Genomic DNA, 57,671 nt, shown 5'->3' with positions numbered 1-57,671 from the left:
TCCACCGATAGACGATCGCCAACACCTTTTAGGGCAGGCCCGACGCCGCCTTGATAGGCGTCACCATGACATGAGATACAGTTTTGCTTATAGATGTCCTCAGGTGATGCTGAGGCACTTTCTGTTTCTTCTGTCTTTTCGCCGCCCTCTTTTTCCTTAGCAAGATCTTTGGCATCACCCAAACCTTTAAACGAAAGTAAAAACATAAGTCCAATACCAAAAACCATGATAATAATAAAAGGCATTACTGGATTGCGATTCATAGTATTTCCTCCCCTATGTAGAACCTAAACTTACCATATTTAATATTATATACAAACAGCTATATATTATTTTACTTGAAAAGAGTTTCAAGTAAAAGCCCAAAAATAGAAGATATTATATAATTTCTTAAAATTGTCAAAAACTTATGTATATTTCCAAACAGTTTTACTTTTTCTTACATATATTTCATAATACCCTAAAATCACTAATTAAAACCGCTAGAATGTCCTAAAAAAAAAGTAAAGAGTGACCATTGCTCCCAGGCCTCCCCCTATGGAAAAATGGAGCAGCTTCAGTTTTTTGCCCATTAAAATCCAAAGTCCGCAATTAATGAACAGGAAAATATAAAGGATACTCACTTGACCAGGTGCCATGAATTCGGCAAAACTGACTGTTAATAAAAGCAAAGATAGCGCCATTCCCATCAAGGCCATTTGAAAAATGATTTTCCTGCCGGCAAAGTGGCGGGCCGCCAGCCCAAAGACAAGAATTGAAATTGTTGTCATAAGCATTTGCATTCTTATGGGTATTTCAGTAAAATAATTCAAAAATACAATAAATGAAAAAAGGGCCCCAATCAACAACCCGGAAAAGATGTCGTTTTTTACGCTCCCGGATTTAGCCGAATTGGGTGGCGGCAGTTCGCCTTGACAGTATAATGCAAGCAGATAATTACAATATTGCTCCGGAAGCATACGACTTTCCTTCCAGGAGTTTATTTCTTGAATGATGATTTTCTTTCTCATCTCATCCATGAATCTCACATCCTCATGATGATCATTTCTTTTTATGACTTAGCTTTCAAATTTTTTTACAGTGTATTGGTAATTATTGTTTTTATAGGATATTTTTACATCGGAACTAAAAAAAAGAGCCGCTCCCGAACGCTGGGCATTCAAAGAGGGCTCTGTGAAGGGCATATATTCTATTCCAGGAAATCTTTCAAGCGTTTGCTGCGGCTTGGATGTCTCAGTTTACGAAGCGCCTTCGCTTCGATTTGACGGATACGCTCGCGGGTGACCCCAAATACTTTCCCTACCTCTTCAAGAGTGCGGGTGCGGCCATCATCAAGTCCAAAGCGGAGTCTCAAGACGTTCTCTTCACGGTCAGTAAGAGTATCCAATACATCTTCAAGCTGTTCTTTCAATAGTTCATATGCTGCATGCTCCGATGGAGAAGTTGCATCCTGATCTTCAATGAAATCACCTAAATGTGAATCGTCTTCTTCTCCTATTGGCGTTTCCAATGAAACCGGTTCCTGAGCTATTTTCAAGATTTCACGAACTTTTTCAGGTGTTAAGTCCATATCCTCCGCAATTTCTTCCGGAGAAGGTTCACGTCCTAAATCCTGAAGAAGCTGTCTTTGGACACGGATCAATTTATTAATGGTTTCCACCATATGCACCGGTATCCGGATCGTCCTTGCTTGGTCGGCAATCGCACGGGTTATCGCTTGGCGAATCCACCATGTTGCATACGTACTGAATTTGAATCCCTTGCGGTAATCAAATTTCTCGACTGCTTTGATAAGTCCCATATTACCTTCCTGAATCAAATCAAGGAAAAGCATTCCGCGTCCGACATAGCGCTTGGCGATACTGACAACAAGACGAAGGTTAGCTTCTGCCAAACGGCGTTTCGCCTCTTCATCCCCATCTTCGATTCTCGTCGCCAGAGAGATTTCCTCTTCTGCCGATAAAAGGTCTACCCGACCAATTTCCTTTAAGTACATGCGTACTGGGTCATTGATTTTAACGCCAGGAGGAACACTTAAATCATTTAAGTCAAACTCTTCTTCTTTTGCAAGCTTCTTCTCATCCGGATCATCTTCATCCTCGTCCTCCTCACCATCAGTGAGTATTTCGACGCCGTTTTCTGCTAACACCTCATAGAACTCATCCATTTGATCGGAATCCAATTCAAAACCGCCAATCATTTCAGCGATTTTTTCTAAAGTCAAAGAGCCTCGTTTTTTACCTAGCTCTAGTAATTTTTCTTTCACCTGTTCAAGGCTAAATTCATTATCAACTTGTTTGGAACGTGCTGGTTTTTCAGCCATTAGTTCCCCTCCTTCCAGGACTTACACCTAAACGACTACAACATTTTACGCAATTTAATGATTTCCATGGCAATTTTTGCAGCAGTGACATAATCACTTCGCCTAACTGCATCTTTTTCTTCAACTTGTTTTTCTTTTATCTTTAACAATTTTTCATATTTCAACACTTGATTTATGCAATCGGTCAGTTCTTTATCGGTAACTTCCTCATTCACTGACATCATTTCTATTTCCGAAACGATCCTTCTCAAGTTTGGATCCGGTAAATAAGTAAGGAAAAAGCTTGTATCCGGTTCGTGTCCATCTTCATAGAACGCATATAAATAGGTGATGATTGCCTGATGTTCATCTACATGAAAAACCGTTTGTCCAAGCAATTGCTGAATTTTGAAGGTCATATCCCTGCTTTTTAGCATATGGGCGATCAACTTCATTTCAGCATTATGGTGAGCAGGCTTTAACTTATGCTCATATTGCAGGGACATTTGCTTTTGGGCTGCTGGCTGCGGCAGTGTCCCCTTCTTGCGTTCCGTAAAGAACACCTGACGTTGCTGCTGTTCCAGCGCATCCAATGATAGGGAAAATTCAGAGGATAGCTGCCGAAGATAATGATCCCTCTCCACTGCATTGGGCAATCGTGAAATTTCTTTAAGGACTTCTTCGATATATTGAATTCGATCTCCTTCATTATTTACATTTTTCCCTCGACGCAAATAATGCATTTTGAATGCCATGTAGGTTAAACTGGCCCCTATTACTTCAGAAACAAAGCTTTTTTCACCGAATTCCTTTATGTAGTCATCGGGGTCCAAGTTATCAGGCATGAGAGCGACTTTCACGGAAAACTCATGGTCCTGTAGCATATTAACTGCACGATTGGCAGCGTTTAATCCCGCTGAGTCCGAATCGTAGCATATAAGTATCTGGTCAGTATTTCTTTTTAAAAGCTGGATATGCTGGTCCGTCAGGGCAGTACCCATTGTAGCGACCGCATTCTCCACACCTGCGCCAACAGCTGAAATGCAATCGGCAAAGCCTTCAAAAATGACTGCTTGTTCTTTCTTTCGTATGTGTGGTCTTGCATGATGGAAATTATATAAAGTTTTACTTTTATTAAAGATTGGCGTTTCAGGACTATTCAAATATTTGGGCTCATCGTCCCCCATCGCTCTTCCTGAAAATGCAATCGTATTTCCTTGATGATCCATAATTGGAAACATGACTCTATTTCTGAAACGGTCAAAATATGACTCGTCTTTTTCCCTGTAAATAATAAGCCCTGCCTGCTCCATGTATTCCGCTGGAAACCCGCGTTTTAAAAGAAACTTGGACACGAAATCCCATGAATCCAAAGAGTAGCCAATTTGGAACTTTTCTATAGTCTCTTCAGTAAACCCGCGTTTAAGTAAATATTCGAGAGCATCCTGCCCCTCTTTCGTATTAACGAGGAGATGATGATAAAACTTCCTCAGCAGGTCATGTGCCTCGACCATTTGCTGCGAGCCTGCCGGCATGTTAGAACGCTTGGAATCCTTATTGATTTCAACATCCAAAGGAACATTTCCTTTTTCGGCTAAAACTTTTGCAGATTCCACAAAGCTGTAGCCTTCTATATCCATTAAGAAGGTAAAGATATTTCCCCCTGCCCCGCAACCAAAACAGTGAAAGATTTGTTTTTCCGTTGAAACGGAAAACGAGGGCGAGTTTTCACCATGAAAAGGACATAGGCCAAAGTAATTGCGCCCCTGCTTCTTTAACTGGACATACTCCCCAATTAAATCAACAATGTCAACAGCTTCGCGAATTTGATTAATTTTCTCATCTTCTATACGGCCATTTATCATTTTTCCACCTTGCAATATTGGTGATAGTTTTTAATTCGATACTGTTTTCTAATTCCCTGCAAAGTTCGACAATGTTTTCAAAAGTTTATTTGTGAAACATGCACGATCTTCCTTCGTGAATGCTTTCGGCCCTTTTGTATGCTTACCCTGCCTGCGGAGTTTCGCCGACTGATAGCGCATATCCAAGAGCATGAAAATATTCTCGTCAGTGTATTCTTTTCCCCTTGGCGAAAGGACATAAACGTTTTTAGGAAGCAGGGTCCCAGCTAAACCAATATCTGCAGTAACGACAATATCACCCTTTTTTACTGAGTTTACTATATAAAGATCTGCCGCTTCTTTGTCTGCATCGACATATACCCATTTACCTTCAGGGTTATTCATCATATTTTTATATGATGCAACAAAACAGACTTCAACATCGTGCAAACTTGCACAATGAAGGATTTCGTCTTTCACCGGGCATGCATCGGCATCGACGTGTATCGTGGGTTTATTATTCATACCTTCTAATTCTACATCTTTCTGCATAATCCTTTTTCTCCCCTAAACTTTATGAAGATATGGTGAATTTTCAGCATTGATCCAGAGGGTTTCCTCTAAAAGAGCACACATAATTCTTCAAGGAATACCTGTTCATTTAAGTGAAAGCGGATCTTTTGCCTTGAAAAAGACCAGCCCCTCCTGAATTATACGGAACATGTCGAATTATTTTTATGATAAAAACCTTGACATCTCATTAACCTTTAGTTTATTCCTTATTAATTAAGTCTAAACCTTAAGATTACTTTTTTCTCACAATTTTTTATTATAGTCTATTTGATTAGAAGATGCCAACATTTAAATTCCGAATTTGTTTTCATGCAAATCAAAGGATTTACAGTTGGAAACAAGGAGAAATTTTATGTAATTATTTTGAACTTATTCTTTTTATTCCCTATTGAACCTTGGCATTAAAATGTGAGCTGACACATAAAGTGCCTAGCTCACATTTTGATTTGCCTTAATTATAAGTATTAACGGTTTTTGTTTTGAAGGATATTGATTATCAAATTGGCTGTTTCTTCAACAGCTTTATTGGTTACATCAATAATAGGACAGTTCAACCTTGATATGATTGTATCAAAGTATGTCAATTCTTCTTTTATACGCTCCACATTTGCATAAATCGCATGATCATTAAGCCCAAGCGACTTTAATCGTTCTTTACGAATATGGTTCAGTTTTTCCGGACTGATTTTTAATCCAATGCATTTTTCAGGAGGTACCAGGAACAGCTCTTCTGGAGGTTCCACTTCAGGCACTAAAGGTACGTTAGCCACCTTATAGCGTTTGTGGGCTAAATACTGTGATAACGGCGTTTTTGAAGTGCGTGAAACACCGACAAGGACGATATCAGCACGTAATATGCCCCGAGGGTCACGTCCATCATCATATTTTACAGCAAATTCAATGGCTTCCACACGCTTGAAATAGTCATCATCCAGCTTTCTTACAAGACCAGGTTCATTAAGCGGCCCTTTTGGCGCCCTTTCCTCAAGGATGTCCATGAGCGGCCCTAAAATGTCATAAGCAGACAGGTTTTCTTTCTCGACCTGTGCTTTCATATACGCTCTAATAGCTGGCTTCACAAGAGTATAAGCAATGATTGCCCCATCCAACTTAGCCAGTGATATCACTTCATCCACGTTTTGTTCATCTTCAATATACGGAATTCTCTTTATGGAAAATGCAGATCCCGAGAACTGGCTTGCAGCGGCTTTTGTAACCAATTCCGCTGTTTCCCCTACCGAATCCGATACAACATATATAATAGAACCGTTCATATTCTCCGTCATTCCTTTTGCAAGCCCCCTAATAGCCTTCATCAGCCAAAGCTACGAATGCTTTCGTAATATTGGTTTTTGTAATTCTTCCAATTACTTCATAGCCTTTTTCTGTGTCTTTGACGACCGGTAATGAGTCGATTTGTTTATCAATCAATTTCTTGGCCACATCAATCAAAAGGTCTTCTTTTGAACACATTGTAATATTGGGCATCCTAGTCATGATGATATTGACTGGAATGGAGTTAAGCTCTTGTTTCCCAATACTCGCACGCAACAAGTCTTTCCTTGATAAGACACCAACAAGCAATGCATGCTTATCGACCACGAACATTGTTCCGACATCTTCCAAAAACATCATGACGATTGCATCATATACGGAAATGCCCTCGTCAACAACGACGGGTATCGATTGGTAGTCTCGTACATAAAGATGGTTAAGGCTATCGGTCAAAAGCTGTGTACCTGACCTGCCTGTATAAAAATACCCCACTCGCGGCCTGGCATCAAGAAAACCCGCCATCGTTAAAATGGCTAGATCTGGACGAAGTGTCGCCCTGGTAAGGTTCAATCTATCCGCAATATGTTCTCCAGTAATCGGTCCGTTTTCTTTTACAATTTGTAAAATTTGCTCCTGACGCTTATTCAATTGGATTATAATCACCACCCCACTGCTTTCGCAGAGTAAAGTAACAAAAGTTATTCATTTAATAATTATATACTAAATTATTTAATAAGGGCATTTTTGTCCTATTTATTGACCATTATCTTTTTAAGAAATCGGAAACCCTATTTAAAGTGTTTCCGATTTCCATACATCCCTTCGATCATGTAAGGATGATTTTATTCATGGCAGCAAAACCAGCAACCAAATCACTGATTTCCTTCATTAAGGATAAACGGTTATTACGGATTGCTTCATCATCTGCCATGACCATTGTATTCTCGAAATACGACTCTATTTCCGATTGAAGCGAAACAAGCTGTTCAAACCGCTCATTCTCATCTCTAGATTCCATATAACGGATTGCCACTTTTTTATATTTTACATATAACGCATTTTCTTGATCATTTTCAAAGACAGAAGGATCAACTGTCACCTTATTGTCACATTTAACGGCAATGTTCATGACCCGACTTAATGCTTCCAGGCTTTCTTTAAACCCTGCTTCGTCCTTTTTAGCATCCAAGACATGTGCACGTTCCACGATAGAGTGGATATAACCGATCTCATTGAACAGAACTGCATCAATCAAATCGTAACGGATTTGCTGTTCTTGAAGCAGGTGTTTGACACGCGCTTTAAAGAACGTGAACATATCCGCTTTAACTTCTTCAAGATCACGATTTAAGATGCCTTTTGATTCCAGTCCTTTAAGGCCTAAAACAATAAGCTCATCTAGTGAAATATTCCATTTCTTCTCCGCTAGGATTTGGACGACACCGCTCGCCTGCCTTCTTAATGCGTAAGGATCCTGGGAACCGGTCGGAATGACGCCAATAGCGAAGAATGAAGACAAAGTATCAATTTTTTCAGCTAAACTCACAACCGCACCAATGACTGAAGGCGGTACATTGTCATCCGCATGTCTTGGCATATAATGTTCATTGATAGCCGCGGCCACTTCTTTGGCTTCACCTTTTAAGAGCGCATATTTTTCACCCATATACCCTTGCAATTCAGGGAATTCATAAACCATTTGACTCACCAAATCGAACTTGGCAATTGCCGCTGTCCGAAGCGCCATTTCTTTTTCCGCCTTTAAATTCAAAGCATCCGCAAGGTCACCCGTCAGAGCAGTTACCCGTGCAGTTTTCTCGGCTAATGTACCGATCTCTTCATGATAAACGATGCTGTCAAGCTTTTTCAAAGCATCCGAAATCTCTTTTTTCTGATCCTCTTTATAGAAGAATGCTGCATCAGATAGGCGGGCACGCAATACTTTTTCATTACCTTTAGAAACCTTATCCAAATGGCGGTCATCGCCGTTACGCACGGTTACAAAGTGAGCAAGCAGTTTCCCGTCCTGATCTTTAACAGGGAAATAACGTTGATGTTCCTTCATCGATGTGATAAGCACCTCAGCTGGAAGCTCAAGGAATTCTTCTTCAAAATTTCCAAATAACACCGTTGGATACTCTACCAAATTATTGACTTCTTCAAGCAGATCTTCATCGACTGGGATGATCCAGCCTTTCTCCTGCTCAAGCTCTTTAATCTGATCCAATATAACTTGCCGGCGTTTATCTGGATTCGCCATAACAAATTGTTCTTTTAGCGTATCTTCGTACAGTTCCGGCAGTTCGATGCTAGCGCTATCGCCCAAGAAACGGTGTCCTTTTGTTTCACGGCCCGTTTCCACATCAGCAATGCTGAATGGCACAATGTCATTGCCGAATAAGGCAATCAGCCATTTAATCGGACGGACGAAGCGGAGCTCCTGATTGGCCCAACGCATATTTTTCGGAAACGTCATGCCGCTGATGATTTCAGCAAGCTCAGATAAAAGCTGAACGGTCTGCTGTCCTTTTATGAATTTATTCACATGGACATATTCCACACCCTTGAGTTCTTTAAAATAAATGTCCTCTGAAGTCATTCCTTGACCCCTGACGAATCCCAATGCCGCTTTAGACCAGTTGCCTTCGCTGTCCAAAGCGATTTTCTTAGCCGGACCTTTTGCTTCTTCTTCGATATCCTTTTGGGACTCTTCCACGTCTTTCACCAGTACGGCCAAACGTCTTGGTGTGGAAAAAGCTTCAACCGTTCCGAATTCAATCGCTTTTTCCTTTAGCCATTGCTGCACCTTATCTGACAACTGTTTCATTGATGCTGTCACAAAACGGGCAGGCAGCTCTTCCAATCCAATCTCCAATAACAAATCACGCTTGCTCATTTGTATTCTCCCCTTTCACTTTCAGAATCGGGAAGCCTAATTTTTCCCGCTCTTCATAGAAGGTCTTGGCAACCTTGCGCGCTAGGTTACGGCACCGGGCAATATAACCCGTTCTTTCCGTCACCGAGATGGCACCTTTGGCATCCAAAAGGTTAAATGTATGTGAACATTTCAAAACATAATCATATGCGGGATGTACAAGACCTTCTTCCATTTGGCGATGCGCTTCCTTTTCATACATCGTGAAAAGCTGAAACAGCATATCAAGGTCGGAGGTTTCGAACGTATATTTCGAATGTTCGTATTCCGGCTGTCCAAATATATCCCGAACTGTGAATCCATCTGTCCATTCCAGGTCAAATACGTTTTCCTTATCTTGAATGTATGAAGCGAGACGTTCGATCCCGTATGTAATTTCCACGGAAACCGGCTTGCACTCAAGACCGCCCACTTGTTGGAAATATGTAAATTGCGTTATTTCCATTCCATCAAGCCAAACTTCCCAACCGAGACCGGCACACCCTAGTGATGGGTTTTCCCAGTTGTCCTCCACAAAGCGAATATCATGCTCAAGCGGATTTATCCCTAAAGCGCGTAAAGAATCCAAATATAACTCTTGGATATTGTCAGGCGACGGCTTCATGATCACTTGGAACTGATGGTGCTGATACAGTCGGTTAGGGTTCTCACCATAACGACCGTCAGCAGGACGGCGTGATGGCTCCACGTAAGCAACGCTCCAAGGCTCAGGTCCAATGGCTCTCAGGAACGTGTATGGGCTCATCGTTCCTGCCCCTTTCTCGACATCATAAGCATTCATCAATATGCAGCCTTGTTCAGACCAATGCTTTTGTAACGTTAAAATCATATTTTGAATATTCATCGTACACCTCCAGGTTATTTAAAACGGCTCTTTTTAAAATCAGGTCGGAACCCATCACATTTGGGCAAACAAAAAACTCCCGTCCCTATGCGAAATGCATAGGGACGAGAGTATACCCGCGGTTCCACCCTAATTGCCGTTTATAAAACGGCCTCTTTTCAAAGCAACATGCTCCGGAAACGCCCTTCCCTGTAAATCCATATCCCGGCTTCCACCGTCCCGGGTTCGCTTTTTATGGAGAATGACAGATACTCTTTTCCATCAACGCAATCTTCTTATTTTGATGTTTAGAATTTTATACAAACTAACAAGGAATGTCAATAGGTCAGATCCTAAAACATATCTTTCATCGTATCAATCTGATTCAGGAACTTTTTTGATTTCAAGTTCAGACCTGAATATTCCTCATAATAAGCATCGATGATCTTTCGCAGTTCTTTTTTCGTTTCAGGCTTGACGGAAATGTTTCCGAGCCTTGATAAATCGAAATAATAAAAGATTCGCAGCAATTTGACGGCTGCAGCTGAAATTTTATAATGATAAGGGTCTTTCCCCAGGCAGCGGTGACAGATAAAGCCCGCTTCCCGAAGCGAGAAGGAGAATTCCCCTTCCGTTTCACCACATACAGCACATTGATTCAGCACTGGGTTAATCCCATTGACGGGCAGCATCTTCATTTCAAAAATGAATTTCAATACCTCTGCGTCATATTCTTCGTTTATGTAATGCAAGGTTTGCGAAAGCAACTCATACAAATATGGATTCGGTTTCTTATCCTCGACACTTTTATCAAGCAATTCAACAATATAAGAAGCATAAGCAGTGGCAAAAAGATCCTCCCTTATGAAACGGAGTGAATCGACCATTTCGCCTTGCTGAAGACTTCCGAGTCCGGTTGATGTAGTTACAAGAAAATACCCGGAGCAAAAAAGCTGTGTGACGGCAGAAAGCCTGCTGTTAGGTTTACTGGCCCCTCTAGCCATAACGCCGATTTTTCCTAGCTCACGGGTATATATAGTAATGATTTTGTTATTTTCTCCATATGCAGTTCGCCTTATGACAATGCCCTCACATTTTTGGAGCATACCAAGACACCACCCATGCTCGCCAAGGCTAACCTATGAAACGGGAAAATCAATTTCTGCTAGCTCATCATTCAATACCAAGTGTCTTTCCTGTCTTTCGACTTCTATCTCCTTAAACAGCAAATAGGTGTCCACATTACCTGTTTCAGAGAATAATTCCCAGGTAAAATCCAACATATAAAGCCCACCTTTCATTTTTAACTAGCAATATGAATATCCGACCATATGATTAGCTTGACCGTTTTCCGAACTTTCATGACGCGTAAATTTTGTTAATTAATACTCGCTCTCATTGAAGCCATAATCACGAAGCTGGCTTGCTTTGTTACGCCAATCTTTCTGCACCTTCACCCACAGTTCCAGGAAAACCTTTGAGCCCAATAAGTTTTCGATATCCACTCTGGCACGGCTACCGACTTCTTTAAGCATTTTCCCTTGCTTTCCGATGACAATGCCTTTTTGTGAATCACGTTCGACAACGATCGTCGCCATGACATTAATGGTGTCGCTGTTATCCATTTTTTTAATCGAATCGATGACAACAGCCACCGAATGCGGAATTTCTTCCCGTGTAAGGTGCAGAACCTTCTCGCGGACCAATTCGGAAATGATAAAACGTTCCGGGTGGTCGGTCACTTGGTCAGCAGGATAAAACTGGGGACCTTCAGGCAGATGTTCCTTGATTTGCTCAAGCAGTGTATCAACGTTATTTCCTTCAAGCGCAGAAATCGGAACGACTGCCGCAAAAGGGTAAAGCTGTTGGTATTTTTCAATGATCGGAAGTAAATCATCCGGATGCATTGCATCGATTTTGTTTACAACCAGGAAAACAGGCGTTTTTACGGATTGAAGTTTTTCAATGATAAACTCGTCACCGCGTCCGTATCCTTCAGTCGCATTGATCATGAAGAGAATCAAATCGACTTCCTTCAATGTATTCGTGGCCACTTTCATCATGAAATCACCAAGCTTATGCTTTGGTTTATGAATGCCGGGTGTATCGATGAAAATCATTTGTGAATCGTTTTGTGTAAGTACACCTTGGACCTTATTTCTTGTAGTTTGCGGTTTATCGCTCATAATGGCGATCTTTTGGCCGATGACCCGATTCAGAAATGTACTCTTCCCAACATTAGGTCGTCCAATAATCGAAATGAAACCTGATTTGTAATCTTTTACTTGTGTATCATTAAATAATTTATCCATTCAAATCCTCCGGTGAAAAAGCTCCTGGAAGCAATTCCTGTACTGTTAATTCTTTTATATCCCCATTCAAGTTGGTCAAAACAACCGGCATATCCTTTTCGCACAGTTCTGAAATAACCTGCCTGCATGCCCCGCATGGAGCAACGGGACCGTCGGTATCTGCCACGACTGCAAGTTTAACGAATTTTTTATCGTCATGGGCATAAGCACTGAATAAAGCTGTCCTCTCGGCGCAATTACACATGCTGTATGCTGCATTTTCTATATTACAACCATGATAGACCTTTCCATCAGCGGTTAAAAGGGCTGCCCCCACCTTAAATTTGGAGTAAGGCACATAAGCTTTATCCCTTGCTTTTTTAGCTTCCTCAATCAATTCCTTTGTATTCAATTCACATCTTCCTTTCAAATTGAGTACCATTTCGGCAACCTACAGGCCAAACTTGGGCAAAAATATAATCAATCCAACTATTATAGAAAATATAGCATATATGAATACAGCTCCGGCTGCAATATCTTTTGCCTGCTTGGCAAGCGGATGGATTTGATCCGTTACCAGGTCCACTACCCTTTCAATCGCTGAATTAACGAGCTCCAAGGTAATCGTGCCGGCTATGGCCGCTAAAATGAAAAGCCACTCCATCCCATTCAATGAGAAGTACCAACCAAAGAATACGACGATGACCGTTAACATGAAATGAATCTTGATATTGCGTTCAGTCCGAACAGCCTCCAAAATTCCCTGACAGGCAAAAGAGAAACTTTTTAATAAAGGATACCTTTTTTTACCCTTCTCTTGAAAGTCCATATTCTTCCAAGATCTCCTTTTGTTTTGTGAACATCACTTTTTCATCTTCTTCATTCATATGGTCAAATCCTAATAAGTGAAGAAAACCATGCAGAGCTAAAAATCCAAGTTCCCGGTCAAATGAATGACCATATTCTTCAGCCTGTTCTTTCGTGCGTTCAATGGAAATGATGATATCCCCTAACATGCGGGGCATTTCGGCCCCGACAATTTCCACTTCATCTTCTCCCATTTCTTCAAGTGCAAAAGAAATGACATCTGTAGCTGAATCTTTATTACGATATTCTTTATTGATTTCCCGAATCCTATCATTGTCAACAAATGTAACAGACAGCTCGGTGTCTTTTTCAATGTTTTCTTTTCTTGCCGCAAATTGCAGAATGCTTTCAACAAGGTGCTGAGCTTCCTCCGTTACTTCGTTCGTTTCATCCATTAAATCGATAGCTAAAATCATTCTTTCACCTTCTGTCCTAATTTATCCGACTCCGGATATTCAATCCTGGAGTGGAAGATACCATTAAGCGATTCACATAAGGAATGCTTCACGATACTCAATTCTCTCATAGTAATGTCACATTCATCAAATTGACCATCAGAAATCCTGTCCTGAATGATGAAACTTACCAGTTCTTCAATCTTCTCCGGCGTTGGGTGCTTCATCGATCTCACTGCAGCTTCCACACTATCGGCTATGCCGATGACGGCTACTTCCTTCATTACCGCCCTCGGCCCGGGATAACGGTAGTCCGCTTCGAGTGTGGACTCATCCTGTTTTTTTGCCTTATGGTAGAAAAATTTCAATAAAGTGGTCCCATGATGCTGCTCTGCAATATCCACAATCTCTTTCGGGAATTTGTGACTGCGAAGCATCTCCCCGCCGTCTACGGCATGGGCAATGATGATATCCCTGCTCGTTTCCGGCTGCAGCCGATCATGCGGGTTCTCTTCATTCATCTGATTTTCGATGAAGAAATGCGGCCGCTTCGTTTTACCGATATCATGATAATAACTGCCGACCCTTGCCAGCAATCCATTCGACCCGATGGCTTCACAAGCCGATTCCGCCAAATTGGCGACCATCACACTATGATGATATGTCCCGGGAGCCTCTATCAAGATCCTTCGAAGTAATGGATGATTGGGATTCGCTAGCTCGATAAGCTTAATCGATGATAAAATCCCGAAACCAGCCTCGAAAAACGGCAACAGGCCCATTGTCAAAACGGCTGCACCCACTCCAGAACCCATCGCAGCAGCAGCATAATACAAGTACTCCATTCTAGTATATTGGCTGTCCATAATGAAGATGAGCGAAAAAACAAATGCCATATTGATTAAAGCCAATAGCAGCCCTGCTACCAGCACCTTTGATTTGAAATTTGGCCTGGATAAAATGATGATTGCCGTCAATCCCCCGAAAATGATATAAAGCCCCATCGAGAAATCCAGATTTCCAGGTGTATCACCATTGAATATAATCGTACCATACGAACCTAACAATATGATCATCGCTACCGCTAACCTATCATTCAATAATATCTTGATGAGCATCGCCGCCATGGCACCCGGGAAAATGTATTCCAAGTTCGAGTTTTTCAGGTCTGCGAGAATGCTGACTGTTTTCATGGTAGCCATTGAAAGGATGAAGACAAGACTGAAGATCAATAACTGATTGTACTTGTTATCCTTTTTGGAAATGGAATAGTAGAAAAAGTAATAAAAAGCGGCAAAAGTCAGGACTATGAATAACAGCAGGCCGATATACGGGTAAATGGTAGACTCCGTATTTAAGAAGCCCGCCAATTCAAGCTGCCTATAAACATCCCTGTCCACTAATTGATTTTCTTCAACGATGATCTGACCTTGAAGGATCCTGATCGGCTCTACGCTTTCAACCGCTTTCCTACGCTGTTCCTCGGTTTTGTCCTTATCGAAAAATACATTCTGAATGATTGCCGTACGCGCAAGGGAAGTGGAGGCTTTTTTCATATCGCCGCTGATGCTCATATAGCCCAATTCCTCTACAACCTTTTTCTTGGCATTTTCGACGTCACTTGCTGCGATTCGGGAGCTCATCACATTATTCACGGCTGTAATGGTTGAATCCTTCGCTATTTTCAACTCATCTTCATCAGCCTGCACTAATGCAAGGAAAACGGATTCCTCGATATTTTTATTCACTTCATCGGTCAATTTTTCTTTTAATATGGAAACTTTTTGAGCATCCGTCTTTATTGTCTCTTTTTTATCCTCTTTTTCCTCATCTTCTTTATGATCTTCATCGGGTTGCGTTTCTTTATTCACCTCTATCGCTGAATCGAAAATGGATGAAATCAGATCGACTTTATTTTTTGCATATTCTTTTTTTAGAGAATAAACATCCGCCACCTGTTTTGAAATCTCTTCTTTTTCCTGTTCCGTCTTATAGGTATCTTCCACAGTCTTGGTTGAACGGATCGTTTGTTCAGCAGGCTTAAACAGCTCTACCTGGACCCTTTCCGGCTTAACATTGGAGAACATTAACACATAAGCAAACAAACCAAGAATGATGAACAATAGCACTTGAAAAAAGCGATGGACCAACAGCCCTTTTATTTGAGTGAAAAATTTCTGGATACGATTCAAGGAAGGTCCTCCTAATAAAAATGATGTTTATTATTCTAGATATGTAAAATCATAACAGTTTTTATGTGAATTTTCACCTTCGTATTGATAAATGTAAAGCTTCCTTCATTCCATATCCACTTTTTTACCATAAAGTTTGTAATTTAGACACATCAAGAAAAATCCGCCGATTGAAATGGCGGATTTCTTCTTATGACTTCGCCTGCTCGTAAGCAGTAATGATTTTGGCGACAAGCGGATGTCTTACAACATCACTTTGTTCAAAATAAACAAAGGAAAGGCCTTTAACATTCTTCAAGATCTCTTCTACCCTGACAAGACCTGACTTCATGCCTTTTGGAAGGTCAATTTGGGTCCGATCTCCCGTAATGACCATTTTCGATCCGAAACCAAGCCTGGTCAAGAACATCTTCATTTGGGCTTCCGTCGTATTCTGGGCTTCATCCAATATGACAAAGGCATCTTCAAGCGTACGGCCCCTCATATAAGCCAGAGGAGCTATTTCGATCGTTCCGCGCTCTATCATCCTCTGCGTCTGTTCCATCCCTAGAAGGTCATGGAGAGCGTCATACAGCGGACGTAGATAAGGATCTACCTTTTCCTTCAGATCACCAGGCAGAAAACCAAGGCTTTCCCCTGCTTCGACGGCAGGCCGTGTCAGGATGATCCGTTTAACATGTCCATTTTTCAATGCATTGATGGCCATCACTACAGCTAGATAGGTCTTCCCGGTTCCGGCAGGCCCAATTCCAAATACAAGGTCTTGTTTCTTTATTGCCTGGATATAGTATCTCTGCCCGATTGTTTTGACTTTAATGGATTTCCCCTTAGCCGTTTTTGCGATTTCCTCATCATATAATTCGCCGAAATACTCCAATGTGCCTTTTCTTGCCAATTCAATTGCATAAAGCACATCTCTGGAACTGATTGCAATTCCTTTTCTGACCACTGTCAATAACGCCTTGAGGATTTCCTCCCCCATCGTTACCCGCTCGATATCCCCGGCAACACTCACCGCTTCACCTCGGGTTATGACGGAAATGCCCAGCTCCTCTTCGAGCACTTTTACATTTGAATCTCCATTGCCCAATAAAGCGATCGCTTCATTAGGTGATTCTATTTCTAGCTTAATTACTTTCACATCATCTGCCATTCGTTAGTCTCCTTGAATGATTGGCTGTCCAATCGCTATATCTTCAATAACTTGGTAATGTATAGATAATTTTACTTTACCATTCTCCATGCTTTCGTGCAAAATTTTTTCTTCGACGATTTCATCTTCCTCTTCCAAATGCTTTTTCAATTCAGCTTTAGCCATTTTCCTGCCTTCCTCCACGGCTTCTTTCTCCGTATAACTTCGTACAATATCTTCCTTGCTCCTAAAGGTCACTTGTTTATAGGAAATGGGCAGTTCCCATTGAAGAAAGTGAAACGGCCTCATTGTCGTTTCTTTTTCCTGTTTTTCATATCCCGGATCCTTGAAACCCCATACTGGAAGGGAAAAGCCCCCCATTTTTAAAAAGTGCCTGCTCGCTTCATCTCCGTTAAAAACAGAAAACTTGGTTTTTAACGGTACTTCCACTTTCGCTTTATACCACGTTTTCCCTTTTATTACTCCTTGTGCGGATACAATTTCCTGTTTATCCTCTTTTCCAATCCATCCTGAAACAAGAAGCTGTCCCTTTCCTACATAATCATTCACATTAACAATAGATTGTCCTTTTTCAACGAACATATCAGTGATGATCGCTTTTTTAGAAGCTACTAAATTCTGCGGAGATGTTTTCTCGACCTCTTTAGGCTGCCGTTTTTCTACAACCCGAAAATGGTATGTCGTTCCCTTCAGCTCTACCCCTACCCATGTCAATGCACCGATCCGGTCCGACAGCTTACGCTGAATCGTATCCACATCATCAACAAAGAATTGCACTTTACCGATCTTCACGCCCATCTTGTCCAATTCTTTCCGGATGGCATGCTCGGTTGCCGGTTTGGCATCTTGAACCTCGATGCCCCATACCATATTGGAAAGTACGAATATGCATAGCAGGAAAGCGATCATCCCCGCTAAAAACCCGCTGTTTTTCATGACTCTCTTCAATAGGAAAGGGAAACCCTTTCCCTGCATGAACTTTACTTTACAATCGCTCTTACGCATGACCTGACGGAGTTTTGGGATATCCCTGATATCCATATGGAAAATCAGGGATTCACTTCCGACACGCTTCACTTCCCAGATATGAAGCCCCCTTCTCGTCAGCATATTGATCAGCCGTTCTGCACCTTTGCCATAAGCCTTCACCTTTACATAGCCTGTATAATAGTTTGTCCATTGGTTTTTCATGGAGACCTCCCGGGATCATTCATTGATAAAATAAACCTTATCAATTTTGCCTTCGAGCATGATTTCTTCCGGCAAAATCGTCTTTATGACAAAGGCATTTCCCTTTATCAGCAACTGCCCATTTTTCAGCATCAATCGCACTTCGCTGTCTGTAAAAGCCAATAAGCCACGATGGTTTTCAATATAAATATGTAATTGTCCGATCATTGTAATTCGCGGCAGGTCCATCATGACATCTTGCGGAAGGTCCATTGTTTTGGTCATAAGCTGTTTCACTTTTTTTCCCCAATTGCGTGCCATAAAAAAGAACCCCCTTTCATCTCAATGTATGAAATGAAAGAGGGTTCTAGCACAAAATTATAAGGGAATAAAAGTCTATTTTTTCAGGCTTTTAATGACGGGCTTAAAAAAGCCCAGTCTCCGAATCACCTTCTGGACCTATGAAGACTTCTCTTCGCCCTTGGCGGTCCCAGCACTTCTGACATGATGATGCCATCAATCAGCTGTTTTTTGCCAAAAGACGGTCCTTTGCGATAGACCGGACTGTTTTTATCAGAAATCGTTGATGTAAGTTGATCTGCTTTCGCTTTTTGATATAAACGCTCTTGATCGTACTTCTGCTGAAGCCGTCTAAGCTCGGTAATCCTTTTGTTCGCTTCGTTCTTCGTCTCATCGATCACTTCAACAGCCTGTGCTGCCTGCTGTTCGACTTTCCTTACGGGAGGAGGTGCATGCTTTTGCTGCTGATTTCCTTGCGGCATTTCACCTTGAAGCTCCCGCATGACCTCCTGCCATTTCTTTTTCGGAGGCGTGCCAGGATCTTGAGTCTGCTTTTTCTTTCCTAACATGGACGTTAAAACACCGATCAAGACAATGATAAGGAATGGGTTCTCGAGAAAGAAATCAATAAAACCTCCCATTTAAAGACCTTCCTTCCCTGACCTAATTATTATTATGGTTATTGTTGTTATCTTTTGGATTTTCGGATATTTTACTGATGGAATCGCGCATATCAGTGTCAGCCGTGATATTTTGGATATTCATATAATCCATCACTCCAAGGTTTCCGCTTTTCAGTGCATCAGCCATGGCCAACGGAACTTCGGCTTCGGATTGAACAACCTTCGCTCTCATTTCCTGAACACGGGCAACCATTTCCTGTTCAAGTGCAACAGCCATCGCACGGCGTTCCTCGGCCTTTGCCTGGGCTATCTTTTTATCGGCTTCGGCTTGGTCAGTCTGTAATATGGCCCCGATATTTTTACCGATATCCACTTCAGCGATATCAATGGAAAGTATTTCGAATGCCGTTCCTGAATCCAACCCTTTTGATAAAACCGTTCGTGAAATCAAATCGGGGTGTTCCAGTACATCCGTATGCATTTTCGAAGCACCGATCGTCGATACGATCCCTTCGCCTACACGGGCAATGATCGTCTCTTCACCGGCACCACCGACCAAGCGTTCAATATTGGCTCGCACCGTAATCCTTGCCTTCGCTTTCACTTCAATACCATTCATCGCCACACCAGAGATGAACGGGGTTTCAATCACTTTCGGGTTAACACTCATTTGAACGGCTTCCAATACATCACGGCCGGCAAGGTCAATAGCTGCACCCCGTTCGAAAGGTAACGTGATATTGGCTCGCTCTGCAGCAATTAATGCATTCACCACTCGATCGACATTACCGCCTGCAAGGTAATGGCTCTCCAATTGATTCGTCGAAACATTGATTCCAGCCTTATGGGCCTTGATAAGAGGATTGACGACCCTGCTTGGTATAACACGGCGAAGCCTCATTCCAACTAATGTAAATATGCTGATTTTGACTCCTGCCGCTAAAGCGGAAATCCATAGCATTACTGGTACGAATGTGAAAAATACTGCCAATACGATGATAGCAGCAATCACTGCCAGTACAATAAATATCGTTCCTGAAGTTATCACTTAATGATTCATCCTTCCTGTATCTTTTAATTTTAATTTGAATCCGGTATTTCCCGGACGACTACCCTTGATCCTTCTACTTTCACGATAACGATTGATGAACCTTTGGAAATAAAGCTTCCTTCGGTCACGACATCCACTCTTTCTTCTTTGACCAAAGCAGTTCCTGAAGGCCTCAAATCTGTAAGGGCCTTCCCTTCAACACCTAATAAATCCAAACGATTCGGATTGCTGACATACCCTTGTTCCGTTTTTGTTGCATCGGTTAATATCATTTTCCTGAAAAATTTCATCTGTTTTCCAAACACCTTTACAAGTAGGATGAATACCAAAATGGATACGGTGACCGCAATTAGCAAGGATATCGTCATATGGACCGGATCTCCTGTCGCGAGGAATAGACTCCCCACTATCGCTGTAAATCCGAGCAGCCCGATAATCCCCCCTGGGATAAAAAATTCAATGAGTACGAGAATGACCCCAATGATGAACATCGCTAACGATTCGTATCCGGTGATACCGGCGACAAGATGACCATAGAAGAATAAAACAAGACTGGTGATTCCAATGACCCCCGGAATTCCAAAACCGGGTGAAAACAATTCCATCACAATCCCGATTCCCGCTATCGTTAATAAAATGGGTACGACGATCGGGTTGGTCAAAAAGCGGGCAAGTTTCTCAGGAAAGCTTTCTTCGATTGACCGAATATCAGCATCCTCAACTCCAAGTATACTATACAGCTCCGCTTTCCCAGAGACGGTGCCTTCACTATATCCAGCCTTTTTTGCCTGTTCGGCTGTAAATGTCAGCAACTTTCCTTTTTCCGCTCCATATTCGGGTAGATCGATGTCAACATCCGCCATCGCCTGGGCGTAAATGGGATCACGTCCATTTTGTTCTGCAGCAGTCTTCATGGCTGCTAACCAATAAGATTGCGCTTTCTTACCTGCAGCGTTCCCTGTAGAATCAATTACAGCGGCAGATCCCATGGTGGCACTCGGAACCATATAGATCTCATCTGCACTTAGAGAAATGTATGCCCCTGCAGATAAGGCCCTGTTATTGACGTAGGCAACTGTCTTGATTGGTGAATCGGACAGTAACTTTGCAATTTCCCCTGCTGCATCCACAGCACCTCCAGGAGTATTCACCTCGAAAACGACAAGGTCTGCATCAGCTGCTTCAGCAGTGGTAAGCGCGCGTTCCAAAAATGCCGAGAGTCCCTTTTCCACCGTTTCTTCTATTGGTACATGGTAAACGATCTTCTCGTTTGCAGATACCGTCGATCCCCCAAAAGAAGACATGGTGAACAGCAATCCAAATAAGAGTACAGATAAATAACGCCAAATTTTCAACGGAACGCCCCCTTTCCCGCATTAAACGCGGTAAGTGCCTCCAATATTCAGGAGGAAAACCTACCAGTAAATTCAGCACTCAACTAAATTCGAATAAGGAGCAAATGAAGCAACCCTTTACTCTGTTCTTTAGTTATTACGTATGTATATGAAAAAGGTTTCAAAAAAAGCAAATAAAATTAAAAATGCCCCTATTATCTTGGGCATCGTTTCAATAATATACGCATAAAATTCATGAAATACACAAAAACCACAGGCAAATTGCCTGCGGTTAGGTTTCGAGTTTTAAGTTTAGAGTTTAAGATAGATGTTGTTGTACTAATTTGTTTACTAGAGAACCATCCGCTTTACCTTTAACTTTAGGCATTAAAGCTCCCATAACTCGCCCCATATCTGCTTTGGATGTTGCATTGACTTCTTCAATCGTTTGTTTAACGATATTAGAAATGTCTTCTTCTGAAAGTTGCTCAGGCATATATGCCTCTACGTATACTAGTTCGGTGCGGACTTTATCCACGAGATCTGAACGACCTGCGTTTTCAAACTCCTGGAGGGAGTCTTTGCGTTGTTTTAATTCGCGAGAGAGCACTGTCAATTCTTCATCATCTGTTAAATCTTGCCTCTGCTTCAATGCTTCGTTTTGAATGGAAGCCTTCAGCATCCGAATAACAGATAGTTTGTCCTTTTCCTTGTTCTTCATCGCTTGTTTCATATCATTATTTAAACGCTCGAGAAGACTCATCTTTCCACCCTCTCTTAGAATTTACGTTTTCTTGCAGCTTCAGACTTTTTCTTACGTTTTACGCTTGGTTTTTCATAAAATTCACGCTTCCTAGCTTCCTGAAGCGATCCTGCTTTAGATACAGTACGTTTGAAACGACGAAGAGCATCTTCAAGCGATTCGTTTTTACGAACGACGGTTTTAGACATCTCTTTCCCTCCCTCCGAAAACAACACACTAACTCAAGTTGTCAACATGTTATACATGTACTAAACAATTATAATATATCATCTTTAGCAGGTCAACCAATAAAATCAAACTTATTTTGAATATCATCATGTTATTATCATAATTTTTCACTAAACAATCATTCAACTTGCATGAAAATCCAATTTATAGCATGTCTCCCGTTAATGGGCCATAAGCTTACTAAGAGGTGACAGTCATGCATGAGCTATTTTTATTCTTATTATTCATCGCGATATTTTTGGCGGGGATGTCGGTTTTACGCATCGGACTGTTCAATATGTCCGGTGCGGCATTAAAAAATTTTCTCTCGAAGGTAACGGATAAGCCATGGAAAGGCTTCATGGCCGGAACCATCTTTACGGGGATCCTGCAGAGCAGCTCGGCGGTCATGGTCATGACGGTCGGCCTCGTTTCCGCAGGAAGCTTAACGTTCCCGCAAACAATCGGGATTATTCTTGGAACGAATATCGGATCCACCTTTACAGCAGAGTTCATGACCTTTTCCTTGGATCGTTGGATCATTCCCGGTGTCGTAAGCGGCGCTTTTCTTTGCTTCATGCCAAAAGCATTACCGAGAAGCATAGGGATGTCCCTGATTGGAATCTCGGCCATCTTCGCGGCGATGAGCGGTTTTAAAATGCTTTCGACACCGATTGCAGCCTATTCTTCGATACAAACGCTCATCCATTACATAGAGGGCCATATGAGTTATGCCCTATTAGCCGGGATATTATTGACCGCACTCATTCACTCCAGTTCGGCAACCATCGGGATAGCCATGAGCTTTTTGATGAACGGGGAGTTATCCGTCTCCTCCGCAATCATCATCATGCTCGGATCGAATATTGGCACTTGCATCACCGGATACATGGCCAGCATCGGTTCTGGCAGACAAGCTGCCTTCACAGCTTATGCACATATTTGGCTAAACGTCATCGGGGTTGCCGCATTCCTGCCTTTTGTGGACATCCTGGAAAGCGCCGCTGCCTTTTTCACCGAAAACAAGGGGACACAGCTCGCCCATGCCAGTGTGATTTTCAATATCTTGACTTCTTTGGCCGTCTTGCCATGCTCACGGCAATTCTCCAACCTCATTCTTTTGGTGCATCGGCAACACTTAAAGAAATAAGGAGCTGTCCAAAACTCATTAGAGACTTTCTTATGGGCAGCTTCAGGGGAAGATGGACATAATGTGTAGCTGTAACAGATATAAAAGGATAAATGATTACCGGGAGGTTTTTAGCTAATCTTTTTATAATTAACTTTATGGTTTATTAAGCTCAAACCACTCAATATAACAGCAGCTAATATCTAAATCCACAACCTATATTAGGTAGATGAAAAACGATTACTGCCATTATATATAAAAGAAAGTAAATCCCGTTTTTTCATTTTCCTCCCCCTGTTCATGCATTTAATATAAGTCTGTTTACTCCCTGATTTAAGCCCCTAATATCCATTGAATCCACAATAAACTTTTTTCTGAATTTATAGGTTCCAAAAATGACAAGTAAAAGTCCAAAATTGAAACGTTTCTTCTTTTTCAAGGAAATAAGCGCAATGCACTGCACAAAGGCATGGACACTCGATTTATAATCCGTTTTATGGAAGTAATAAAAAACAGGCGGAGAAAAATAATTCATTTTTCTCCGCCTGTTTTATTTTAAGGACTTATTATACGGTCCCTTACAAAATCAATAATCGGTATCAGCCGTTAAACCCTTTACGATGGAAACACCTGCACTCGCACCAATTCTTGTTGCACCAGCTTCAATCACTTTCTGGGCATCGCTCGTGTTGCGGACTCCGCCTGAAGCTTTGACACCGATATCCGGGCCAACTGTTTTTCTCATAAGCGTGATATCTTCAACAGTCGCTCCGCCGGTCGAGAAACCAGTTGATGTTTTCACAAAATCCGATCCGGCTTTTACCGCCAATTCACATGCACGGACTTTTTCTTCATCAGTCAATAAAGAAGTTTCAATGATCACTTTTGACAGAGCCTTACCAGTGGATGCCGCTACAACAGCACGAATATCCCGCTCTACCAACTCATCATCCTTGTCCTTCAATGCGCCGATATTGATCACCATATCGACTTCGTGAGCGCCATTGGAGATGGCGTCTTTCGTTTCAAAAGCTTTGGTTTCCGGTGTGGTTGCACCTAGAGGGAAGCCGATAACGGTACAAACTTTCACTTCTGAACCTTCCAAAAGTTCGCTTGCATATTTCACCCAAGTTGGGTTCACGCATACGGAAGCAAAGTTATACTCTCTAGCTTCTTCGCATAATACCTTTATTTGCTCTTTGGTTGCATCTGCTTTTAATAACGTGTGGTCAATTAAACCTGCTACATTTTGTGACATTAATAAATCCTCCTCAAAAACAATCTATACCTAGTTGTACGTACCTCTCATAATACCATAGTTTATCCACTTTGACGATATATATAGTCTTTACCCGAAAGTGCCAAGATAACACATCTAAAAGAGGATAAAAAAAAGACAGCGATTTACCGCTGTCTTAGATTAAATATTGGATGCTTGTTGCAACGGAAAATCCTTCACGACCGTCACGAACTGACCTTCACTAAATGGATAGCCAGACTTTGTAATCTTCACTTTGACGATTTCAGCGACCATTTCTTCCGAAGCCGGGAAGACGACTTTCATGTAATTATCGGAATAGCCCTCATAAAGGCCATTTTCCAACTTCGTTTCAGGAATGACTTCAAGAACTTCCCCCTCGAATCTGGAGGCATACTCTTTTGCCAGCTGATCCGACAACGTGATAAGGCGATGTACGCGTTCATTCTTGACATCTTCATCGACTTGATCTTCCATACGGGCAGCCGGAGTCCCTGTCCGTTTTGAATAAGGGAAAACATGAAGTTCGGAGAATTTATATTTTTCTATAAAGTTAAATGTCTCCATGAATTCTTCTTCTGTTTCACCTGGGAAACCTACGATGACATCAGAGGTAACAGCAAGACCCGGAAGCGCAATTTTCAACTTCTCGATCCGATCCCCGAAGAAATCCATCGTATATTTACGTCTCATCCGTTTTAGAACTGTATCGGAACCCGATTGGATTGGTATATGCAAATGACGTACAACTTTTTTCGAATTCGTCAGCACTTCAATGATCTCATCTGTAATCTGGCTGGCTTCGATGGATGAAATACGGATACGCTTCAATCCATCGACCTTTTCCAAGTCACGCAGCAGCATCGCCAAATTATAGTCTTTCAAATCGTCTCCGTAGCCGCCAGTATGAATTCCGGTGAGGACTAGCTCTTTATAGCCTGCCTCGACAAGCTGTTCAGCTTGGTTAACGACTTCCTTTGGATCGCGGGAACGCATCAAGCCACGGGCCCAAGGGATGATGCAGAAAGTGCAGAAATTATTGCAACCTTCCTGAATCTTAAGTGAAGCTCGTGTACGGTCTGTAAAAGCAGGTACATCCAATTCTTCGTAGACACGGTTTTTCATGATATTCCCTACGGCATTGATTGGCTCACGCTCAACCTTGAATTGCTCGATGTAATCAAGAAGTTTAACCCTGTCCTGTGTTCCTACAACAATATCCACACCTGGTATGGCCATGATTTCTGCCGGTGAAGTCTGTGCGTAACATCCCGTTACCGCTATGACGGCATTCGGATTTTTACGAATGGCACGACGGATGACCTGACGGCTCTTCTTATCGCCAGTGTTTGTCACCGTGCATGTGTTGATGACATATACATCGGATGTATTTTCAAACTCAACACGATCATATCCTCCAGTTTTGAATAATTGCCATATGGCCTCTGTTTCATAATGATTCACTTTACAGCCTAATGTATGGAAAGCGACCGTTGCCATTTTTCATCACCTCAAAAGTTCTACATGATAAGAAACAGCGGAAAGTGCATATAAAGGTGCTGTTTCAGTTCTTAATATTCTTGGTCCAAGACCGCAAGCCATAAAACCGGCATCAGTCAGTTTTTCTATTTCCTTATCTGCTAAACCACCTTCAGGCCCAAAAACGAATAAGATGGATTGCCCAGCGGTGATATCTTTCAAGACAGAAGCGAGCACAGAAGTTTCCCCCCGTTTTGCCACTTCTTCAAAAGCGATTAATTTATGATCGAAACCTGAAGCATAACCAGCTAGCTGATCTGCCGTCATCGGTTCCTTGATGGCAGGGATAACCGTGCGGTGAGATTGCTCAGCCGCCTCTTTTGAAATCTTCTGGAGCCTCTCCAATTTCTTACCTACCTTTTTGTGGTCCCATTTTACCACCGAACGAGCAGCAATAAAAGGGATAAATTCAACGGCACCAAGTTCAGTACCCTTTTGAACGATATATTCCAACTTATCCCCTTTAGGCAGACCGCTCGCTATCACAACCCTTACAGGAAGTTCCTTTTCTTCATTCTTCCATTCGGAAACGGTCCCTATAACAGCATCATCAGTAATTTCCGAAATTTCCGCGACAGCTGTCATACCATTAGTTTTTACCGTAATGATCCGCTCCCCTGGTCCCATCCTCATCACCCTGGCGATATGGTGAAAATCATCGCCTGATATCGTCACCGTGTTTCCTTTGATGTCTACATCGTTAAGAAAATACCGTTGCACACTGCCACCCACTTCGTCTAGTCTAAAAAACTCACAGGCTAACAGTCAGGAATCCAGAATGCAAGCCGTGCAAAGATTCAAGCTAAAAAAAGGTACTCTGACTATCAAAATACCCGATAATCAGAGTAACTTTTTCAATTAATCATTTCTTTTCGCGATTATTGCCACCCAATCTTCCATCAAGATCGTTTCCTCAATGGTGAAACCAGATGCAATAATCGCATCCTTCACATCTTGTTTCTTAGTTTGAATGATTCCGGAAGCGATGAAATGTCCGCCAGGTTTAACGACTTTCGCTACATCATCCGTAAAACGCATGATCACCTCGGCAAGAATATTAGCCACGACGATATCCGCTTGTTCATTCACACCGTCCAGCAAATTGCCTTGTGAAACGGACACTTTATCCTGCACGTTATTTATTTCCACGTTTTGTATGGCTGACTGTACTGCCACTTCATCCAAATCAAGGGACTGGATTCGTTTTGCGTCCAATAATGCAGCTGCAATGCTTAGAACACCAGAACCCGTTCCTACATCAACGACTAAATCCCCAGGCTGTACTGTACGCTCCAGCGCTTGGATGCACATGACCGTCGTCGGGTGTGTACCCGTTCCGAAAGCCATGCCTGGATCAAGTTCAATGATCAATTCGTCACTGCTAACTGGAGTGTAGTCTTCCCATGTTGGCACGATGGTAAAACGTTCGGATATCTTGACGGGGTTATAATATTTTTTCCAAGCCGTCGCCCACTCTTCCTCATTCACTTCACTAACTGAAACAACATTTTTCCCAAGGTCTATATCAAAAAGAAGGAGATTATTGATTGATTCCTTAATAGCATCAACGGTATCGTTAAGAAAGCTGTTAACGGGCAGATAAGCCTTAATGACTACACCTTCATCCGGATAATCATCTGGGTTTAAGTGGTAGATTTCGCCAAAAACATTTTCACGTTCCTTGACTAATTCTAGAGGATCCTCAATGACAACACCGCTCGCACCTGCCTCATGAAGAATATTCGAAACAGGTTCAACCGCTTCATTCGTTGTTTGGATTGCAAATTCAGACCACTTCATAATCTACCAACTCCCAATTTGTTCTTTTACTTTTATTCACCTATCTTTAAAAGCACGCTTTACTTTTGAGAAAAAGCCATCATCTTGTTCATCTACGCCTTGTCCGCTGATATCACTGAACTCACGAAGCAAGTCCTTTTGTTTTTCCGTTAATTTCTTAGGGGTGACCACTAATACGACCACATGCTGATCTCCTTGGCCATACCCTCTTACATTCGGAACACCTTTGCCTTTTAAACGGAAACGAGTGCTTGTTTGTGTACCTGCTGGAATCTTCAGCTTCACTTTTCCATGCAGCGTCGGAACTTCTATTTCATCACCCAATGCTGCCTGGGCAAACGTAACCGGCATTTCACAATAAATATCATCGCCATCCCGCTCAAAGAATTCATGGCTGCGTACATGGAAGACTACATACAGGTCTCCCGCCGGACCGCCATTTATTCCTGGCTCTCCTTGGCCGGTTACACGCAACTGCTGGCCATCATCAATTCCTGCTGGCACCTTGACTTGGATCTTTTTACGTTTTTGGACTTTTCCGTCGCCACCGCATGTTGAACATTTATTAGGAATGATTTTTCCTGTACCTTGACAATGGTGACATGCTCTCCGGTTCACAATCCTTCCGAACGCTGTGTTTTGTTCAACATTCAATTGACCGGTTCCATGACAATGTGAACAGTTTTCCACTTTTGTACCAGGTTTGGCACCGGATCCTTTACATGTATCACAATTCTCTTCACGCGGAATTTCAATCTCAGTTTCTTTTCCGAATGCAGCCTCTTCAAAAGAAAGCGTCATCGTATACTGTAGGTCCGCCCCTTGACGCGGTGCATTAGGATCTCTCCTGCGACCGCCGCCGCCAAAGAAGCTACTGAAAATATCTTCAAAACCGCCGAAACCGCCAAAGTCCTGACCGCCAAAGCCTTGATTGGGATCTGTATGTCCGAATTGGTCATAATGGGCCTTTTTCTGTTCGTCACTCAATACTTCGTAAGCTTCCTTGATTTCCTTGAATTTATCCGCAGCATCGTCCGCTTTATTAATATCAGGGTGATATTGTTTGGAGAGCTTTCGATACGCTTTTTTGATTTCATCCTTCGAAGCACTTTTCGAAAGGCCTAACACCTCATAATAATCGCGTTTACTCATATCTAAAATCCACTCCCGATTCGATTCACATAAAGGTAATATTATCACTGAACGAAGATAATAATCAACTAGAAAAGTACAAACGGCTTTGACACATTTTTGTAATTGGTACTGCCAGCCCCGATTTGCACATCTTTTTCTCTAAAATCCCATGATTCCCCACCAGCGATTGAAACACTTCCTGACAATGATTCCATCCATTGTAAAAAAAGCCAAAGTCAAGATAACCTGACTTTGACTTTTTTACAATGGCAGGCAGAAACTAACTGCCCAATATTTCAGTGCCCCGATTGGGCCACTTTTTATTTTTTCTCTTCTTCGTTAACTTCAGTGTATTCAGCATCAACCACATTATCGTCTTGAGCTGATTCGCCAGCACCGGCTTCTCCAGCTTGCTGAGCTTTTGCCGCTTCTTCATAAAGCTTCATTGTCAAAGCTTGAACGATTTCGTTAAGCGCATCTTTTTTCACGCGGATTTCTTCAAGCTCATTTTTCTCGATTGCAGCTTTCAGTTCATCCTTCGCTTCATTCGCTTTTGTTACTTCCGCTTCGTCCACTTTACCTTCTAGATCTTTCAGCGTTTTTTCCGTTTGGAAAACTAATTGATCAGCTTCGTTACGAAGTTCAACTTCTTCTTTACGTTGTTTATCGCTATCGGCATTTTCTTCTGCTTCACGTACCATGCGTTCGATCTCTTCATCAGAAAGTCCTGAAGACGATTTGATAGTGATCGCTTGTTCTTTGTTCGTGCCAAGATCTTTCGCACGAACGTTCACGATACCGTTTTTATCAATATCGAATGTCACTTCAACTTGCGGAACTCCACGCGGTGCCGGTGGAATGTCACTCAATTGGAAACGGCCAAGAGTTTTGTTATCCGCAGACATTGGACGCTCACCTTGAAGGACATGGATATCAACTGCCGTTTGATTATCAGCCGCTGTCGAGAACACTTGTGATTTACTTGTCGGAATCGTAGTATTACGGTCAATCAGTTTCGTGAATACTCCGCCCATCGTTTCAATTCCAAGTGAAAGTGGAGTTACATCAAGAAGGACAACGTCTTTAACATCCCCTGTTAATACGCCACCTTGAATTGCTGCACCCATTGCCACCACTTCATCAGGGTTTACACCTTTGCTTGGTTCTTGACCGATTTCCTTTTTGATTGCTTCAACAACCGCAGGAATACGTGTAGATCCACCAACAAGGATTACTTTGTCGATTTCAGATGCTGAAAGACCAGCATCTTTCAATGCTTGACGAGTTGGTCCCATAGTGCGTTCCACAAGACCTGTAGAAAGCTCATCGAATTTAGCTCTAGTCATTGTTACGTCCAAGTGAAGCGGGCCAGCTTCTCCAGCAGTGATGAATGGTAAAGAAATTTGAGTTGACGTTACGCCGGAAAGATCTTTTTTCGCTTTTTCAGCTGCATCTTTCAAACGTTGAACCGCCATTTTATCTTTTGAAAGGTCGATTCCGTTTTCTTTCTTGAATGCTTCAACCAGGTAATCAATGATGACTTGGTCGAAATCATCCCCACCTAGACGGTTGTCACCAGCTGTGGACTTAACTTCGAAAACGCCATCTCCAAGTTCCATGATCGACACGTCAAATGTACCGCCGCCAAGGTCGAATACAAGGATCGTTTGATCTTCTTCCGTTTTATCCAAACCGTATGCAAGTGCTGCAGCTGTCGGTTCGTTGATGATACGTTCCACTTCAAGGCCTGCAATTTGCCCAGCATCCTTAGTTGCTTGGCGTTCTGCATCATTGAAGTAAGCAGGTACAGTGATAACCGCTTTAGTCACTTTTTCGCCAAGATACTCTTCAGCGTATGATTTCAAGTATTGAAGGATGATTGCAGAAACTTCTTGAGGTGAGTATTCTTTTCCTTCAATTACTTCTTTATGGTCAGTACCCATATGGCGTTTAATGGAGATGATCGTATTAGGGTTTGTAATCGCTTGGCGTTTTGCCACTTCCCCTACTTGCCTTTCTCCATTTTTGAATGCCACTACGGATGGAGTTGTACGGTTTCCTTCTGGATTCGGGATTACTTTTGGTTCCCCGCCTTCAAGTACAGATACACAAGAGTTTGTTGTACCTAAGTCAATACCAATAATCTTGCTCATAGTTTCACTACCTCCCAATTATTTATATGTAAAAATCTATTCGTTCACTTTTACCATTGCAGGTCGAATCACACGGTCTTTAAGAAGGTATCCTTTTTGGAATTCCTCGACGACGATGTTCGAACCGAAGTTTTCATCCTGAACTTGCATGACCGCTTGATGCAAACGCGGATCGAACTCTTCGCCAACCGAACTGATCGGTTCGATGCCTTCTTTAGACAATGCATCAGTAATCGCTTTATAGACCATTTCCATGCCTGATAGCAAGGATTTCGTCTGTTCATTTTCCGCTTCGATTTTTGTAGCTCTTTCAAAATTATCAAGAGCCTCCACTAAATCACTAGCAATGCTTTGAACTCTATATTTTTGAGCCGCCTCCATATCAAGCTTGGCACGGCGTCTTGAATTATCAAAATCGGCCTGCAGACGAAGATAACGGTTATCCATTTCCTCGATTTTCGCCTCAAGTTCAGCAATCTTTTCATGAGCCAATTGAAGTTCATCTTTTTCAACCGGACCTTGGTTTTCTTCCGCTGGAATTTCTTCTTCAGCGAAAACTGCTTCTGCAGAACTTTCCTCGATTGTTTCATTTTCCAATGTTTGTTCTTCGTTTTTATTTTCTGTCACAATCTCACCTCCCTAAAAGGGTTATACAATTTATGCTAAAGTAATATGCCAGGCCGCGGAATATGCTTCTCCGCCACCTTAACAATATTACCTTTGCTACTATTTTTGATACAGTTTTGTCATCAGGGCCGTTAAATCTTTCGAGAAGAACGAAAGCAAACTGATCACTCTCGAATATTCCATTCTCGTTGGACCCAATATGGCCAATGTGCCAACTTGCTCCTGCCCGATTGAGTAGGTCGCCGTAATCAAACTGCAGTCATCGAGCACTGTGTTTTGATTTTCACGGCCGATCTTGACGTGGATGCCCGATGGATTTTGAGTAATTAGTTCATAAAATCCCTGTTCCTGCTCAATCATCGATAAAAGCGTACTTACTTTAGCAATATCATGGAACTCCGGCTGCCTCAGCATATTCGTTTTCCCGCCAAAAAATATTTTTTCGGGCTTTGTGTCCGTCAGGGTCTCCGCAAGGGTCGAGACCATCGATCCATAGTTATGAATGTGGCGGCTCAATAGAACTGCCACTTCCTTATAGATCTTATCCTTTAGATCAACTAGCGGAACATCGACCAAACGGGAATTCAATATGTTCACCATCTTCTCGATTTCGTTTATATCAAAAGAAGGCGGTAAGGAAATCATTCGATTTTCCACATGACCTGTATCTGTAATGATGATGGCTATTGCCGTTTCAGGACTTAAAGGAATGATCTGGATTTTTTTCAGCTTATGCTCATTCACTTTTGGCCCCAGTACAATCGCCGTATAATTCGTCAGTTCCGAAAGTATTTTCGCTGACTTCTGTACGATCTTTTCCAATTCATAAATTCGTTCTACAAAAACGGATTTTAATATCTTCACTTCATTCTTTTTCGGAGCTTGAGGAGAAAGTAAATGATCCACATAATATCTATACCCTTTTTCAGAAGGGATCCTACCGGAAGAGGTATGGGTTTTTTCTAAAAATCCCATTTCTTCAAGATCGGACATTTCGTTGCGAATTGTGGCAGAGCTGAACGTAATTTCATCTTTCTTCGACAAGCTTCGTGACCCGACTGGCTGGGCAGAATGGATGAAATCCTCGATTATCACTTGTAGAATCAATAATTGACGATCAGTTAGCATGTATGATCACCTCTGTTAGCACTCTGTCTCATCGAGTGCTAATATACTAATAAATTATCAAATGAAGCTTATGATGTCAACAATGAAAACCGCTAATTCACCGTTAAAATAACTTGAGTTTCCTTCAGTCGGAATCAATAACGCCCAAAAATGATTGGAACACTTCATTTCCAAGCAGTTTGCCCTGCTCAGTCAAGCGCACGAACCCGCCTTCCACCTTAAGCAGACCCTTTGCCGATCCTTCTTCGAGCGGTTTCCTGAAAATCTCGGTCATTTCAACAAAAAATTTATTCTTGAAGATTTCCAAGGAAACTCCTTCCGTTTTCCGGAGCCCCAAAAACATCTCCTCTTCCATCCGTTCATGAAGCGGTACTGGGTGCTCTTCCAATACAGGCAGCTCGTTCGCCAGCAATGGCGTGATATATTTCTTCACAGGTCCATGATTGGCAACCCTTTTACCTCCAGTATAGCCATGTGCACCGGCACCAATCCCATAATACTCCACATTATCCCAATATGTCAGGTTGTGCCTGCTTTCAAACCCAGTTCGGGCAAAATTACTGATTTCATATTGATGCAGACCATGCTTCTCCATCTCTTCCATCAGTTTCTCATACATCGAAGCCTCGAGCTCCTGAGGCGGCAGGTTCAATTTACCCCTTCGCATCTGGTTATAAAAAACAGTCTTCGGCTCAACGATCAATGAGTAGCTGGAATAGTGCGGCAATTGAAGGGCAATCGCTTTATCCAGCGTATCCTTGAAATCTTCCATCGTTTGGCCCGGCAATCCATATATCAGGTCGATGCTGATATTCGTAAAGCCAACCTCTTGAGCCAAATGAATCGTTTCATATACTTCTAGAGCCCGGTGAGTCCGGCCGATTCGTTTTAACAATTCATCATTGAAGCTTTGCACTCCAAAGCTAAGTCTATTGACCCCTGAGTCATAAAGTATCTTAAGTTTTTCCCTCGAAAGGTCCCCTGGATTGGCTTCGAATGTATATTCAGCCTTTTTGGGATCAAAGGGCAGGGTTTCATTGATCGCTTCACATAAGAATGCAAGCTGCTTTTCATCAAGAGAGGTCGGTGTCCCTCCACCGACGAAAACCGTATCCAAACCGGCAGTCGGGTATTTGGAAAGCTGCATCACCATTTCCCTTTTCATCATCTGTAAATATTCTTCGACCGGCTGTCCCTGCAAAAATACTTTATTGAAATCACAATAGTGACAAATATGTTCACAAAATGGTATATGGAGGTAGGCGCTTTTAATCATTGTGTTCACAACCTTTTAATCGAATGAGTCGATAGAAAAAGAGGCTAGATTTCCTCTACCCTCTTTTTACTATCTATCGTTTATTTTATTTATTTCTTTGGTGTCGTATCATCCATTTTCAAAACAGCCATGAAAGCTTCTTGCGGCACTTCAACGGAACCTACCTGTTTCATCCGCTTTTTACCTTCTTTCTGTTTTTCGAGCAACTTACGTTTACGGGAAATATCGCCACCGTAACATTTAGCCAATACGTTTTTGCGCATTGCACTAATTGAGGAACGGGCGATGATTTTTTGCCCGATTGCTGCTTGGATCGGCACTTCAAATTGTTGTCTTGGAATCAATTTCTTCAATTTTTCAACGATGACTTTACCGCGCTCATAAGCAAAGTCCTTATGAACGATGAAACTTAAAGCATCGACAGTTTCAGCATTCAGCAAGATATCCATTTTCACAAGCTTGGACGGTTTATAGCCGATCAGCTCATAATCGAATGAAGCATAGCCTCTTGTATTGGATTTCAATTGATCGAAGAAATCATACACGATTTCCGATAATGGTATTTCGTAGTGAATGCTTACACGGGTCTCATCGATATATTCCATATCAATGAAGTTTCCGCGTTTATTTTGACAAATTTCCATGATCGCCCCGACAAACTCCGTCGGCGCCATCATCGTCGCTTTGACATATGGCTCCTCGACCCGTTCGATCTTTTGAGCATCAGGCATATTAGACGGGTTATCCACTTTCAGGACCGTTCCGTCCGTTTGGACCACATCATAAATAACACTCGGTGCAGTGGTGATCAGGTCGATTTTGAATTCACGTTCAATCCGTTCCTGGATAATTTCCATATGAAGGAGTCCAAGGAATCCGCAACGGAAACCGAAGCCCAATGCTTGCGATGATTCCGCCTCGAACTGCAGCGCTGAATCGTTCAATTCCAATTTCTCCAATGCATCCCTTAAATCATTGAATTTCGATGCGTCAATTGGGTATAGGCCGCAATATACCATCGGGTTCATCTTCCGGTAACCCGGCAATGGTTCTGTCGCACTGTTCACGGCACTTGTAATCGTGTCACCAACAGTCGTATCACCAACGTTTTTAATGGCTGCCGTAAGGAAACCTACATCACCTACGTTCAGTTCATCCAACAGCTGGGTTTTAGGGTTGAAGACACCCAATTCGGTAACATCGAATTCCTTGCCAGTGGACATCATTTTGATTTTATCGCCCACTTTAATGGAACCCTCAACAACACGGATATAGGCAACTACACCTCGGTACGCATCAAATAGTGAATCGAAAATAAGCGCCTTGAAAGGAGCATCCGGATCACCTTGTGGAGCTGGAACCAATTCAACGACCTGTTCCAGAATCTCCTCGATTCCGATTCCCGCCTTAGCAGAAGCCAAGACTGCATCGGAAGCATCCAACCCGATCACTTCCTCGATTTCTCCACGCACACGTTCCGGATCTGCACTCGGCAAATCGATTTTATTGATGACCGGAATGATTTCCAGATTGTTGTCCAATGCTAAATAAACGTTTGCAAGCGTTTGGGCCTCAATACCCTGTGCCGCATCGACAACAAGGACAGCTCCTTCACAAGCTGCAAGGCTTCGTGACACTTCATACGTAAAATCGACATGTCCCGGTGTATCAATAAGATGGAAGATATATTCTTCTCCATCTTTCGCGTTATATTTCAATTGAATCGCATTCAATTTAATCGTAATTCCACGCTCACGCTCTAAATCCATGGAATCCAACAGCTGACTCTTCATTTCACGCTGAGTCATGGCGTTCGTTTTTTCAATGATACGATCCGCCAATGTAGATTTACCATGATCAATATGAGCGATGATGGAAAAGTTACGAATTTTTGATTGTCTTTTTAATTTTTCTTCTCTATTCATGACGTTCACTCCCACTTGTCGACACAATACACTATTTTTTATTATATCAATAGAAAATGCAAGATTCAACAGAATAGTTACAAAAGAAGCCTCATTGCAGGGCATCGGATAAAAAAAGGCTGCATTCCGGATTCGGATGCAGCCTTTTGGCAGGGCACACTCAACTTACTTCATACCTAAATCATATCAATAAGTGCTTGAAAGGCCCCTGATATGGTCTCTCCAAGCGTTTTGCCGATCGATGAGAAAAAGTTGAAGGCCTTCATTTCTTCAAGCTTTTCTTTTTTCGTCTCCAAATCATGACTGGTTACTTTTTCGCCAAGGATATCCGCTTCCATCTCCCCTTGGTCCGATTGGTTAATAATGAATGCACTATTCAAAGAGGGATCTTCATACCCCTTCATTTTTTTCATCCCGTCGTTCGCTTGCTGCATCCCGATTAGAACACCTAAAAATAATACGAGCACAATCCCTGTACATTTCAACCAAAATCGAACCATGATAAGAGAACTCCTTTCAAATTACTGCGCTTCCGAATCCCCGGTCGGGTTATCCACTGCTTTGGCATCCCAGTAAAATTCACTGAAAACCTCGGTAAAGGCATCAACGGTCAAGTACATTTCCTCGAAAGTATTATCAACGCCGCCAATTTCCAAGAGCATGGCATTGCCTGACAAATCCTGATTGTATACTCCATTATGTCCCGCTCCGCCTTGTTTCATAACCCCTCGTGAAATGCCAGGGTATTTTTTCTCCAAAGCTTTATGAAGCTTATTGGCAAGCGCTGCATTTTTTTCGAAGTTCGGGTTATTGCCCCCAACAACGAAGGCAATCTTGGCATAATCTTTACCGTTAATGTTAATGGTCGTATGTTTTTTTCGTTTTGAATCACGATGGATATCAATGATATATTCTAAATCTTTGTTATTGGCCAATGCCGTCTGGACGGATTTTCGTGATTCTTGATAGGATCTGGCATAATTCAATCCTTTATTATTCAGATTTCCCATGATATCCGTTTTATCGAGCGAGGAGCCTATCCCCTTATCAGCCATATCTTCAACCATCCGTTCCCCGAGTTTCGTAATATTGATTTTCGAATGATAGGCTAGATCCGGGTTAGTCACTCCTTTTAAATATGGAAGATATGACTCCCGGTTATGGCTATGGTATATCTCGACCACTTTCCGTCCATTTGTCGTTTGTTTCGGCTGATCGGCCACTCCTTTTTCCGGTTCTTCAATCTCATCCAGGTTTTGCAGGGATGCATCCCTTTCTTCATTCAGGACGTCCACTGGCGGCGAGGATTCGTATGGCATATTCGTATAATTCGTTCCTTCCCCGGCAACGAGGATCTCATTATCAAAAATCGAAAAGCCAGGAAGTTCCCTGCCAAGTAAGCTCCGCGGGTCCTCCAGCGAAATGTTGGTCGAAACTTTTATCAATTGATTCGTGATCATCGATTCCTGCTTACCTTCCGGCAGGGCATTAAAAAGATAATGGTTTTCATTGGCCAGCATCGAGAACAGCATTTTCCCCGAGAATTGGTTGGCTACAGTATGTACGGAATTAGAAGATATCCGATACTCCGGTCTTAGGGAAGTCATGACCCCACTGACTGAAAAAACAAAAAGAAGCAAGGCGAGAATACCTAGAAAAGTTTTTATTATTGTTGATCCGTGAACGGCTGTTATGATTCCTGGGGAATTTCTTCTTTTCATCCTTCCACCCTCTCTATAGCTTGTCTATTAATACCTATGACTTTGCTAGAAAGGGTAGAACACCATTTTTGGGCACTAAAAATGATTTAACGGGTGTAGTAGCCGGTATTATCTTGATTTATTGAATGATGCAAGGCTGCATTTAACCCATTGGCTATTAAATTGGCCATATCCTCAATGAAAACATCGACTTCTTTCGGTGTAACCATTAAATTTTGACCAAGCGGTGACAGTACCTCATAAATCAATTTCCGTTTCTCTTCATCAGGGAGGACACCTATCATTCCCAAGAAGGTTTGGCGCTCCTTTTCACCTGGCATATCCTCTTCTGTCAGCTTTGTGCGCTTTCCAAAACTGAATCCAGCGGGCGCCAGCGAACGTGATGGTCTGTCCCCTTCATTCAGTTCCTTGCCAAAGTGCTTCAAAATATAATCTATCGTATCGCTGGCAATTGATACGGCATCCACGACGGTAGGTATACCAATCGCTATAACAGGAACACCCAATGTAGCCTGGCTCAATTCTTTTCGTTTATTCCCAACACCAGAGCCAGGATGGATGCCTGTATCCGTTATTTGAATCGTCGAATTCACTCGATCGATCGAACGGGCAGCCAATGCGTCTACGACGATCAGGAAATCAGGATTACTTTTTTCGATGACTCCTTTTATGATGTCACTCGTCTCGATTCCCGTAATCCCCATCACCCCGGGGGAAATCGCACTTACCGGCCGATAGCCTTCCTTGACGGACTCCGGCTGCAATTCGAACAAATGTCTTGTGACCACAAGGTTCTCAACGACTGCAGGCCCAAGAGCATCGGGAGTAACATTCCAATTACCAAGACCGACAACCAAACAACTGCTTTCTTTGGTGATTTTATTCCGTTTCAAAAAGGAAGCCAGTTCGTTGGCGAACACCTTTTCCACCCGTTGCTGCGTATCCGTATCCTGCTGGCGGATCCCCTGCACTTCGATGGTCAAATAGCTGCCCTGCTTCTTCCCGATTTCTTTTTCACCCTCAGCCGTGACCTCGACTAAGGATACCTTCAGATCATCCACATCTTTTTCTTTAATAATGACCCCTTCGATACGGGATACATCCACTTCCTCTACAACACCTTTATGTTCAAGGGCAATTTCCTTTGCTTCAATCGCCAAATCTGTACGAATTCCGTATTCACTAAGGTCCAAATTATTTTCCATAACGGCCTCCTGATGTTTGAATTGAATCTAATCTAGTATTTTCAATAGTCTCTCTTAAACATTCTGTCGTTTTTGCTTTTTTATTATTCATTTTTTTGGTACAATGAGTGATGACGAGATGAATTTATTCCCGAAATTATAATTCCTTTTCGATTCTCAATCTGAAGTATTGCATATTTATGGGCAGTCTGATAGAATATCACTTGTGCTATTTGATATGGATTTGAAAAGTCGAGTTCATATAATCTCGATTTCTTTGTAGGAGGTGAACGGAATGCCAAACATTAAATCTGCTATTAAACGTGTAAAAATCAACGACAAAAAACGCGTTCATAACATTACTGTTAGATCAACTATGCGTACTACAGTGAAAAACGCTGAAGTTGCATTAGCTGGTGAAAACGTTGAAGCTGCTAAAGAAGCTCTTTTAACAGCTGCTGTGAAATTAGACAAAGCTGCATCTAAAGGATTAATCCATAAAAATGCGGCAGCCCGTAAAAAATCTCGTTTAGCGAAAAGACTTAACGCTCTTAACGCATAATGACAAAAAATTAAACGATCCAACCGGATCGTTTTTTTTGTGCCGTTTTTTGCATAAAAAAGGTGACAGGATATCTGCCACCTTTTTATCATCTAATTTTTAAAAGCAGCAGCTCAAGCGTGATTGCCTTATCGGCTTGGCCGGTCTTCATTTTATAATCCGCTTCCGCTAAGTCGTTAATGATACTCAACAGCTCGCGTTCCTGGAATCTCCCCGTCTTTTCAAGTGCCAGCTTTACCCTGTAAGGGTGTACCTTCAATTGACCTGCAATTTTTTGCTGGCTATAGCCCTGGCGGGAAAGCTCCTTCACTTGATACATGAGCCTTACCTGCCCCGCCATGACGCTCAAGATTTTGATTGGCTCTTCATTCTGCCTGAGTAGATCGTGCAGTATCGTCATCGCACTCTCCATCTTCCGCTGTAACACATGATCGACAAGCGTAAAGATATTCTGTTCAAGGGATTTAGCAACCAGCTTTTCCACTACCTCGACCGTAATGTGTTTATCAGCTTCTGCATAAAGCACCATTTTATCCAATTCATTCGTAAGCATCATCAGATTCGTTCCTGCAAGTTCAAGTAAAAGCTCTGTAGCCTGCTCATCTATTTGGACTGAAGAAGCTTCGACCCTCTCCTTCACCCATCCTTTTAACTCATGATCACCAAGCTTCTTCGCTTCAACAAGAACCGCCTTACGCTTCAGTTCCTTGGTGATTTTTTTCCGTTCATCCAGTTTCTCATAAGGTGCGGTCAATACGACAATAGAATAAGGAACCGGGTCAGCTAAATACGCTTCCAGTCTTTTCACATTATGTTCAACTCTTGATTTCGTTTTTTCAGCTGTCAAAAAAAATGGGTTTTGCATGAAAACAAGGCGCCTTTCCCCAATAAACGGGAGGGTTTCAACATCTTCAAGTGCAGTTTCAATAGGCGTCTCTTCTAAATCAAATTGAGAAAAGTTAAAATCCATCTCATCCTCGTGAAGGACATTCTCGATCAATAGCTGCTTCGTTTCATTAATTAGATAGGCTTCCGACCCATATAACAAGTATACCGGCGCGAATTGCCCTTTTTTTATACTTTTCCAAACATCTAATACCAATAGAATCCGCCTCTTTACTATGTATTCTTCTCTAATGGTATAGGTGGATGGACCATTTGACAAGCTATAAAGGGAACTAGCCCTATAAAAGGGCTAATTCCGGATCTATATGAACACTTTCAAGAAAGGCCCGGGTAATCTCCCTTGAAAGCGGGTAGAGTATTCATGTAGAACAAAAATTGAGCTTTTCTTTTTCGCTTGCTTTGTTTGTACTGTTATTTTGACCTCAAAACCCCAAACTATTTGTGACAACTCTTGTCAGTAAAGGAAATGAAGGAATGAAGCCTGTAGATTTTTTTTTGGTAATGTTTTATACTATTAGCAGAAATAGGAGGGGTAAACAATGAACGAATTCGAAAAGAATGTTCAATCAAAGACAGATGACGTCGCTGATTCCGCTATGGGATTCATCGGTTCTTTTGTATTTTTCGCTGCCATGTTCACCATAGCTGTCGTCATTAAAGCTGTCGGATCCTGATTTCATTTACTACATGCACTTATTTTTCCTGATGGAGGCTGCTACTGCAGTCTCTTTCTTTTTGATTTTCTACATACTATGGGAGAGTCTTCCGAAAGGTTCCACTGCTTTTGTAATACTTGTAAATAATAGAACCATCCTCGTCGGTCCTGAACACCTTTATGCCATTTCTCTCCAGATTCCCAATTACGTCTCGATGAGGGTGACCGTAGCCATTATCTTTTCCAACTGAAATAAGCGCCGCTTTCGGCTGCAGCTGTTCAAGGAAGGGCGTGGAAGAAGAAGTTTTACTGCCATGGTGACCGACCTTCAAGATATCCGCCTGCAACTGCGGAAATGCTCTCAAAAGTTCACTTTCCCCTTCTTCTCCCATATCGCCGGTCAATAACCATGACAATCCCCCAAGCTCCGTGAATAGAACTATGGATGAATCATTCTTATTTTCTTCTTTCTCATATGGACTTAGCACAGCAAACGGCGCTCCTCCCGCCACCCAATGGTCCCCCCTTTTCAGGACAGTCATTTTCATTTGTTTATCTATTGCCACAGTCACAAAATCCATATCCCTGTATTGCTCTTCACTCCAGCCTCCAATGATGATCTCCCCAACTTTAAAATTTTCTATTAATTCTTTTGCACTTCCCATATGATCTGCGTCCGGATGAGTTAAAATCAGCTTGTCCAATTGGTGGATTCCCTTACTTTTCAATAATGGAATTATAATATCATCCGCGGTGTTGAACTTCTTTCGCTTTTTTGCCCACATGTCGATTGGAAATGTAATTTGCCCTCCCGTATCAATCAAATAGTTACCGCGATTGAAAGGCAGGATAATTAAAATGGAGTCACCTTGCCCAACGTCGATGATCTGCACTTCACCAAAAGGGGAGAACCTTTGTAAGTTATATTGCAAAAGTAAAAGGACAATTATTATTACGCACCATATTTTACTTTTTTCAAAGGATACTTCCCAAGTCAGGTATAATCCTAAAAGTGAAATAACAAGTAATAACATCATGATGAAAGGTGGTTTTCCAAACGGAATGGAGGCAAGCGGCAAATCCGATGCACCATCCGCAGCTTTATTGCAGAGTATGAAGGTATAATTCAATAATGAGATGAGGGGTTGCCCCAAGGAAGGCAGTAATAGATGAATGAAGAGGGAAATCAGTGAAAATGGCAGCAATATGATGGAATAAAGCGGAACATACAATACGTTCAGAAACACACCAAGAATGGATGCTTCATAAAAGTGAAAAAGCAAAATCGGAAGGGCTGCCAATTGGCAGATGGAACTGACGATGAATAGCTGCGTTGTTTTCTTCGGGTATTGCAAGAAAATGCTTGAAGACATGATAATGGAGAAAGTGACCGCGAATGAAAGCTGAAAACCTATATCATAGAGCATATTAGGCCGAAAAAACAAAAGTGCCATATAAGCCGATCCGATTGCGGCACCCGCCGAGATCCGCTTCTTGAATAGCAGAAGTAGAAAGAAAAGCATAGCCATTAAACAGGATCTCACCACTGATGGACTGGCACCTGAAAGTAACATGTAAACCGGAAGGAAGATTAAGATTGCCATCATCATTCTTTCCCGTGTAATCCCCACCCTGATGCCGAAGTAAAATAACAGCCCCGTTAAAAAACTGACATGAAGACCGGAAATAGCCAGTAAATGAACCAGACCGAGCCGCTGATAATTAGTAAGGTCGCCTTCATCTATATATGTCTGGTCGCCGAATATGAGGGCAGTGACAAAACCGCTCGATTCTTCTGGAAAGTGTTCTCTAATATACGTAATCCCCTCTAGGCGCAAATTACGTATCGAAACCAGAATCGGATTTCCAACGATTTTACATTCCTGAAATGAAATGGAATCCGCTTTGAAAATCCAATGGGTGCCTTGACGCAAAAGATAACGCTGATAATCGAAACTGTTTTCATTTCTGTTTTTGTCGGGAATTTGCAATGTCCCTTCGGCCGGACATGATAAACCGATCCGCAGAAACCGACCCAGCTTTTCCTGTTCCAGTTCAGTGGTGATTTTATAACGAAGCACTAACCGTTCGCCTTTCTCACTGGAAACGAATCCTTTTAAAGAATTTCCATCTATATTCGGTTGATCCGTAAATGTAATGATAAATTGGCTTTCCGTTCCATGATAGGCAGTTTTGTTGCGGTGATCGGTGAAGGAGGCGGCCCCTAAAAACATCCCCATGATAACCAAATGAAAACTAAGGGCCTTCACACTTAATCCCACCAAAAAGTAAAGTAAACAGAGAAAAATAAGGATGATGATCAGCAGCCTTACATTAAAAAAAGAATGGGCCGTAACACCAAATGTGGCCGAAACGGCTAATAAGATAAGGTGTCGAGCCATGCCTGCCCCCCGTCCTATTTAATTTTCAAATATCTGATTGGCCTGCTTTTCCAGCTCCGATACAGCTTCTTTTCCCATGCCTGTTCGTTCAAGTTGAGCTAACAATGAGAATACAAAGTCCTTTTTTTGTTTTCCATTAACATCGATGGCCCCTTTTGCTTCAACCTTCTCGGTCTTGACACCAGCCTGTTTAAATAATTCCAGGGCATATGGATGATTTTTGTAATCTTCCGCATAATAAACAGCCTTGATGCCAGCTTGGATGAGTGATTTACAGCACTGAAGACACGGAAAATGCGTCACATATATTTCCGCCCCATCAGTAGGCACCCCAAATTTGGCACATTGTAAAAGTGCATTCATTTCTGCATGTATCGTTCTGACACAATGATTATCAATTACATAACAGCCGTCATCAATACAATGCGTCCCTCCCGCAATGGACCCATTATATCCCCCCGCAATGATTCTGTTGTCCCTTACGATGGTTGCCCCTACAGTGAGGCGTGTACATGTGCTTCTTAAGGCTAATAAATGGCTTTGCGCCATGAAATATTGATCCCAACTAATTCTGTTCATGTTGTATCCCCTTACCACTAGAATGATTTTCTTCAATTTTACCCTCTTCCTGTCCATTTGTGTAGCATATTCAATCATTCATTTCACCGAAATGGAATCCCGTAACCTTTCAAACGTTTTATCTCCGATTCCCGTTACCTTCTTCAATTCATCGACCTCATTGAATTTCCCAACCGTTTCCCTGTATTCCAGGATCGCATTCGCTTTGGATGGTCCAATACCCGTCAAGGTTTCCAAATCTTCCTGTGTAGCTGTATTCAAGTTCACCAGTCCTCCTGACGCCCCCTTAGTGGCGGCATCACCAGACGATCCGACTTGTATATTCTCCAAGTCCCCCGTGACTTCTTCACCTATTTCCGGAACATAAATGACCATTTGGTCTTCGACGATTTGGGCAAAATTCACTTTATTTTTATCGGCCTTGTCCGTAAAGCTGCCTGCAGCCGAAATTAAATCAATCACCCGTTCACCTGCCTGTGCAGTAAAAATGCCTGGGGACTTGACCGCTCCTTTAACGTCCACTTTAATGATTACAGGTTCGGCAGCCGTTTCATTTTCACTTTGTTCGATTTCAGCTTCCTTTTCAGAAATGGAAAATATATCTTCCGTATCCGCCGAATCTGCCCCTTGTTGCAAAAAAAAGTAAATGCCCGCTGCAACAAATGCCACCGCAACGGTAATCTTGGTCATTTTCCTTTTTAAAATTTCATCCATTTTCTTTGCCTCCTTATTGGATTTCGCACGATACATTGTCATAGGACAGATTAAAAATACATAGTGTTTTTAGGAGAATCAATCGCTTTAAGTGAGAGGAGTTGATCGGAATTGAAGAAAATCGGTGTTATCGGAACCGGAAATATGGGGACCATTTTAATCGAGGCATGGCTGGAGGCAAAAATATTGAATCCGGCAGATCTAGTCATTACAAATCGCACGCTTTCCAAGGCATTGGTGCTGAAAGATAAACACCCTGGCATCAAGGTTGCGGAAACAGCAGCCGAAATCGCCCAACAAGCCGACTTTATCTTTCTCTGTGTAAAACCATTACAAATTAACAGCCTATTACAAGGCATCAAACATCATATAAAAAGGGATCAGCTGGTCATTTCCATCACAAGCCCACTTTCAGTCTCCCAGCTTGAATCGGCAGTGAATGCCCCCTGTGCCCGTTTTATACCGAGCATAACGAACCGTGTCGGTTCAGGGGTATCGTTACTGAGTTTCAGCAAGAGCTGCAGCAAGGAGAAAGTATCAGCTTTATATGATTTGGCCTCTGCCATATCGGCACCGGTCATCATTGAAAATGATATCACCCGGGTAGCTTCCGATATCGTCAGCTGCGGACCTGCCTTCTTCAGCTATTTAGCACAAGCTTTTATTGATGCGGCCTGCCAAACGACGAAGATAGATAAAGAAACGGCTACGACTTTGACTGAGAATATGCTGGTTGGCTTAGGGGAATTGCTTGGTAAAGGGGTTTATACATTGCCGACCTTGCAGGAAAAGGTTTGTGTAAAGGGTGGAATAACGGGTGAGGGGATCAAGGTTTTAGAAGCTGAAACAGGGGAAATGTTCCATCATCTTTTTCAAGCGACACACGAAAAATTTGCAGAGGACCTTCACGAAGTTGAAAAGCAGTTCGGCCATCCTTATTAATATTCGTAATTTATATCTCAATTCCTTCTTAAAATAAAAAAAGAAGAGGTCAGACCCCCGCTCGTACAGGATGATGTACGAACGGGGATTCTTACCTCTTTATTATTTACTGGCTACAAACAAGATTCTTTCGGTTTCCGTTACAAGCGGTGCTTCTTCAAGATCCGCCAGAATTTCAGAAACCGTAAAACCTGCTTGCTCCAACCACTTTTTATATTGTTCAACCGGATAGGTCCGTTGATAATGCAACTCATCAAAACGGTCATACAGTCCGCTTTCATCGTCCCTTACGAAAAAACTTAAATCATGCTCAACACTGTATGGTTCTTCACCCGGGAAGCAGTCCCATATATAGGATACTTCTTCACCGTTGACAGCAAACGTATTATCGCCAAAGATTTCTTCCATTTTATAAATGGAATGGATATCAAACAAGAATAATCCGCCATCCTTCAAATGCTCATGAACCCGGCTGAACGTCTTGACTATATCCTCCTCATCGCGAAGGTAGTTCAGCGAATCACAATAAATCGTGACACAATCAAATTGGCCAAGTCCCTCGAGTTCTGCCATATTCTGCTGGAAAAGCGGAATAGATAATCCAAGCTTAACCGCCTTTTCATTGGCAACAAGAAGCATTTCATCAGATAAATCCACGCCGGTGACTTCAAATCCGTGTTGCGCCAATTCAACGGTCATTTCCCCGGTTCCACACGCTAAATCCAGGACTTTCCTTCCACCAATTCCATACTGTTCCAGCTTCGCCGTAAGGATCATCAGCCATTTTTCATAAGGTGCGTCCTTCATCAATTCATCGTATACATAGGCAAAGCGTTCATAAGTCATGTAGTCAGTTCACTCTCTAGATCTTCAAAAGGTGCATCTCCCCATAAACGTTCAAGATTATAGTAGTTTCTTTCATCTTTATGGAAAATATGGGCCACTACATCGCCAAGATCCACAAGCACCCATTTCGCCTCGTCAAAACCTTCAAGACGTTTTACATTGATTCCTGATTCATCAGCTTTGCTCTTCATTTCACGAGCTATTGCTTGTACTTGTTTTTCAGAATTACCGTGGCAGATCAAAAAGTAATCCGCTACAAGGGAAATACCTTGCATGTTCAATGCCACGATATCCTCCGCTCTTTTATCATCCGCCGCTTTTGCTGCAATTACAAGAAGTTCACGTTCAGTCATTACATCTTCTCCTTCAAATTCATGATCAAGTCATTATATGTCTTAAATGTGTCAGGGTAAATTGCCTGATTTCTTTTCATTAAAAAAACAACTGTATTCCTTAACGCCTGGATGACAGCATGATCCAAATTTTGCTTTGCTGTCTGCCTGACTTCGTCGACACCGGGAAAAGAACGTCCCGGCTCAATATAGTCGGCAAGGTATACGACTTTATCCAAAAGGCTCATGCCAACCCTGCCAGACGTGTGATAGGCAATCGCATCCAAGATTTCAGCGTCCTGAATGCCAGCTTCCTTTTTCACCAGATAAGCCCCGACAGGAGCGTGCCATAGCTCCATATTGTATTCAAGTAACGCCGGGTCCATTTTTTCAGCGATTATAATTTGCTCCATTTCCTCTTTTGGACGGAATTTTGCATAATCATGGAAAATGGCTGCCAGTTCCGCTTTTTTGACGTCGGCACCATACCGTTCAGCAAGTTCAACCGCTGACTCGACCACACCCAAGGTATGAATGTACCTGCGCTCAGTGATTTGTTCTTTGACCAGTGCCAATGCTTCCTCACGATTCATATAAACCATTCCCTTTAATATACTTCACCACTGGATCTGCTATTAAATATTTCACGGTTTTCCCCGTTCTTAACTTCCTTCTTATCATGGAAGACGAAATGAACATCTGGGGGACTTTCACCATCGTTATTGGGTATACGGTCTTTTCATCATATCCAGGGCGCTTCACCCCGACGAAATTGACCATATGCACCAGCTCGTCGATACGGTGCCAATTCGGTAAGTACTCAATCATATCTGCGCCAATTATGAAATAGAACTCATTGGTTGGCTCAAGCTCTTTCAGCAATTTTATCGTGTCATACGTATAAGATGTGCCTTTTCTTTCTATTTCAATACCCTCAATATAAAAAGATGGGTTTCCGGCTATCGCGTTTTCCAACATAGCCAGCCTGTCCATATCGGTTACTTCCTCCGATTTTTCCTTATGTGGAGGAACGTGATTTGGCATGAACCTGATTTCATCTAACTCAAGGGCATCAAGCACTTCATTCGCTATAATCAAATGCCCGATATGCGGAGGATTGAATGTACCGCCAAGAATTCCAATTTTTTTCATAGATAGGTTCCTTAAGGTAATTTAAGTTGTTTGTTTTCTTTTGATTCTTTATACAGCACAATTGTGTTGCCGATAATCTGAACCAATTCCGCCCGTGCACCCTTTGATAAAGAAAGACCCACATCATCACGGTCCTCTTCACAGTTTTGCAGGATGCTGACCTTGATTAATTCACGTACTTCAAGCGCCTCACCAATTTGCTTGATGAGATTATCATTGACGCCGCCTTTACCAACTTGAAAAATTGGATTGAGGTGGTGGGCCTTTGATCGTAAAAATCTTTTCTGTTTACCTGTTAACATGTGTTACCTCCTAGTTTGTTCAAGACAATATCTGTCATTCTTGCTGTATCCGGCATAATGCCTGTCCATATCTCAAAAGCGAGCGCGGCCTGGTTGATGAACATCCCTAGCCCATTTTGTGTTTCCGCCCCTTTTTCCCCCGCTTCACGCAGCAGCTTGGTTTGCAGAGGGTTATAAATGATATCACTGACAATGGCACCGGTTTTAAGCTGGTCGACCTTTAACGGTGAATGATCCAATTCAGGACTCATTCCAGAAGAAGTCGTTTGGATGATTAAATCATATTGTGATAAGCTTTCTTCCGCTTCGATAATCGAGAGTGCCTTCGATACTTTATCATATGGGCAATCAGAAACAAGCTGGGCCGCCCTTTCCTTTGTCCGGTTTGCAATATCAACTTGCTTTACCCCTTCTTTCACGAGGGTAAAATAAATCGCACGCGCAGCACCGCCCGCTCCGATCACTAACGTTTTTTTAGCCTTGATGTCACCTGATATTTCATCGCATAAAGATTTGAAAAATCCATTTCCGTCTGTATTATACCCTATAAACCGACCATTTTTGTTAACAACCGTGTTTACAGCCCCGATTGCAAGGGCCAGTTCATCCACTTCATCAAGGAAAGGGATGATTGAAGTCTTATGAGGAATCGTGATGTTAAACCCTTCTATACCAAGGGCCTTCATGCCTTTTACGGCATCGTTCAAACGCTCAGGTGTCACATGAAAATGATGATAAACCGCTTCTATATTTTCTTTTTCAAATGCATCATTATGAATGTCCGGTGACATCGAATGTGCAATTGGATCTCCCATTACCCCATATATCTTTTTCATAGACTAGACGACCCCTATATTTAGATTAATGATTTGCGAACGATCACATTGACGCCCTTTGGAACATGTGCAACGATTTTCGCTCCTGGCTCATTGACCGTCACCCAGCCAAGACCAGAAAACACAATATCCATTTTACCATCTTTCAAGGAGAATTCATGTGGAATCAGCTTCGGAAACTCCTCGATTTGTTCAGGCCGTGGGGGCGTCAATAATTCCCCGGCATGGTTTTTATACAATTCATCGGCATTTTCCAGTTTCGTACGGTGAATATTCAATTCATTCGAAAGGTAGCAAGTCAGTGAACGCCTTCCGCCTGAGACATAGTCCAGTCGGGCCAACCCTCCGAAAAATAGCGTCTGTCCTTCATTCAGTTGGTAAACTCTCGGCTTGATTTCCTTTTTCGGCATGATCACCTTGAAGTCCCGTTTGTCCACATAGTGAGCCATTTGATGATGATTAATGATTCCTGGTGTATCGATCAATGCCTGTTCATCTTCCAAAGGAATTTCGATCATATCCAAGGTAGTCCCAGGGAAGTGGGAAGTCGTGATGATATCGTCTTCACCGCTCAATTCTTTTATAAGGCGGTTGATGAAAGTGGATTTACCTACATTCGTACAGCCCACAACATAGACATCTTTACCTTTGCGGTACCGCTCAATCGCATCAGCCGCTTCCAGTATGTGCTTTCCCTTTTCCGCACTGACAAGCAGGACATCAACCGGGTTAAGACCCAATTCCTTGGACGATTGCTTCATCCAATTGATCAACTTGTTCGTTTTTACGGATTTAGGCAATAAATCGACCTTATTTCCGATCAAAAGAACATCATTTCTTCCTACAAATCGATGAAGGCCAGGCAGCCAGCTTCCATTGAAATCAAAAATATCGACGATTTTGACGATTAAAGAGTCGGTTTCGCCTACTTTATTCAAGATTTTCAAGAAGTCATCGTCTGTTAAGGATACATCCTGAACTTCGTTATAATGTTTCAATTTAAAGCAGCGCTGACAGACGATCGTTTCTTTTTCCAGGGCTGATTTAGGGGCATAGCCCAACTCTTTCGGATCTTCAGTCTGGACCTTCACACCGCAGCCGATGCACACTAATTCTTGATGATTGTTCAATTGTGATCCTCCCATTCTATCATTCCTTTTCGTTTAAAAAACGCCATGATCTTTCTTTCAAAATAACGATTGATCCTTGTTCTGAATTCGTCGGTTTGTGCTACAGGGAGCACTAAGATCGTATGAAACCCGCCTCTGTTCCCTCCCAATACATCCGTCAATAGCTGATCGCCGATTACCACCGTTTCTTCCAATTTCAATCCCATTGACTTACGGGCTTTATTGAAAGCTCTTACCATCGGTTTTCTGGCCTGGAAGATAAACGGAATGTGAAGCGGATCGGAAAAAGCTCGAACTCGATTTTCATTATTATTGGACACGATCGTCACTAAAATCCCATGATCCCGCAAATTGTCGAACCATTTGATTAAATCGGGGGTGGCAGTTGGCCTGTCCCATTCAACGAGAGTATTATCCAAATCGGTAATGACTCCCTTGATCCCTCTTTTTTTCAATTCTTGAGGATCTATATTAAAAATGCTTTTAACATGTTCACTCGGCAAAAATAATTTAAGCATATTGACACCTCTATATTTTCATTAAAATTTACCGTTTCCATCATATCGAATTTTTAGCTCACTTTCAAAAAAAATTAGGAAAGAAGGGCTGACGGTAAAGAAACATCATAATGGATGTTTTCAGATATGGAAAGGCATTTTTTATTAAATAATGGGAAATTTGCTGGCAGACCATAACCAAAGAACTAATTATTCATAAAAGATTTCGACAAAAATTTCATTTGTTCAACCTGTGGATAACTTTACTAACATTTTCCATACTGATGTGCACCATTTCGTTCACCTTGTAAACAACTTAACCACAGGTTATCCACTTTCAACTGTGGATAACAGAACGATTGTTCTCCACGTTTATTTCTGATACAGTAGGGGTACATCAAGGAAGACTTATCAATATATGCAAGTAAATACCAAATTATTCCTCGCAATCCCAACTGGAGGTGAGCAGCCGTATATGGCGTTCTGATGCAAAAACTATCTGATGACCTGTTGCTTGAATCCTATTTTAAAGCACAGAATTTAAAGTTGAGTACCGATTTCATCCGCCTCATAGAAACGGAAATTCATCGAAGATCCCTAACGCATAAAATCCGATCAATATTTTAATATGGAATACATAGGCTGACATCAATTGTCAGCCTCTTATTTTCAATTGAAGTTAGACGGCCCTCATGAAACCGATCGTTTCACCTACACGGACATCTGCGGGAATGGATATGTTTCCTTCAAGTTCAAAATTTCCTTTTTCAAAAAGAAGCACCACTGTTGAACCAAAGCTGAAATAAGAAAATTCCTGCCCTTTTTCCAATTCCTGAGATTCATCAGTAATGACGATCGAATTTATGAACATGGCCCCGACTTTCACCATCGCCAAACTTCCCGCTTCATTTTGCAATTCAGTTACTGTCCGATAATTTTTTGATAAAGGCTCTTTTCCATATTTCATCCCCCATTTATTAACGGGGTACGATTTCCTTCCAAGGGTCCAGCGTTTGACTACAGAACCCTTGATTGGCGAATGGATCCTATGGTAATGACTCGGGCTTAAGTATAACACGAGATATTTGCCGCCTAAGTACTTTTCCAACCGAAGTTCATCCCCGAGCATTTCCTCCATTGAATATATCTTTCCCTTAACGACGATCTTTTTATCAGCCCGTATCTCCCCTGAATCCTCAAGAACACCGTCAACAGGACAAGCCACCGCGGAAGGAACTGCCGTAATTGGCCTGGCGTCCGCCTTTAACTGCCTTGTAAATAGTTCGTGCAGATTGGTATAAGCTTTTAACTCCTTACCAAATTCTTGTTGATTAAGGTTAAATGTTTTTACATAAAGTAAAATTAAGGGCCTGCTCCAACGAGATTGGCTAAAATGCTTTAATAATCCTGATGAATACTGACCATTCGTCAGTTCAATAAGAATGCGATATAAAGACTGAAACAAATAAAACCACTCCAAATTGTAAAATTATTCTAAAATTCCCTTGCATAAATTGTGTTAAGTAAAATATTATTATATAATAAATACTTATGTTTAATATATTTTGTTTTAATTTGTTTCATTTGAAAGGAGTGAAAAGATGTTTTTATTACACGCCCTCGATCAAACCATTAAAAAAGTGAAAGCACAAACAGCAAATATACTTACTTTAATGAATTTATCCCTTGGTGGATTTGCAATAATTGCCGTGATGCACGGCCAATTGAATTTAAGCCTGCTTTTAATCTTCCTGGCTGCCCTTGCAGATCGCTTTGACGGTATGGTTGCACGGAAGTTCAACATTGAATCGGAATTGGGTAAGCAGCTTGATTCCATGTGTGACATCATATCTTTTGGCGTCGCACCAGCTCTATTATTATACCAAGGAATATTGATAGAATTCGGAGCACCCGGCACACTCTTCACCGTTTTCTATATTGGCTGTGGCGCATTTCGTCTCGCCCGCTTCAATATAAGTGAAAGCAATGGATATTTTACAGGAGTGCCAATTACGGTTGCGGGCTGCATCGCCACTTTAAGTTATCTCGCCATCCCGTATTTCCATCCGGTCTTTTTCTTATCCCTCATGATTATATTATCATTACTTATGGTCAGTCCATTTAAACTGAAGAAAGTTTAAATAAGAAAGCGGATGTCCTAAACCGGACATCCGCCTTTTTTCGTTCATATTCAGCCTAAAACCCATCTTATGCTTTTCGGACTAATGGGTCGGTCAAACGCATGAATTCTTCAACATCCTCCATACAGGCATTGACCGCTTCTTCCCAAAAATCCCGGGTCTCCAAATCGACGCCTAAATGTTTCTCCGCCAGATCCTCGACCTTCATGGAACCTGTATCCTTTAATAGAGCGATATATTTTTCTTCGAATCCTGCAGGTTCTTTCAGGGCATTCGCGTATATGCCTAATGAGAATAAGTAACCGAATGTGTACGGAAAATTATAAAATGGTACACCTGTAATATAGAAATGGAGCTTTGAAGCCCAGAACGTTGGATTATAATCACTTAAAGCATCGCCATAAGCTTCTTTTTGAGCATCTACCATCAGTTCATTCAACCGTTCGGCACTGACATACCCTTGTTTCCTCTCGTCATAAAACCTTGTCTCGAATAAGTAGCGGGCATGGATATTCATGAGTAATGCCACGGAACGCTGAATTTTATCTTCTAAAAGCACAAGCTTTTCTTCCTCACTGGCCGCTTCCTTCACAGCCGCATCCGCTACGACCATTTCAGCAAAGGTAGAGGCTGTTTCAGCCACATTCATGGCATATGACCGATTCAATGGATGGATATCCCTCATTGCATAAGAATGGAATGCATGTCCCAATTCATGAGCCAATGTCGATACATTGGATGGGGTGCCCGAATACGTCATGAAAATCCTTGACTGCTTATTTAATGGAAAGCCGGTGCAAAAACCTCCTGGTCTCTTACCTGGTCTGTCCTCCGCTTCAATCCAGCTGTCTTCAAAAGCTTTCTGGGTGAAGCTTGCTAATTGAGAACCGAACTTCGAGAATTGCTGTATGATGAAGTCTGCACCTTCTTGATAATCCATTACTTTGGACTGTGCCGTAACAGCAAGCGGTGCATCCAAATCCGCCCAACTTAATTTATCCAGATCCAATAACTCCGCTTTTCTTTTTAAAAACCTCACAAGCGGCTCCTTATGATCGGCAATGACATTCCACATGCTTTCGAGCGTTTCTTTTTTCATCCTCCCTATTTCAAGAGGCTCTTTCAAAATATCATCCCAGCCCCTTTTTTCATTCACACTGAGACGGAATCCAGCCAAGTGGTTCAGCGTCCGGGCAAAAAGGTCACTCTTTTCCTCCCAAGCCTGTTCCCACGCGGTAAATAATTCTTTCCTGGCCCCTTCATCAGGATCAGAAAATTTATTCGCCGCTTGGCCTACAGAAAGCTTTTCACCCTTATATGGGATGGTCATTGAACCGACGATCGTATCATACATTTGGCTCCAACCTTCGAAACCGTCCATGGCCAATTGGGTGATTAATGATTCTTCCTTTACGGAAAGCTTTTCCTTGGCCTTTTCCCGGCGTTCATTCAATACGAATTTCAATTCATTCAATGGTTCTTTTTCGAGGATTTTGTTAAAAACCGCATCATCAAGCTGTATCAACTTTTCATCCAGCCTGCTTAACACCATTTTTAGTGAAGCGACTATCTTCATTTGTTTGATCCGCAGCTGACCAGCCTTTTTATCCTGCGCATTTTGAGCTTCCAGGCATCCAATGAAGGCACTGGCCTGCGTGGATTTCATATTTGTATTTTTATAAAGATCAAATGCCTCGATTAAACTGATTTCATCATTGCCTTTTGGATTGATATTGCTTACAAGTCGGTCTAATTCTTTTACCTCTTCGTTAATTTCATCTAAAAAAATCAGGAACTCCTTAGAAGAGCTTCCTCCTCTAAAAAAAATATCCAAATCCCACGTCAAAGAATATCCCATCCTGCATTGCCCCCTTTTTATCACTAATCCCATTATAGGGGTTAATTCAAAATTTTTCTAATTAAAAGGAATTTTCAGATATTTGTCAGAACATTTTTCTATATCCCAGATTAAAAGCATGTTATGATGAATATATTCTTAGGAAAGGGGTGGTTGATTCATATGAAATTCTTTATTCACATGTCTGCCATCATCCTGCTCCTTTGGACGCTGCCCATACAGTTCCATCATCATGCACAGCAGCTGACCATTGAAGAACATACCGATGTTCACCATTGGGATAAGGCCGACAAGAAACAGCCTTTCGTGCCTTCCTTCAATTCCTGGCAGTCACTTATCATTGTTCTAATTTTCGAATTTTCCATTTTGAGTTTTCTTTATTTTCACTCAAATTTACGCCTGCGGTATCTCAGCCCAGTTTTTTTTCAGGCGAATTACGTAGCCCTACGCTCTGACATTTTATAAAAAAATAAAATGGAGGAGTGATTCATATGTGGTTCCGACTAATTATGATAGGGGTCTTTTCTTTAACCGCTTCACGTCTGTTCCTTTTTCAGGGAATCGAGATTTATCATGCATTTACGGATTTGATCCGAAATAAATATTAAAAAGAAGAGTGCGGGGAAATTTTCCCCGCACTCTCTTTGACTTTATGATTCCTATCCTTTAGCTTTCTTTTCCTTCTCTTTTTCTGCTCTGTAAAATTCGTGGAACATCTTCATCAAGGCACGTTTTTCGATCCTTGATACATAACTGCGGGAAATGCCAAGCTCCTTAGCGATTTCCCTCTGGGTTTTTTCCTTTTTCAAATCCAGTCCGAACCTGCCTACAATGACTTCCTTTTCGCGTTCATCCAAAATATCAATATACTTTTTCACTTTTTCAATTTCCATATTGAGCTGAATCGTATCGATGACATCTTCCGATTCCGATTTCAGTACATCGATTAAACTGATTTCATTTCCTTCTTTATCCTGACCGATCGGATCATGCAGGGAAATATCTTTCTTCGTTTTCTTTGTCGCTCGTAAATGCATCAGGATTTCATTCTCAATGCATCGCGCCGCATATGTGGCCAGCTTCGTACCCTTCCCATCCGAATAACTCTCAATGGCCTTTATCAAACCAATTGTCCCAATCGAAATCAAATCCTCTGTATCTTCGCCCGTATTCTCGAATTTCTTGACGATATGGGCAACAAGCCTGAGATTATGCTCGATCAGGATGTTACGGGCATCACCATCACCCTCACTCATAAGCTTCAGATATTTCTTTTCATCCTGAGATGACAGAGGCTGGGGAAAAGCGTTGTTTTTCACATAGGAAACGAATAAGTAAAATTCTTTGATAATATAACCGACAACTGTAAGTATTCCGGGCATTGGTTTCATCCCCCGTTTCTTTGGTTTCCCTATTCATACCTATGCAGCAGTGGGCTTGTTCGTGTCTGTCCCACTAAAAGAAATCAGGAAAGTGTTAAATGTTCAAACCAGCCTGGAGGAATTCCCAAGCGAACGAAGGCAATTGTTCATATAATGATAGGGAATTTTTTAGGGAAAGGGGGTTTTTACAATGGGATATAACTATGGACCATACGGATGCAGCTATGGTTATCCGGCTCCTTCGCCTTGCTATGCAGGGTCCGGTTACGGCTTTGGTTATGGCCTGTTTATTGTCCTCTTGATTTTATTGCTCATTTTCGGGTTTTGGTGGTTGCCGGGATGTGGATTTGGTTATGGAGGATCAGGTCCGTGCTGCTGATTCAGGCAAAGAAAAAAACTCGGCCCGAGTGCCGAGTCTCCCCTTTTACATATTCATTTCTACGCTTGTAGTTCCGAGTTAGCGTCATAACAACATAACTTCAATTTTATCCCTTGGCTTCTTCCCCTGTACATATATAAACCATGGCGATGCACCGGCAAATCCGTTAGCCGGTATCCTTCTCCTGCCAATAGCAACGCTTCTCTCCTTTTACGTATAACAAGTTCAACATATTAACCTCCACCTTTCTTAATTTTTTATGAACGGAATACCAACCTCGTATATTTATTTTTTAGAAAAAAGGACGATGCTTCATCGCTTTATCTAGATGTTCTTCCCGAATCTTGTGGATTCTCTCCTGCTGCAAACATTCCTCGGCAGTCATTTTTTTCATTTTAATCGTGATTGTGAAAAAAAGCATATTCAGTGTCATAATATCACCTCCTTTAAAGGGGCGGCCTACAAAAAGGCATAAAAAGACCGCAGAAAGTTACGTCCTCCTGCGGGTTCTTTTTGAAAATATAAAAAGGCCGCAGGATAAAACACTTCTCCCTGCGGCCGCTATGTCTGAATGATTAATAAAGCCAAATTGCTTTAGAAATATTCCGCTTGGCACAGGTCGAATGTTATTTGATTGTCATTTGAAACGGACCGGCTGATTGCGATTGCGACGACTCCATGTAGATACAATGTCATTTTCTTCGACCTCCTTTGGAATATTTTTTATTACTTGGTAAGTATATCCACAAATTCGATATTTGTAAACGGCTTTTGCCTATTTATTTGAAAATTTCGATCTTTTCACCCATTTTCAAGGGCTATTATTACCTAAATGGCACGAAGTATGATAAATCCGCCCTATTGGCAACAACACTAGAAAAAAAACCTGATCCTTTTAAAGGATCAGGTTTTTTTATGAGGGTTTGTAACGTCGATTTCCGCGGGCGGTCCGGGAGCCTCCTCGGAGCGCTTTTCCCGCAGGAGTCTCGCACAACCGCTCCAATCAACTTTGTTTTGAAATTTAGATAAAACCCTTTTGTCTAAACTAAGGTTTGCTTTTATTGTTTTAAAGAGTCCTGGTCAT

Annotated in this window: 63 protein-coding genes and 1 other annotated feature (2 of these 64 only partly in view); of the genes, 6 read left to right on the top strand and 57 right to left on the bottom strand. The window is 42.0% G+C overall.

The genetic code is table 11. The features are described from left to right. From cccA to rpsU, 24 genes are all read right to left on the bottom strand, one after another. A protein-coding gene (cccA, locus tag ACSR9O_RS08540) for a cytochrome c550 (RefSeq protein WP_101222591.1) crosses the window boundary here: on the bottom strand, positions 1–263 show its 5' portion. Its footprint begins 106 nt before the window's first position; 263 of the gene's 369 nt are visible here — the first part of the coding sequence; it begins with the start codon at positions 261–263; the stop codon falls past the left edge of the window. A 219-nt stretch (positions 264–482) separates the two neighbouring features. After that, entirely contained in the window at positions 483–1,019 is a 537-nt protein-coding gene (locus ACSR9O_RS08535) for a hypothetical protein (protein WP_491724291.1), read from the bottom strand. A 170-nt stretch (positions 1,020–1,189) separates the two neighbouring features. Next, positions 1,190–2,323: an RNA polymerase sigma factor RpoD gene (rpoD, locus tag ACSR9O_RS08530; RefSeq protein ID WP_034308477.1), complete on the bottom strand. Its 1,134-nt coding sequence runs from the start codon at positions 2,321–2,323 to the stop codon at positions 1,190–1,192. A gap of 35 nt (positions 2,324–2,358) precedes the next feature. Continuing rightward, the gene (dnaG, locus tag ACSR9O_RS08525) at positions 2,359–4,164 is read right to left on the bottom strand and encodes a DNA primase (protein ID WP_101223468.1); all 1,806 of its coding nucleotides are present in this window, start codon (positions 4,162–4,164) and stop codon (positions 2,359–2,361) included. A 51-nt stretch (positions 4,165–4,215) separates the two neighbouring features. Continuing rightward, positions 4,216–4,671 (bottom strand): YaiI/YqxD family protein, encoded by a 456-nt coding sequence (locus tag ACSR9O_RS08520; RefSeq protein ID WP_101223469.1) that lies wholly within the window; start codon positions 4,669–4,671, stop codon positions 4,216–4,218. A gap of 512 nt (positions 4,672–5,183) precedes the next feature. Next, entirely contained in the window at positions 5,184–5,993 is an 810-nt protein-coding gene (locus tag ACSR9O_RS08515; RefSeq protein ID WP_101223470.1) for a pyruvate, water dikinase regulatory protein, read from the bottom strand. A gap of 28 nt (positions 5,994–6,021) precedes the next feature. Then, entirely contained in the window at positions 6,022–6,660 is a 639-nt protein-coding gene (gene ccpN / locus ACSR9O_RS08510; protein ID WP_034308483.1) for a transcriptional regulator CcpN, read from the bottom strand. A gap of 160 nt (positions 6,661–6,820) precedes the next feature. Beyond that, positions 6,821–8,890, bottom strand: a complete 2,070-nt coding sequence (glyS, locus tag ACSR9O_RS08505) for a glycine--tRNA ligase subunit beta (protein WP_491724290.1) — start codon at positions 8,888–8,890, stop codon at positions 6,821–6,823. Then, the gene (glyQ, locus tag ACSR9O_RS08500; protein WP_034308488.1) at positions 8,877–9,773 is read right to left on the bottom strand and encodes a glycine--tRNA ligase subunit alpha; all 897 of its coding nucleotides are present in this window, start codon (positions 9,771–9,773) and stop codon (positions 8,877–8,879) included. The genes glyS and glyQ overlap by 14 nt, the downstream gene beginning before the upstream one ends. A gap of 97 nt (positions 9,774–9,870) precedes the next feature. Further along, positions 9,871–10,047, bottom strand: a binding site (T-box leader). Between the two features lie 58 nt (positions 10,048–10,105). Further along, on the bottom strand, positions 10,106–10,858 hold the full coding sequence (recO, locus tag ACSR9O_RS08495) for a DNA repair protein RecO (protein ID WP_101222595.1): 753 nt from the start codon (positions 10,856–10,858) through the stop codon (positions 10,106–10,108). Between the two features lie 33 nt (positions 10,859–10,891). After that, positions 10,892–11,035: a YqzL family protein gene (locus ACSR9O_RS08490; RefSeq protein ID WP_101222596.1), complete on the bottom strand. Its 144-nt coding sequence runs from the start codon at positions 11,033–11,035 to the stop codon at positions 10,892–10,894. Positions 11,036–11,134: 99 nt separating this feature from the next. Beyond that, on the bottom strand, positions 11,135–12,064 hold the full coding sequence (era, locus tag ACSR9O_RS08485) for a GTPase Era (protein WP_101222597.1): 930 nt from the start codon (positions 12,062–12,064) through the stop codon (positions 11,135–11,137). Continuing rightward, positions 12,057–12,455, bottom strand: coding sequence for a cytidine deaminase (locus ACSR9O_RS08480; protein ID WP_101222598.1), 399 nt, complete (start codon positions 12,453–12,455; stop codon positions 12,057–12,059). The genes era and ACSR9O_RS08480 overlap by 8 nt, the downstream gene beginning before the upstream one ends. A 39-nt stretch (positions 12,456–12,494) precedes the next feature. Continuing rightward, positions 12,495–12,872: a diacylglycerol kinase family protein gene (locus ACSR9O_RS08475; RefSeq protein ID WP_101222599.1), complete on the bottom strand. Its 378-nt coding sequence runs from the start codon at positions 12,870–12,872 to the stop codon at positions 12,495–12,497. Beyond that, positions 12,850–13,326, bottom strand: coding sequence for an rRNA maturation RNase YbeY (ybeY, locus tag ACSR9O_RS08470; protein ID WP_101222600.1), 477 nt, complete (start codon positions 13,324–13,326; stop codon positions 12,850–12,852). The genes ACSR9O_RS08475 and ybeY overlap by 23 nt, the downstream gene beginning before the upstream one ends. Continuing rightward, on the bottom strand, positions 13,323–15,497 hold the full coding sequence (locus ACSR9O_RS08465) for an HD family phosphohydrolase (RefSeq protein WP_101222601.1): 2,175 nt from the start codon (positions 15,495–15,497) through the stop codon (positions 13,323–13,325). Before ACSR9O_RS08465 ends, ybeY begins: the two co-directional genes overlap by 4 nt. Before the next feature lie 190 nt (positions 15,498–15,687). Further along, entirely contained in the window at positions 15,688–16,650 is a 963-nt protein-coding gene (locus ACSR9O_RS08460; protein ID WP_034308506.1) for a PhoH family protein, read from the bottom strand. A 3-nt stretch (positions 16,651–16,653) separates the two neighbouring features. Further along, positions 16,654–17,841 carry a sporulation protein YqfD gene (gene yqfD / locus ACSR9O_RS08455; protein ID WP_230177027.1) on the bottom strand — a complete coding sequence of 396 codons (1,188 nt, stop codon included), beginning with the start codon at positions 17,839–17,841 and terminating at the stop codon, positions 16,654–16,656. Positions 17,842–17,856: 15 nt separating this feature from the next. Next, positions 17,857–18,141: a sporulation protein YqfC gene (gene yqfC / locus ACSR9O_RS08450; RefSeq protein WP_034308511.1), complete on the bottom strand. Its 285-nt coding sequence runs from the start codon at positions 18,139–18,141 to the stop codon at positions 17,857–17,859. 125 nt (positions 18,142–18,266) lie between these two features. Next, positions 18,267–18,761: a YqfB family membrane protein gene (locus ACSR9O_RS08445; protein ID WP_260358109.1), complete on the bottom strand. Its 495-nt coding sequence runs from the start codon at positions 18,759–18,761 to the stop codon at positions 18,267–18,269. Between the two features lie 22 nt (positions 18,762–18,783). Further along, a complete protein-coding gene (gene floA / locus ACSR9O_RS08440) occupies positions 18,784–19,773 on the bottom strand; it encodes a flotillin-like protein FloA (protein WP_402899859.1) in 990 nt (329 codons plus the stop codon). Between the two features lie 50 nt (positions 19,774–19,823). After that, positions 19,824–21,143, bottom strand: a complete 1,320-nt coding sequence (locus tag ACSR9O_RS08435; RefSeq protein ID WP_397315433.1) for an NfeD family protein — start codon at positions 21,141–21,143, stop codon at positions 19,824–19,826. A 304-nt stretch (positions 21,144–21,447) separates the two neighbouring features. After that, the gene (locus ACSR9O_RS08430) at positions 21,448–21,891 is read right to left on the bottom strand and encodes a GatB/YqeY domain-containing protein (RefSeq protein WP_101222605.1); all 444 of its coding nucleotides are present in this window, start codon (positions 21,889–21,891) and stop codon (positions 21,448–21,450) included. Between the two features lie 14 nt (positions 21,892–21,905). Then, positions 21,906–22,079, bottom strand: a complete 174-nt coding sequence (gene rpsU, locus ACSR9O_RS08425; RefSeq protein ID WP_028391853.1) for a 30S ribosomal protein S21 — start codon at positions 22,077–22,079, stop codon at positions 21,906–21,908. A gap of 236 nt (positions 22,080–22,315) precedes the next feature. Between rpsU and ACSR9O_RS08420 the strand changes: the two genes are divergently transcribed. Beyond that, entirely contained in the window at positions 22,316–23,248 is a 933-nt protein-coding gene (locus ACSR9O_RS08420) for a Na/Pi symporter (RefSeq protein WP_101222606.1), read from the top strand. A 277-nt stretch (positions 23,249–23,525) separates the two neighbouring features. On the opposite strand, the gene ACSR9O_RS08415 is transcribed toward ACSR9O_RS08420, so the two are convergent. The 15 genes from ACSR9O_RS08415 to gpr form a co-directional block, all read right to left on the bottom strand. Next, complete coding sequence (locus tag ACSR9O_RS08415) at positions 23,526–23,762, bottom strand: hypothetical protein (protein WP_491724289.1); 237 nt, start codon at positions 23,760–23,762, stop codon at positions 23,526–23,528. Positions 23,763–23,813: 51 nt separating this feature from the next. Then, the gene (deoC, locus tag ACSR9O_RS08410) at positions 23,814–24,485 is read right to left on the bottom strand and encodes a deoxyribose-phosphate aldolase (RefSeq protein WP_101222607.1); all 672 of its coding nucleotides are present in this window, start codon (positions 24,483–24,485) and stop codon (positions 23,814–23,816) included. A gap of 162 nt (positions 24,486–24,647) precedes the next feature. Continuing rightward, positions 24,648–25,985 carry a tRNA (N(6)-L-threonylcarbamoyladenosine(37)-C(2))-methylthiotransferase MtaB gene (gene mtaB / locus ACSR9O_RS08405; protein WP_491724288.1) on the bottom strand — a complete coding sequence of 446 codons (1,338 nt, stop codon included), beginning with the start codon at positions 25,983–25,985 and terminating at the stop codon, positions 24,648–24,650. 6 nt (positions 25,986–25,991) lie between these two features. Further along, positions 25,992–26,744: a 16S rRNA (uracil(1498)-N(3))-methyltransferase gene (locus ACSR9O_RS08400; RefSeq protein ID WP_491724287.1), complete on the bottom strand. Its 753-nt coding sequence runs from the start codon at positions 26,742–26,744 to the stop codon at positions 25,992–25,994. A gap of 138 nt (positions 26,745–26,882) precedes the next feature. Next, positions 26,883–27,824, bottom strand: a complete 942-nt coding sequence (prmA, locus tag ACSR9O_RS08395) for a 50S ribosomal protein L11 methyltransferase (RefSeq protein WP_491724286.1) — start codon at positions 27,822–27,824, stop codon at positions 26,883–26,885. A 36-nt stretch (positions 27,825–27,860) separates the two neighbouring features. After that, complete coding sequence (dnaJ, locus tag ACSR9O_RS08390; RefSeq protein WP_101222611.1) at positions 27,861–28,976, bottom strand: molecular chaperone DnaJ; 1,116 nt, start codon at positions 28,974–28,976, stop codon at positions 27,861–27,863. Between the two features lie 68 nt (positions 28,977–29,044). Beyond that, positions 29,045–29,173, bottom strand: a complete 129-nt coding sequence (locus tag ACSR9O_RS08385; protein WP_491724285.1) for a hypothetical protein — start codon at positions 29,171–29,173, stop codon at positions 29,045–29,047. Positions 29,174–29,278: 105 nt separating this feature from the next. Next, positions 29,279–31,111, bottom strand: coding sequence for a molecular chaperone DnaK (dnaK, locus tag ACSR9O_RS08380; RefSeq protein ID WP_101222612.1), 1,833 nt, complete (start codon positions 31,109–31,111; stop codon positions 29,279–29,281). A gap of 36 nt (positions 31,112–31,147) precedes the next feature. Beyond that, on the bottom strand, positions 31,148–31,738 hold the full coding sequence (gene grpE, locus ACSR9O_RS08375) for a nucleotide exchange factor GrpE (RefSeq protein ID WP_101222613.1): 591 nt from the start codon (positions 31,736–31,738) through the stop codon (positions 31,148–31,150). A gap of 99 nt (positions 31,739–31,837) precedes the next feature. Further along, positions 31,838–32,866, bottom strand: coding sequence for a heat-inducible transcriptional repressor HrcA (hrcA, locus tag ACSR9O_RS08370; RefSeq protein WP_101222614.1), 1,029 nt, complete (start codon positions 32,864–32,866; stop codon positions 31,838–31,840). A gap of 124 nt (positions 32,867–32,990) precedes the next feature. Further along, positions 32,991–34,142: a radical SAM family heme chaperone HemW gene (gene hemW / locus ACSR9O_RS08365; RefSeq protein WP_101222615.1), complete on the bottom strand. Its 1,152-nt coding sequence runs from the start codon at positions 34,140–34,142 to the stop codon at positions 32,991–32,993. Positions 34,143–34,231: 89 nt separating this feature from the next. Further along, positions 34,232–36,067 carry a translation elongation factor 4 gene (lepA, locus tag ACSR9O_RS08360; protein ID WP_095389815.1) on the bottom strand — a complete coding sequence of 612 codons (1,836 nt, stop codon included), beginning with the start codon at positions 36,065–36,067 and terminating at the stop codon, positions 34,232–34,234. Between the two features lie 176 nt (positions 36,068–36,243). Beyond that, a complete protein-coding gene (locus ACSR9O_RS08355) occupies positions 36,244–36,567 on the bottom strand; it encodes a YqxA family protein (protein ID WP_053535740.1) in 324 nt (107 codons plus the stop codon). A gap of 21 nt (positions 36,568–36,588) precedes the next feature. Next, entirely contained in the window at positions 36,589–37,788 is a 1,200-nt protein-coding gene (gene spoIIP, locus ACSR9O_RS08350; RefSeq protein WP_101222616.1) for a stage II sporulation protein P, read from the bottom strand. Between the two features lie 86 nt (positions 37,789–37,874). Beyond that, complete coding sequence (gene gpr, locus ACSR9O_RS08345) at positions 37,875–38,993, bottom strand: GPR endopeptidase (RefSeq protein WP_230177034.1); 1,119 nt, start codon at positions 38,991–38,993, stop codon at positions 37,875–37,877. Positions 38,994–39,267: 274 nt separating this feature from the next. Here gpr and rpsT point away from each other — a divergent pair, with 274 nt between their 5' ends. Further along, entirely contained in the window at positions 39,268–39,534 is a 267-nt protein-coding gene (rpsT, locus tag ACSR9O_RS08340; protein WP_034308554.1) for a 30S ribosomal protein S20, read from the top strand. Positions 39,535–39,622: 88 nt separating this feature from the next. Here the strand turns inward: rpsT and holA are convergent, their stop codons facing one another. Continuing rightward, a complete protein-coding gene (gene holA / locus ACSR9O_RS08335; RefSeq protein ID WP_491724284.1) occupies positions 39,623–40,636 on the bottom strand; it encodes a DNA polymerase III subunit delta in 1,014 nt (337 codons plus the stop codon). A 343-nt stretch (positions 40,637–40,979) separates the two neighbouring features. Between holA and ACSR9O_RS08330 the strand changes: the two genes are divergently transcribed. Beyond that, complete coding sequence (locus ACSR9O_RS08330; protein WP_081108861.1) at positions 40,980–41,114, top strand: YqzM family protein; 135 nt, start codon at positions 40,980–40,982, stop codon at positions 41,112–41,114. A 76-nt stretch (positions 41,115–41,190) separates the two neighbouring features. Here the strand turns inward: ACSR9O_RS08330 and ACSR9O_RS08325 are convergent, their stop codons facing one another. The 3 genes from ACSR9O_RS08325 to ACSR9O_RS08315 all read right to left on the bottom strand — a co-directional run bounded on the left by ACSR9O_RS08325 (position 41,191) and on the right by ACSR9O_RS08315 (position 44,790). Then, on the bottom strand, positions 41,191–43,497 hold the full coding sequence (locus tag ACSR9O_RS08325) for a DNA internalization-related competence protein ComEC/Rec2 (RefSeq protein WP_491724283.1): 2,307 nt from the start codon (positions 43,495–43,497) through the stop codon (positions 41,191–41,193). A gap of 18 nt (positions 43,498–43,515) precedes the next feature. After that, positions 43,516–44,076, bottom strand: a complete 561-nt coding sequence (locus ACSR9O_RS08320) for a ComE operon protein 2 (RefSeq protein ID WP_101223472.1) — start codon at positions 44,074–44,076, stop codon at positions 43,516–43,518. 78 nt (positions 44,077–44,154) lie between these two features. Next, the gene (locus tag ACSR9O_RS08315) at positions 44,155–44,790 is read right to left on the bottom strand and encodes a helix-hairpin-helix domain-containing protein (RefSeq protein WP_230177038.1); all 636 of its coding nucleotides are present in this window, start codon (positions 44,788–44,790) and stop codon (positions 44,155–44,157) included. Positions 44,791–44,901: 111 nt separating this feature from the next. Between ACSR9O_RS08315 and comER the strand changes: the two genes are divergently transcribed. Next, the gene (gene comER, locus ACSR9O_RS08310) at positions 44,902–45,732 is read left to right on the top strand and encodes a late competence protein ComER (RefSeq protein WP_286141410.1); all 831 of its coding nucleotides are present in this window, start codon (positions 44,902–44,904) and stop codon (positions 45,730–45,732) included. Between the two features lie 102 nt (positions 45,733–45,834). Here the strand turns inward: comER and ACSR9O_RS08305 are convergent, their stop codons facing one another. The 8 genes from ACSR9O_RS08305 to ACSR9O_RS08270 are packed head-to-tail and all read right to left on the bottom strand — an operon-like array spanning position 45,835 to position 50,848. Continuing rightward, a complete protein-coding gene (locus tag ACSR9O_RS08305) occupies positions 45,835–46,578 on the bottom strand; it encodes a class I SAM-dependent DNA methyltransferase (RefSeq protein WP_491724282.1) in 744 nt (247 codons plus the stop codon). Then, positions 46,575–46,931 carry a ribosome silencing factor gene (gene rsfS / locus ACSR9O_RS08300; RefSeq protein ID WP_101222622.1) on the bottom strand — a complete coding sequence of 119 codons (357 nt, stop codon included), beginning with the start codon at positions 46,929–46,931 and terminating at the stop codon, positions 46,575–46,577. Before rsfS ends, ACSR9O_RS08305 begins: the two co-directional genes overlap by 4 nt. Continuing rightward, positions 46,931–47,503, bottom strand: coding sequence for a bis(5'-nucleosyl)-tetraphosphatase (symmetrical) YqeK (yqeK, locus tag ACSR9O_RS08295; protein WP_101222623.1), 573 nt, complete (start codon positions 47,501–47,503; stop codon positions 46,931–46,933). The genes rsfS and yqeK overlap by 1 nt, the downstream gene beginning before the upstream one ends. Then, entirely contained in the window at positions 47,493–48,062 is a 570-nt protein-coding gene (locus ACSR9O_RS08290; RefSeq protein WP_101222624.1) for a nicotinate-nucleotide adenylyltransferase, read from the bottom strand. The genes yqeK and ACSR9O_RS08290 overlap by 11 nt, the downstream gene beginning before the upstream one ends. Before the next feature lie 11 nt (positions 48,063–48,073). Beyond that, positions 48,074–48,364, bottom strand: coding sequence for a ribosome assembly RNA-binding protein YhbY (gene yhbY / locus ACSR9O_RS08285; protein ID WP_076365174.1), 291 nt, complete (start codon positions 48,362–48,364; stop codon positions 48,074–48,076). Continuing rightward, positions 48,358–49,200, bottom strand: coding sequence for a shikimate dehydrogenase (aroE, locus tag ACSR9O_RS08280; RefSeq protein WP_101222625.1), 843 nt, complete (start codon positions 49,198–49,200; stop codon positions 48,358–48,360). The genes yhbY and aroE overlap by 7 nt, the downstream gene beginning before the upstream one ends. 20 nt (positions 49,201–49,220) lie before the next feature. Further along, a complete protein-coding gene (gene yqeH / locus ACSR9O_RS08275) occupies positions 49,221–50,330 on the bottom strand; it encodes a ribosome biogenesis GTPase YqeH (protein ID WP_491724281.1) in 1,110 nt (369 codons plus the stop codon). Beyond that, positions 50,327–50,848 (bottom strand): YqeG family HAD IIIA-type phosphatase, encoded by a 522-nt coding sequence (locus tag ACSR9O_RS08270; RefSeq protein WP_101222627.1) that lies wholly within the window; start codon positions 50,846–50,848, stop codon positions 50,327–50,329. The genes yqeH and ACSR9O_RS08270 overlap by 4 nt, the downstream gene beginning before the upstream one ends. 465 nt (positions 50,849–51,313) lie before the next feature. On the opposite strand from ACSR9O_RS08270, the gene ACSR9O_RS08265 reads away from it, so the two are divergent. Then, the gene (locus ACSR9O_RS08265; RefSeq protein ID WP_034311351.1) at positions 51,314–51,454 is read left to right on the top strand and encodes a sporulation histidine kinase inhibitor Sda; all 141 of its coding nucleotides are present in this window, start codon (positions 51,314–51,316) and stop codon (positions 51,452–51,454) included. Positions 51,455–51,506: 52 nt separating this feature from the next. Here the strand turns inward: ACSR9O_RS08265 and ACSR9O_RS08260 are convergent, their stop codons facing one another. After that, the gene (locus ACSR9O_RS08260; protein ID WP_101222628.1) at positions 51,507–52,292 is read right to left on the bottom strand and encodes a phosphatidylserine decarboxylase; all 786 of its coding nucleotides are present in this window, start codon (positions 52,290–52,292) and stop codon (positions 51,507–51,509) included. A gap of 136 nt (positions 52,293–52,428) precedes the next feature. On the opposite strand from ACSR9O_RS08260, the gene pssA reads away from it, so the two are divergent. Further along, the gene (gene pssA, locus ACSR9O_RS08255) at positions 52,429–52,968 is read left to right on the top strand and encodes a CDP-diacylglycerol--serine O-phosphatidyltransferase (protein ID WP_207437093.1); all 540 of its coding nucleotides are present in this window, start codon (positions 52,429–52,431) and stop codon (positions 52,966–52,968) included. A gap of 67 nt (positions 52,969–53,035) precedes the next feature. Here the strand turns inward: pssA and ACSR9O_RS08250 are convergent, their stop codons facing one another. The 5 genes from ACSR9O_RS08250 to ACSR9O_RS08230 all read right to left on the bottom strand — a co-directional run. After that, positions 53,036–54,826 (bottom strand): M3 family oligoendopeptidase, encoded by a 1,791-nt coding sequence (locus tag ACSR9O_RS08250; RefSeq protein ID WP_230177042.1) that lies wholly within the window; start codon positions 54,824–54,826, stop codon positions 53,036–53,038. A 138-nt stretch (positions 54,827–54,964) separates the two neighbouring features. Further along, the gene (locus ACSR9O_RS08245; protein WP_260358124.1) at positions 54,965–55,102 is read right to left on the bottom strand and encodes a hypothetical protein; all 138 of its coding nucleotides are present in this window, start codon (positions 55,100–55,102) and stop codon (positions 54,965–54,967) included. 383 nt (positions 55,103–55,485) lie between these two features. Next, positions 55,486–56,208: an RNA polymerase sporulation sigma factor SigK gene (sigK, locus tag ACSR9O_RS08240; protein ID WP_034308596.1), complete on the bottom strand. Its 723-nt coding sequence runs from the start codon at positions 56,206–56,208 to the stop codon at positions 55,486–55,488. Positions 56,209–56,879: 671 nt separating this feature from the next. Continuing rightward, positions 56,880–57,020, bottom strand: coding sequence for a YrzI family small protein (locus ACSR9O_RS08235; protein ID WP_072273247.1), 141 nt, complete (start codon positions 57,018–57,020; stop codon positions 56,880–56,882). Positions 57,021–57,645: 625 nt separating this feature from the next. Further along, on the bottom strand, positions 57,646–57,671 hold the 3' end of the coding sequence (locus ACSR9O_RS08230) for a YrhC family protein (protein ID WP_230177044.1). Its footprint extends 241 nt past the window's final position; 26 of the gene's 267 nt are visible here — the last part of the coding sequence; its start codon lies beyond the right edge, outside the window; its stop codon occupies positions 57,646–57,648.

This window comes from Peribacillus sp. B65 (genome assembly GCF_058513295.1).
This window is presented reverse-complemented; position numbering and strand designations above follow the sequence as displayed.

What these genes read in the sequence shown, in the direction of transcription:
- spoIIP (WP_101222616.1), bottom strand. Translation starts at nt 37,788, where the DNA reads ATGAAAAGAAGAAATTCCCCAGGAATCATAACAGCCGTTCACGGATCA.
- rpsU (WP_028391853.1), bottom strand. Translation starts at nt 22,079, where the DNA reads ATGTCTAAAACCGTCGTTCGTAAAAACGAATCGCTTGAAGATGCTCTT.
- ACSR9O_RS08420 (WP_101222606.1), top strand. Translation starts at nt 22,316, where the DNA reads ATGCATGAGCTATTTTTATTCTTATTATTCATCGCGATATTTTTGGCG.
- ACSR9O_RS08535 (WP_491724291.1), bottom strand. Translation starts at nt 1,019, where the DNA reads ATGGATGAGATGAGAAAGAAAATCATCATTCAAGAAATAAACTCCTGG.
- yqfD (WP_230177027.1), bottom strand. Translation starts at nt 17,841, where the DNA reads ATGAAAAACCAATGGACAAACTATTATACAGGCTATGTAAAGGTGAAG.
- ACSR9O_RS08305 (WP_491724282.1), bottom strand. Translation starts at nt 46,578, where the DNA reads ATGACTTATGAACGCTTTGCCTATGTATACGATGAATTGATGAAGGAC.
- ACSR9O_RS08315 (WP_230177038.1), bottom strand. Translation starts at nt 44,790, where the DNA reads ATGGATGAAATTTTAAAAAGGAAAATGACCAAGATTACCGTTGCGGTG.
- era (WP_101222597.1), bottom strand. Translation starts at nt 12,064, where the DNA reads ATGGATAAATTATTTAATGATACACAAGTAAAAGATTACAAATCAGGT.
- ACSR9O_RS08460 (WP_034308506.1), bottom strand. Translation starts at nt 16,650, where the DNA reads ATGGCAGATGATGTGAAAGTAATTAAGCTAGAAATAGAATCACCTAAT.
- sigK (WP_034308596.1), bottom strand. Translation starts at nt 56,208, where the DNA reads ATGCCCGGAATACTTACAGTTGTCGGTTATATTATCAAAGAATTTTAC.
- ACSR9O_RS08320 (WP_101223472.1), bottom strand. Translation starts at nt 44,076, where the DNA reads ATGAACAGAATTAGTTGGGATCAATATTTCATGGCGCAAAGCCATTTA.
- yqeK (WP_101222623.1), bottom strand. Translation starts at nt 47,503, where the DNA reads ATGAATCGTGAGGAAGCATTGGCACTGGTCAAAGAACAAATCACTGAG.
- ACSR9O_RS08325 (WP_491724283.1), bottom strand. Translation starts at nt 43,497, where the DNA reads ATGGCTCGACACCTTATCTTATTAGCCGTTTCGGCCACATTTGGTGTT.
- ACSR9O_RS08330 (WP_081108861.1), top strand. Translation starts at nt 40,980, where the DNA reads ATGAACGAATTCGAAAAGAATGTTCAATCAAAGACAGATGACGTCGCT.
- ACSR9O_RS08250 (WP_230177042.1), bottom strand. Translation starts at nt 54,826, where the DNA reads ATGGGATATTCTTTGACGTGGGATTTGGATATTTTTTTTAGAGGAGGA.
- pssA (WP_207437093.1), top strand. Translation starts at nt 52,429, where the DNA reads ATGTTTTTATTACACGCCCTCGATCAAACCATTAAAAAAGTGAAAGCA.
- ACSR9O_RS08265 (WP_034311351.1), top strand. Translation starts at nt 51,314, where the DNA reads ATGCAAAAACTATCTGATGACCTGTTGCTTGAATCCTATTTTAAAGCA.
- glyQ (WP_034308488.1), bottom strand. Translation starts at nt 9,773, where the DNA reads ATGAATATTCAAAATATGATTTTAACGTTACAAAAGCATTGGTCTGAA.
- ACSR9O_RS08290 (WP_101222624.1), bottom strand. Translation starts at nt 48,062, where the DNA reads ATGAAAAAAATTGGAATTCTTGGCGGTACATTCAATCCTCCGCATATC.
- mtaB (WP_491724288.1), bottom strand. Translation starts at nt 25,985, where the DNA reads ATGGCAACGGTCGCTTTCCATACATTAGGCTGTAAAGTGAATCATTAT.
- ACSR9O_RS08515 (WP_101223470.1), bottom strand. Translation starts at nt 5,993, where the DNA reads ATGAACGGTTCTATTATATATGTTGTATCGGATTCGGTAGGGGAAACA.
- aroE (WP_101222625.1), bottom strand. Translation starts at nt 49,200, where the DNA reads ATGAAAAAGATATATGGGGTAATGGGAGATCCAATTGCACATTCGATG.
- rpsT (WP_034308554.1), top strand. Translation starts at nt 39,268, where the DNA reads ATGCCAAACATTAAATCTGCTATTAAACGTGTAAAAATCAACGACAAA.
- deoC (WP_101222607.1), bottom strand. Translation starts at nt 24,485, where the DNA reads ATGTCACAAAATGTAGCAGGTTTAATTGACCACACGTTATTAAAAGCA.
- ACSR9O_RS08235 (WP_072273247.1), bottom strand. Translation starts at nt 57,020, where the DNA reads ATGACACTGAATATGCTTTTTTTCACAATCACGATTAAAATGAAAAAA.
- gpr (WP_230177034.1), bottom strand. Translation starts at nt 38,993, where the DNA reads ATGGAAAATAATTTGGACCTTAGTGAATACGGAATTCGTACAGATTTG.
- yhbY (WP_076365174.1), bottom strand. Translation starts at nt 48,364, where the DNA reads ATGTTAACAGGTAAACAGAAAAGATTTTTACGATCAAAGGCCCACCAC.
- hrcA (WP_101222614.1), bottom strand. Translation starts at nt 32,866, where the DNA reads ATGCTAACTGATCGTCAATTATTGATTCTACAAGTGATAATCGAGGAT.
- ACSR9O_RS08355 (WP_053535740.1), bottom strand. Translation starts at nt 36,567, where the DNA reads ATGGTTCGATTTTGGTTGAAATGTACAGGGATTGTGCTCGTATTATTT.
- ACSR9O_RS08270 (WP_101222627.1), bottom strand. Translation starts at nt 50,848, where the DNA reads ATGCTTAAATTATTTTTGCCGAGTGAACATGTTAAAAGCATTTTTAAT.
- ACSR9O_RS08475 (WP_101222599.1), bottom strand. Translation starts at nt 12,872, where the DNA reads ATGGACTTTCAAGAGAAGGGTAAAAAAAGGTATCCTTTATTAAAAAGT.
- ACSR9O_RS08445 (WP_260358109.1), bottom strand. Translation starts at nt 18,761, where the DNA reads ATGGGAGGTTTTATTGATTTCTTTCTCGAGAACCCATTCCTTATCATT.
- ACSR9O_RS08245 (WP_260358124.1), bottom strand. Translation starts at nt 55,102, where the DNA reads ATGGTGAACATCGGTATGTTCTTCAATGGTCAGCTGCTGTGCATGATG.
- hemW (WP_101222615.1), bottom strand. Translation starts at nt 34,142, where the DNA reads ATGATTAAAAGCGCCTACCTCCATATACCATTTTGTGAACATATTTGT.
- dnaJ (WP_101222611.1), bottom strand. Translation starts at nt 28,976, where the DNA reads ATGAGTAAACGCGATTATTATGAGGTGTTAGGCCTTTCGAAAAGTGCT.
- glyS (WP_491724290.1), bottom strand. Translation starts at nt 8,890, where the DNA reads ATGAGCAAGCGTGATTTGTTATTGGAGATTGGATTGGAAGAGCTGCCT.
- ybeY (WP_101222600.1), bottom strand. Translation starts at nt 13,326, where the DNA reads ATGATTTTAGCTATCGATTTAATGGATGAAACGAACGAAGTAACGGAG.
- ACSR9O_RS08490 (WP_101222596.1), bottom strand. Translation starts at nt 11,035, where the DNA reads ATGTTGGATTTTACCTGGGAATTATTCTCTGAAACAGGTAATGTGGAC.
- rpoD (WP_034308477.1), bottom strand. Translation starts at nt 2,323, where the DNA reads ATGGCTGAAAAACCAGCACGTTCCAAACAAGTTGATAATGAATTTAGC.
- recO (WP_101222595.1), bottom strand. Translation starts at nt 10,858, where the DNA reads ATGCTCCAAAAATGTGAGGGCATTGTCATAAGGCGAACTGCATATGGA.
- prmA (WP_491724286.1), bottom strand. Translation starts at nt 27,824, where the DNA reads ATGAAGTGGTCTGAATTTGCAATCCAAACAACGAATGAAGCGGTTGAA.
- ACSR9O_RS08430 (WP_101222605.1), bottom strand. Translation starts at nt 21,891, where the DNA reads ATGAGTCTTCTCGAGCGTTTAAATAATGATATGAAACAAGCGATGAAG.
- ACSR9O_RS08385 (WP_491724285.1), bottom strand. Translation starts at nt 29,173, where the DNA reads ATGGAATCATTGTCAGGAAGTGTTTCAATCGCTGGTGGGGAATCATGG.
- ACSR9O_RS08415 (WP_491724289.1), bottom strand. Translation starts at nt 23,762, where the DNA reads ATGAATTATTTTTCTCCGCCTGTTTTTTATTACTTCCATAAAACGGAT.
- rsfS (WP_101222622.1), bottom strand. Translation starts at nt 46,931, where the DNA reads ATGACTGAACGTGAACTTCTTGTAATTGCAGCAAAAGCGGCGGATGAT.
- yqfC (WP_034308511.1), bottom strand. Translation starts at nt 18,141, where the DNA reads ATGGCACGCAATTGGGGAAAAAAAGTGAAACAGCTTATGACCAAAACA.
- ACSR9O_RS08520 (WP_101223469.1), bottom strand. Translation starts at nt 4,671, where the DNA reads ATGAATAATAAACCCACGATACACGTCGATGCCGATGCATGCCCGGTG.
- lepA (WP_095389815.1), bottom strand. Translation starts at nt 36,067, where the DNA reads ATGAATAGAGAAGAAAAATTAAAAAGACAATCAAAAATTCGTAACTTT.
- dnaK (WP_101222612.1), bottom strand. Translation starts at nt 31,111, where the DNA reads ATGAGCAAGATTATTGGTATTGACTTAGGTACAACAAACTCTTGTGTA.